Below are 57,671 nucleotides of genomic sequence, written 5' to 3'. Positions count from 1 at the left end.
TGGTTAATGAATCTAAACTCACATTTAAGCCAACGGTATCAACGTCAATGCTGCCTGTTGTAGTGGTGCTGTTGCCCGCCGCATCTGAAGCGGTCGCGGTGACCACCGTTTCGCCTTCTATTAAATCAGGCAGAGTATTATCCGCTAACGTCCACGTGCCATCGGTGTTGTTCGTCGCAATATATTCTTCACCCTCCACAGTGACACTGACTACAACCGTTGCAGTTGGATCATCGATAGTGCCTGAGATACTTGTGTGGTATCCGTAGTAATGATTGAATCAATGGTCACTACTGGTGCAGTTAAATCAACGCTAATACTATTGGTAATGCTGTCTGTGTGGCCTGCTTCATCGCTGGCTGTTACAGTGACGTCTACATCACCTTCAACCAAATCAGGTAAGGTATCAGCCGCTATGCTCCAAGTACCATCTTCATTATTGGTGGCCTCGTAAATGTCACCGTTAACAGTGACTTCAACACTCGCCGTAACATCATCAATGCTACCGCTTAATGCTGGCGATACTTCATTAGTGGTTAATGAATCTAAACTCACATTTAAGCCAACGGTATCAACGTCAATGCTGCCTGTTGTAGTGGTGCTATTACCTGCCGCATCTGAAGCGGTCGCGGTGATCACCGTTTCGCCTTCTATTAAATCAGGCAGAGTATTATCCGCTAACGTCCACGTGCCATCGGTGTTGTTCGTCGCAATATATTCTTCACCCTCCACAGTGACACTGACTACAACCGTTGCTGTTGGATCATCGATAGTGCCTGAGATACTTGGTGTGGTATCCGTAGTAATGATTGAATCAATGGTCACTACTGGTGCAGTTAAATCAACGCTAATACTATTGGTAATGCTGTCTGTGTGCCCTGCTTCATCGCTGGCTGTCACAGTGACGTCTACATCACCTTCAACCAAATCTAGTAAGGTATCAGCCGCTAAGCTCCACGTGCCATCTTCGTTATTGGTGGCCTCGTAAATGTCACCGTTAACAGTGACTTCAACACTCGCCGTGACATCATCAATGCTACCGCTTAATGCTGGCGATACTTCATTAGTGGTTAATGAATCTAAACTCACGTTTAAGCCAACGGTATCAACGTCAATGCTGCCTGTTGTAGTGGTGCTGTTGCCCGCCGCATCCGAAGCGGTCGCGGTGATCACCGTTTCGCCTTCTATTAAATCTGGCAGAGTATTATCCGCTAACGTCCACGTGCCATCGGTGTTGTTCGTCGCAATATATTCTTCACCGTCCACAGTGACACTGACTACAACCGTTGCAGTTGGATCATCGATAGTGCCTGAGATACTTGGTGTGGTATCCGTAGTAATGATTGAATCAATGGTCACTACTGGTACAGTTAAATCAACGCTAATACTATTGGTAATGCTGTCTGTATGCCCTGCTTCATCGCTGGCTGTTACGGTGACTTCTACATCACCTTCGGTTAAGTCAGGTAAGGTATCAGCCGCTAAGCTCCAAGTACCATCTTCATTATTGGTGGCCTCGTAAATGTCACCGTTAACAGTGACTTCAACACTCGCACTAATATCATCAATGCTACCGCTTAATGCTGGCGATACTTCATTAGTGGTTAATGAATCTAAGCTCACGTTTAAGCCAACGGTATCAACGTCAATGCTGCCTGTTGTAGTGGTGCTATTACCTGCCGCATCTGAAGCGGTCGCGGTGATCACCGTTTCGCCTTCTATTAAATCAGGCAGAGTATTATCCGCTAACGTCCACGTACCATCGGTGTTGTTAGTCGCAATATATTCTTCACCGTCCACAGTGACACTGACTACAACCGTTGCAGTTGGATCATCGATAGTGCCTGAGATACTTGGGGTAGTGTCCGTAGTAAGAATAGAATCAATGGTCACTACTGGTGCAGTTAAATCAACGCTAATACTATTGGTAATGCTGTCTGTGTGGCCTGCTTCATCGCTGGCTGTTACAGTGACGTCTACATCACCTTCAACCAAATCAGGTAAGGTATCAGCCGCTATGCTCCAAGTACCATCTTCATTATTGGTGGCCTCGTAAATGTCACCGTTAACAGTGACTTCAACACTCGCCGTAACATCATCAATGCTACCGCTTAATGCTGGCGATACTTCATTAGTGGTTAATGAATCTAAACTCACGTTTAAGCCAACGGTATCAACGTCAATACTGCCTGTTGTAGTGGTGCTGTTGCCCGCCGCATCCGAAGCGGTCGCGGTGATCACCGTTTCGCCTTCTATTAAATCTGGCAGAGTATTATCCGCTAACGTCCACGTACCATCGGTGTTGTTCGTCGCAATATATTCTTCACCGTCCACAGTGACACTGACTACAACCGTTGCAGTTGGATCATCGATAGTGCCTGAGATACTTGGTGTGGTATCCGTAGTAATGATTGAATCAATGGTCACTACTGGTACAGTTAAATCAACGCTAATACTATTGGTAATGCTGTCTGTATGCCCTGCTTCATCGCTGGCTGTTACGGTGACTTCTACATCACCTTCGGTTAAGTCAGGTAAGGTATCAGCCGCTAAGCTCCAAGTACCATCTTCATTATTGGTGGCCTCGTAAATGTCACCGTTAACAGTGACTTCAACACTCGCACTAATATCATCAATGCTACCGCTTAATGCTGGCGATACTTCATTAGTGGTTAATGAATCTAAGCTCACGTTTAAGCCAACGGTATCAACGTCAATGCTGCCTGTTGTAGTGGTGCTATTACCTGCCGCATCTGAAGCGGTCGCGGTGACCACCGTTTCGCCTTCTATTAAATCAGGTAGAGTATTATCCGCTAACGTCCACGTACCATCGGTGTTGTTAGTCGCAATATATTCTTCACCGTCCACAGTGACACTGACTACAACCGTTGCAGTTGGATCATCGATAGTGCCTGAGATACTTGGGGTAGTGTCCGTAGTAAGAATAGAATCAATGGTCACTACTGGTGCAGTTAAATCAACGCTAATACTATTGGTAATGCTGTCTGTGTGGCCTGCTTCATCGCTGGCTGTTACAGTGACGTCTACATCACCTTCAACCAAATCAGGTAAGGTATCAGCCGCTATGCTCCAAGTACCATCTTCATTATTGGTGGCCTCGTAAATGTCACCGTTAACAGTGACTTCAACACTCGCCGTAACATCATCAATGCTACCGCTTAATGCTGGCGATACTTCATTAGTGGTTAATGAATCTAAACTCACATTTAAGCCAACGGTATCAACGTCAATGCTACCTGTTGTAGTGGTGCTGTTACCTGCCGCATCTGATGCAGTCACGGTGACCACCGTTTCACCTTCTATTAAATCAGGTAGAGTATTATCCGCTAACGTCCACGTGCCATCGGTGTTGTTCGTCGCAATATATTCTTCGCCGTCCACAGTGACACTGACTACAACCGTTGCAGTTGGATCATCGATAGTGCCTGAGATACTTGGTGTGGTATCCGTAGTAAGAATAGAATCAATGGTCACTACTGGTGCGGTTAAATCAACGCGAATACTATTGGTAATGCTGTCTGTGTGCCCTGCTTCATCACTGGCTGTTACAGTGATTTCTACATCACCTTCGGTTAAGTCAGGTAAGGTATCAGCCGCTAAGCTCCACGTACCATCTTCATTATTAATGGCCTCGTAAATGTCACCGTTAACAGTGACTTCAACACTAGCAGTAATATCATCAATGCTACCGCTTAATGCTGGCGATACTTCATTAGTGGTTAATGAATCTAAGCTCACGTTTAAGCCAACGGTATCAACGTCAATGCTGCCTGTTGTAGTGGTGCTGTTACCTGCCGCATCTGATGCAGTCACGGTGACCACCGTTTCGCCTTCTATTAAATCTGGTAGAGTATTATCCGCTAACGTCCACGTACCATCGGTGTTGTTCGTCGCAATATATTCTTCGCCGTCCACAGTGACACTGACTACAACCGTTGCAGTTGGATCATCAATAGTGCCTGAGATACTTGGTGTGGTATCCGTAGTAATCATTGAATCAATGGTCACTACTGGTGCAGTTAAATCAACGCGAATACTATTGGTAATGCTGTCTGTGTGGCCTGCTTCATCGCTGGCTGTTACGGTGACTTCCACATCACCTTCAGTTAAGTCAGGTAAGGTCTCGGCCGCTAAGCTCCACGTGCCATCTTCGTTATTGGTGGCCTCGTAAATGTCACCGTTAACAGTGACTTCAACACTCGCCGTGGCATCATCAATGCTACCGCTTAATGCTGGTGAAAGCTGATTGGTAACCAAAGAATCGAATGTAACATTAACTCCAATCGTATCAATAGTAATAGACCCCGTTGAACTGCCGCTGTTGCCTAAAAGATCGCTAGCAGAAACGGTTACCTCAGTTACACCTTCGGTTAATATTGATAGAGTATTATCGTTAAGTTCCCAAGTTCCATCACCATTATTTACAGCGATATAGTCTTCACCATTTACAGTAACGGTCACAATCGCATCAGAATCATCAACTGAACCAGTTAATGCAGGAGTTGTATCCTTAGTGAGTATTGAGTTTATCGACACCTCAGGAGCAGATAAATCCACAGTAACCGTGCTACTTGTAGAAATTCTAAGTCCTGCATCATCAATAGATGTAACAGTGTATGAAGTAGATCCTTCATCTAATACAGGGATGTCATCAGAATCTAATGTCCAAGTTCCATCTCCATTATTTTTAGCTTCACATTTTATCCCTTTAACCGTAACAACAACTCTTGCATCAGGATCTTCAATAACACCGGTAAGCTCTGGCTGAGTATCTCCAGAAACTAAACTTCTTGCACCTATTTCAACTTGTTCAGAATTAACAACGACACTATCAATGATCGTTTCACTATTGTTAGCACTATCTGTGGCAGTAACAGTAATTTGGGTTTCACCCTCATCTAATTCAGGTAAAGTATTGTCAGGTAAGCTCCAAGTACCATCACCATTATTTACTGCTTGATAATCAATACTGTCAACAGTAACAACAACACTTGCTTCAGTATCGTCAACTAACCCGGTTAATAAAGCGGTTGGATCATCAGTAATTAAAGAATCCAAAGAAACGGTTGGCGCAGTAATATCGACAACAACCGTTCCACTATCATCATCATTATTACCTGCAGAATCCGTCGCTGATACGGTAACTGTAACTTCACCTTCCGTTAATTCAGCAACAAGATCTCCCCCTAACGTCCAAGTCCCATCGCCGTTATTAACAGCGTTGTATTCAAGACCATTAAGGGTAACCACGATTGCCGCAGTCGGGTCATTAACAACACCCGTTAATGTTGGTGTTGTATCATTTGTAATTAAACTATCTACAGAGACTTCTACTGCAATTAAATCAATCTCAACAGTCTCTGTTATGGTATCTATATTACCCTGTGTACCGGTTACTGTTATGGAAAGTTCTGTATCTCCCTCATCTAAGGCATCTATAGTATTTTCAGGTAATTCCCAAGTACCATCACCGTTATTAATCGCGGCATAATCAACTCCTTCTACCGTTAAGGTAATCTCAGCGTCAGGGTCGATTATTGTGCCAGAGAAACTAGGTCGATTACTGTCTAAACTGTATTCACTTAAAGTAACAGCGGGCTCTGATTCACTTGAAGAGTCATCACTACTTGAAGCCACAACGGCAGCTGTTGCAACTGTTGCGCCACCTACAGCCGCAGCTGACCCTGCAACAGATAACCAAGGTACTGCATTTGATGCGACCTGTGTGTAACCAAGACTTTGATAAGTACTATAACCATCAGTTAAATTCCAAGATAAAGCATCTTCTATCCCTGTTTGAGGTACATAATCATAGTAAATACCCGTTTCAGATATACCGGTTAATGAAGGGGCTGAGGAAGATCATAATAACCTTCAATAACTGCATCTACGGGAGTATCGGCGGTAGCGAATTCATCGAAACGTAATTCTAGGTTTGATCCATTACGAGAAACAAGCACCTGCTGAGGTGCAAGCTGTGAGTCGAGCGCTCGCAATTCGTAAGCCACACCTTCTTGAGCTTTAAGGACAGTCGGGCTAAGGCTTTCATTAGTCACTAAGCTAGTCTCTAATGTTCCTTCAGAACCCTGCGTTATAATATTAATATTGTTAAACATTTTGCCCCCTTAACTCCCTGTTAATAAAGATTTAAATAGTGTTTATTTGGCTGTACTTAGAGTAGATTTTTGTTGGTAGCTGCCCCACAACTCGACACTCACTCGACGGTCGGGTTGTAAACAAGCAATCAATGCACTTCGAGATAATTGATTTGAACATTTATCCTGAGTGATAGATTGCTTGCTACCGTATCCCATTGATTCAACTCTGCTTCTAACTCCTTTAGAAACTAAATAATCAACAATGGTACTGGCACGTTGTTCAGAAAGAACCTGATTATAATCAGCATCGCCTACGCGATCGCTATGACCACTTACAACAATACGAGTAACAGCAATATCAGAGCGATTTATTTGATCGATCAGATATTGCATTTTTTGTTGCTGTAAATTTTTATTTAACTTAGTACTATTAAAAGCAAATAAAGCATCAGCAGATAACTCAATAGTTTGTAGTTTTACATCTTCTTTTACTGGTTCATTTTCAACTAAAGGAGGCGCACAGTTTTCCACCTTCCTATTCACTAAAAACGTTCTATTAACAATTTTACCGACGACCTCTTCTGCTTCTTGCTTGGTTGTTATATGGGTATCAATAACACCATTTTCATTAACTGAAACACCTACAAACAGTGGCTGATCTTTGTCAATTTTAAAAATGCCATAATGGGTGTGAGTGATCGTATCTTGGGCATGAAAACCTTTTTGCCTTTTTTCAAAGCTAATCACTTTTTCACCAACACAAAAAGCAGCAGGGAAATATAACCCTTCCAGTAAAGCCCCCAACAAACGTGTTTCAGAGTGCACTAAAATCGATTGTTTACTACTCGAAGCATCTTTTTCAAAATAAAATAAAACATCAACTTTATCTGACGAAAAATTTTCATCTTTCTCTTCATTTGGTCCTATCAAATAGCCTGATTCAGAAGCACACCCTACCAATAAAAATAAATAGGATATGATGAAAAACAACCTAACACTTTTACGATTCATAGCTCTCCCTTAACTAAAATCATCCCTAAAACAATACTCACCTGATCTAAAATTAATATTTATTATACATACATCAAATAAAAAATTATAAAGCACCCCTAAAGTGTAGCTTTATTTACTTATATGGATAGTTAAGTGAATGATAATAGTGATCTAACTAGAATTTTTAGAAAAATTGAGCTAGAGGGATTGACCTGAGTCATTGCAAGAGAAAGTAATAGACTCAAAAACTATCGTTATTTTCCAATAAAAAATGTGAGTTAAGATCAATAAAAAGGTGGGAAATACTAACCATAATAAAATTAAAAAATAACATTTAAAAGTAAAATAAATATAATTAAGCCTGATTATATGAATCTCTTGTATTTATTCATTACTCTGATTAACTATATAAAATAGACAAAATCACCAGGAAGAAACCATGTTTGAAATATTCATGTTGTTAGTCACCAGTATCATGTTATTAATTACTTTAGCCCCTTTTTCTACTTCAAATCACTGGCTATCAAGAGTGTGGGAGTTTCCAAGAGTACAAATTGCGATTATTACTACTGCATTAACGATAATAAGCCTTTATATCAATTCACCCGTGATGGCATTAACTTTATTTAGCATCAACGCATTACTTACTAGCTATCAATTAATGTGGATATTGCCTTATACAAAGTTATCTAATACACAGGTGTATAAAAGCCCGATAAAGTCAGAACATTTATCAGTTAAAATTATGACCAGTAATGTGCTCATGCCTAATCGACAAGTAGATAAACTCATTAACTTAGTCAATCAACATCAACCAGATATTTTAGTTACTCTAGAAACAGACCTTTGGTGGGAAGCAGCATTACAGCCTATCCATAAAGATTACCCTTACAGGGTTAATCATCCTTTAGATAACCTATATGGTATGCACTTATACAGTAAATATCCTTTAGAAGAGATCCAAGTATTGGAATTAATTGAAAAGGATATACCTTCAATTCATTGTTATTTAGTCCTGCAAGAAAACATTAAAATTAAATGCCACTTTCTTCATCCAGCCCCGCCTAGCCCTACTGAAAATGAAAGCTCTACACCTAGAGACAAGGAGTTATTGTTAATTGCAAAACAGATAGCGCCAGAAAAGCAGCCAACCATTGTCACAGGAGACTTAAACGATGTTGCTTGGTCACCAACAACTAGAGCCTTTCGAGAAATCAGCGGACTACAAGACCCAAGAATAGGCAGAGGCATGTTCAATACCTTTCATGCTGACTACCCATTCTTACGCTGGCCATTAGACCATATCTTCCATAGTGAGCACTTCACACTCACTAAAATAGAGAGAATGCCATCAATTGGTTCAGACCACTTCCCACTGTTAAGTGAGCTTATGTACACAAACAGAATAATATTCTGAGCGCATAAAACTGACATTTACTCTGTAATAATTACATAGTTTTTCCCTATAAAATCAATTTTTACTGCTATTTAACAACAAGTTAAACAATGGCATGAAAATTGATTTCTAGTTAAGTATACAAGACCAAAAAATTTAAATAATAAAGAGACTTTTATGCCTACCAAGCTGAATTTAAAACAAAGAACACAGAACTTTATTAACTCAAAACATATGTTAAGTGGCATTACTATTGCGTCATTTTTAGAGTCAGTAATTGTGCCAATTCCATTAGAAGCTATTTTAGTGCCTTTGATGCAAGCAAAAAGAAAGCAGTTATGGGTGATTGCGTTAATGGCGACAATAGGTTGTTTGGTAGGAGCGCTATTTGGTTACACATTAGGTTATTATTTGTTTGATGCGATTGGAGACTGGGCGATTAATACTTTTTCAAGTCCAGAACAGTTTGAAATGGTGACACAAAAAATGCAAGCGCAGGGATTTTGGTTTGTAATAACCTTAGGCATCATTCCAGTACCCTTTCAAATAGCAATGCTCGCTGCTGGCGCCACTAAATATTCGCTTATATTATTTTTAATCGCGGCAACTATTGCTCGGTCAATACGTTACTTTGGATTAGCGGTTATCGTTTATTATGCAGGTAATCAAGCAGAGTCTCTAATTAAACAACACAAAACTAAAGCAATGATATTAATTACATTACTGATCCTTTTAATCTGGGCTATTAGTACTTGGGCGTAATTGGCAGACCCTTTCATTTCTAAAATGAAATTTTAAATCGACATACAAGATCAAGCACTCACTTTTAATTAGTAAGATGATTTAAATATAATTTAAGTTAACAATATTTTATAAATCTGTATTATTTACTTCAGTATAATATTAATAAAATTTGCCATTCCCCCTTTTACTGTTCGAAATTATACTTATTAATATTACCCATATGGAAATACAACAGATAAATTGCTCGCGTTGATAATCGTTTAATAAGGGACATGGATATGTTTTTTCGATTTGCTTTTACTTTTTATTTAATTCTTTTCGGTTTGATGACTTCCGCATTTGCTGACAATAATCAACCATTACGCATTTTACATGTACCTAGTTATCACATGTCATGGGATTGGAATAAAGACCAATTGCAAGGCTTTAAAGATGGATTAGGAGTAACTAATGCAGAATATAAAATAGTTGAGTTAGACACAAAACGCGCCAGTGAACTTGAGCTTATTCAACAAAAAGTCGCCATAGCAAAAAGTATAATAACTGATTGGCACCCAGACCTGCTTTATAGCAACGATGACAATGCACAAAAATACTTTGCTCAGGATTATGTCAATACGGATTTACCTATTGTATTTAGTGCCGTTAACCAAGAGCCTTCCCTTTACCAATTTTCTAATGCCAGCAATGTCACAGGTGTTATGGAATATGAACACTTTATACCAACAGTCAACTTACTGCGTTCTATCAAAAAAGATGTAAAACGCATTGCTGTCGTTATTGATTCTGATCCTACCTGGACTGGAGTTGTTAACCGCATCAAAGAAAAACTTGAAAAAATCCAGATATTGAAGTCACACAATGGCACCTTATTAACACTTTCAGCGAATACAAAAAAGTCATCAGTTCGTTACAAACTGAGGTCGATGCTATTGCATTATTAGGTGTATTTAATATGAAAGACCAAGACAATAAGGATATTGATTTTACAGATATTTTAAAATGGACAGCAGAAAATAGCCAACTCCCTGATTTTGCATTTTGGGAGTCACGAGTGGATTTAGGCACATTAGTGGCAGTTGCTATATCAGCTTATCAACAAGGATATATTGCGGGAGAAATGGCTAGAAAGATATTAGTTGATGGGGTATCTCCGATCGATATTCCTATTAGCTCAAGTGAAAAAGGCGAACCAATGGTCAGCCTAGCACGTGCAAAAGCGTTGGGAATACCTATAGATGTGGAACTATTACTTAATACTAAGACCAAAAAACAGTACCAGTGGAATAAGTAATGTCCACATCAATCAGCAATAAAATCACATTACTATTTACAGTGAGCCTCACGCTAACTGCATCAGTGATTTTATTTATTTTTACGCTGGAAGTGTATAACACCAATAAAACACTATTTTCACAACGTGGCGATGTTGCAGTACAAGAGTTACTGTATAAAACTGAACGCTTATTAGCACTAGGTTTATTACCTAATGAATTTTTTGGTTACGATATATTATGCCAAAAGTTAGTCGAGCAAACTGAAGGTATTACCTATGTTGCTTTAGTTGATGCCAGCGGTCAGGTTATCTATGAATCAACTCCTCCTGTGAGTCAACCACTTAAGTCATCATTAACAGATAACATCATGGATCAAGATGACCAGTATCTAATCAAAAAACCATTACCTCCTTTAGTTCATAATCTGCATTACATCATTGCTGAAATAGATGAGCCTCTGCTTGAATCGAAACTGACTCACTTTTTACTAAAAATGCTCACCTATGCCACTATCATTATTTCCATTGCTGTTATCTTAATGATCCATTTTTTACGTAATAATTTAGGAAAGCCTATTAGCTCATTAATCAACCATATTAGAAATATAGAGCTAGACTCTCAACAAGGTACGCAATGGGATTTATTAAAAAGAAAAGATGAACTGAGCACAGTGGCTATCTCCTTTAATGCCATGATGAACCGTTTATCTAATAGTCGAAAATCATTAGCAGAGTCTCACTTAAAGTTACAAAATTTAACCAATGAATTAGAAGACCGTGTTGAGTCTAGAACCCGATCGCTAAATAAAGTGAATAAACGCTTATATACACTGGCTAGAACAGATCAATTAACTGGGTTTTATAATCGCCTTAAATTAGAGGAGCTACTCAGCAAACGCTTCGCACAAGCCAAACAAAGTGGGCACCATTTTTCTATTTTAATGGCCGATTTAGATCGCTTTAAATACATCAATGATAACTTTGGTCATGCCGCAGGTGATCACGCATTAAAAACCATTGGTGAACGCATTCTTAATTCACTCCGTCAGCGCGATAGTGCTTATCGAATTGGGGGAGATGAATTTACATTTATTATTGAAGATTATGCTAGCCAAGACTCTTTAGTTAGAGTGGCTGAAAAGATAAAATATGCCGTGGAAAAACCCATTTATTATAATGGGCATTGTTTATCATTAGGTGTCAGTATTGGGATTGCATTTCTGACTAAAGAGATAGATTGCAATGCAGAAGGCTTATTATCTTTTGCAGATAAAGCCATGTATGAAGCTAAAACCCAAGGTCTAGACTATGTGATTAGTACTCACAAAATTTAAAGGCTATCAAGTAGGCTTTATTTCCTTGTCGATATTTACAGCCAAGAGATAAGGCATCCCAACAAGAAAAGTAGATTAGTTAATCAATATAACCAATACATTGATTTCTACCTGCTTGCTTTGCTTGATATAAAGCAATATCAGCTTGATGTAATAACTTCTCAAAATCATGGTTGTCTGTATTACTTGCAGTAAAACCAGCACTAATTGAAACAGGTAATGTCACGCCTTCATAAGAAACAGGGAAGTCAGCTATTTTTTTCTTAACTTTTCAGCTACTAAAGCCGCTTCTTGGACATTCGTTTCCGGTAAAAAAACCACAAACTCTTCTCCACCATAGCGCCCTATTACATCAGCAGAACGCAGTACCTCTTTACAACGTTGAGCCACCTCTCTTAAAACTTGGTCTCCAAACAAATGCCCATTTTGATCATTAATTTTTTTAAAGTAGTCCATATCAAAAATAATTAAAGAGACTTCACCACCATATCGTTCAATTCTCTCTACTTCATTGGTAAATGCTTTTTCCCAGTGTGAACGGTTATAAAGCTGAGTTAGTCCATCAATACTACTCACCCGCTCTAATTCAGCACATGCTTCCTTTAATTGCATTGTAGAAATAGCAATATCCGTCATATCTTTAATAGTAACGCACACATACTGAACTTCATTATTCTGATCACAAATAGGTGCAAAATTGCAGTTTTGGTACATAAAATCTAATTGCCCCGTCACAGACCTGCCATGTGAAAACTGCAATAAATAAGGGCGCTGCTCCCATGACATATACGATTCATGATTAAGCATAAAGACGCTATGTATTTTCCTCTCAAACCATTTTTTAGGTAACTCAGAGAAACATTCAAAAAGTTTTTACCAATAATTTCACTTTCAGTGAAATCACTATGAACTTCCATGAATTTGTTCCATAACTGCACTGTAAAGTGCTTATCCACCACAAAGACACCAGTATCAAGGCAATCAATAATATTATGAGTATAGGCAAACTGGGTTGTCATGATCTTTAAAACTCATCTAATAATTTGTTTAAAATGCTTTGCAGATATTTAATGGAACTATCAGGAAGCAATAGCAATAGGTCACACTGAAATGAATACTTCTCAACCTTGTATTCGATTTTTATCGATAATGCATGAGCCCACTTGATCGTGTGATTACCCAATAAGTTATCTACCGCAATAGATTGACCAATAATAGAAGGTGGTGTGTTAAAGAAGCGCTCAGATAGCTGTTCTGCAATCCCACTCAAGCAAGCCCCATTAATAATATTGGATATTTCCAATAAGATCTCTTGTTCAAACTCGGGCGTCATCTCTTCATCAAACTCAAGAAGCTGAGCAAGGTTATCAAAACTAGTGTCACTAAAAACAGTGAGTGACTCACCACAAAATTTAGGGTTAGTAATATGAGTATAAAAGCCTTGGCTAACAACAGAGATCGTTTCCGCAGGAATTAAACGACGCAGCACAGGCGTTAACTCATGTGCATTAATAATTTCAATGGCCGGTACGGACAAGGTAACATACTGTTCAAATAACATTGACAGTGACTCACCAGCTTGCCCCATTCCAATATTACAAATCTCTTGTAAATAGTCGCGTTGATCTTCGTTGAAATCTAGGCTCTCACTCATAATAATCCATGTGTATTTAATACGTCTAACAATGCACTTGCTGATACGGGTTTTCTAATAAAATCAATCGCACCATCAGCGGCGACCTTGTTTCTAGCTTCAATTTGTAAGTCAGCAGAGACCACAATCGTTTTTACTTGTATCCCTTGCTCTTTAATTGCAGCTAATACTTGAAAACCATCCATAACTGGCATTGTTAAATCTAAAAAAGTAGGTCAAAATTACCCATTTGCAATGCTTCAAGTGCTTCTTCTCCATTATTGACTAATAGGGCACTTTCTTTCCATTGTTCAGGAAGCGCTTTTTTTAACTGTTTTCTAGCAATGTTAGAATCGTCGCAGATTAAAACGGAAATGCTCATTTTATGTCCTTACCAATACAGAGTTAATCATAAAATAATACCTTATTAAAACAGAAAATGATGCCTCACTGTTAGATAACTTAAGGCTACCTTCACTCATTAAAGTTAGTGCCATTTTATTAAAAATAAAAATTAAGCATTTAATAATTAAATAATTGATTTTTAAAAGTAGACTTAAACCAGTGTTAACATTCATAGCAAGCCTTAGTCATTACAAGTATTGGTTACTATCATAGCAAGCCTTAGTCATTACAAGTATTGGTTACTATCATAGCAAGCCTTAGTCATTACAAGTATTGGTTACTATCAGCCTCCGATAATTCGGAGATTAAAAAAGTAGCCATAACAATAAATGCCTACACTTTAAATTGATTTAACTGTTGGTTAATTCGCTACACTTTAAGATTTAATTTAATTGCTTGGCTTTGTTAAATTTTCCGTTAAATCATCAGATAATAGTTTATTGATAACATTACTATAAAACTTGTAACCAGCAGATAGTGTTAGAAAAGAATATATTTCAATTCTAGTTAACAGAAATGGAACATGATTTAAAATTAGGTCTTTAAATTATTTATACCTAATATTAGTACACCTTTTAATGGTATCGGCAGCTTGGAAGATAAATTTAATAAATAATATAAATAAGTTAAGTGGCTTAAATGATTCATATGGTGAAGGGTAACAGGCAGTTACCCCATCTATTAGTATGGTTGGTACAGCATATTAAGCCTGTAATGCAGCCTTTGAGACTTGAGAAACAATGCTTTCATTGCTTGCACTAGAAGCGATATGAGGCGTAACAAATACTTTATCCATTGCCATTAGATTGCTTTCCTTTGGTAATGGCTCGGTAGAAAAAACATCTAGTATCGCACCGCGGAGACGGTTGCTATTAAGCAGCTCCTCTAAGTCACCTTCCACTAAATGGTCACCGCGTCCACAATGAATCAAAGCTGCTTTACTGGGTAATTTTGAAAGAAGAGCAAGATTCAACATCCCCTTTGTTTCTGGATTTAACGGTAATAAATTAACCAATATATCTAGGTCCTCCAATAACTCTGGCAGCGCATCTTGACCAGAATAGCTAATAACCCCTTCAATATGCTTTTTTGTTCGCGACCAACCAGAAACTTGGTAGCCCATTGCAGCTAATTTTTCTCCAACATATCCCCCCAACTCACCTAAGCCCAAAATACCTACTTTAATATTTTGCATCGAACGTTGCGGCAATGGGTTCCATTGTTTTAACTGGTTATCTTGATGGTATTTATCCATATCTCGTTGATAATATAAAACGCCCCACAGCACATATTCAAACATACCTAGCTTTTGCCCATCATCAACAATGCGCGAAATTTCAACACCAGAATCCAGCAAATCACCTAAATTATCTACTCCTGCTCCCACTGAATACAGGCAGGTTAATTCAGGGTAATCCTTTAAAATAGTACTTGGTGGATACCAACAGGCCGCTATTTTTGCTTGCCTTGCTAAAGGGTTATCAGGTAATACCCATTCAACTTCAGGATGGTGTTCCTTTGCACAAAGAAGTAATTCCTCTGTTAAGGCTTCATTATCAATCATGCTTAATACAATAGGCTTCATGATTACTCCTTATAAGATGGATCGATACGGTCAAGCTTCCTTAACCATGCATCCCATACGATCTGTCGTTCATGAGCTACTTTTTTAAACTGCCCTGAGACATAACTTGCTAACTTATCTGGAATAATATCAATAGAAGATAAGCCCGACATTTGACCTGCTGCTAATTGAATTTCACACGCTTTATTTAAATAAAACATAATTTGAAAAGCATCTGCCACTGTTTCACCGACACTCAATAATCCATGATTTTTTAAAATAAGTGCCATGTTGTTACCCAGTGAAGCTTGAATGCGCTCTCTTTCATCTAAGTTAAACGCCACACCTTCGTATTCGTGATACCCCACTTGTTGATGAAACTCAGCACTGATTTGATTAAGATTCAGTAACCCTTTCTCACAAGCCGCGACCGCCATTCCCGCTAAAGTATGCGTGTGAATAACGCAGTGAGCATCATCGCGTGCGTTGTGCACGGCACTGTGAATGGTAAACCCTGCAGGGTTATATTTTGCATCTCCACTAATAATCTCACCCTGAGCATTCACCACAATTAAATTACTCGCGGTGACCTCATCAAACATCAATCCAAATGGATTAATTAAAAATCGAGGCTCGCCTTCCCTGGTAAGCGCACCGAAAAGTGTGTGTATAACGTATCTTCCCAACCAAACATCGCTGCTAAACGATAAGCAGCGGCTAAATCTAGGCGTAATTTTTGTTCTTTTGCGTCCATTAGGCCGTTTTCCCCATAAATGCTTTAATACGTTCAAAGCTCGCACTCTGATTAGGATTGTTAATAATGTCATTAGGACTTGCATCGACTTGCACTAAGCCCTCCTCCATCATAATGACACGATCTGATACCGACAAAGCAAACTCCATTTCATGTGTCACGATGATCATTGTCATCCCCTCTTTGGCTAAATCTTGAATTACTTTTAATACTTCGCCTACCATTTCTGGGTCTAAAGCTGAAGTTGGCTCATCAAATAACATAATATCAGGCGACATCGCTAAAGCACGAGCAATGGCGACACGCTGCTGTTGACCACCAGAAAGTTGATGAGGATATTTATGAGCATGTGCTAATAAACCAACACGGTCTAATAAAAACAAAGCTTGTGCTTTTGTCTCTTTTATCGTGCTATTTTTATCGTGATAATGGGGGCTATCATAATATTCTGCAATACAGTTTTATGCGGGAATAAATTAAATGATTGAAATACCATTCCAATACGTTTAATTCCTTGGTAAACATCACGTTTAATACTTTCTTGCTTAGGTTTAATAAAATCTTCACCAAACAAGACTATTTCGCCATTATCGATCTTCTCTAGGTCATTAATCGTTCTAATTAGCGTTGTTTTGCCTGAACCTGAAGGCCCAATAATACTTAATACCTCGCCAGGTTTTACATTGAGGTTAATTCCTTTAAGTACCTCATGCTGCCCGTATGATTTTTTAATTTGACGTAAAGATAATGCATTAGGCATCCCTTTTTGAGTCGGATCAATCGCCGTATTCTCAATCGCTTTTGCTTGCTCTCTCAACAGCGCACACTGTTCCTCTGACAAAGCTTCTGGTGAGCGTGAAGGAATATCCATTTTCTTTTCAGCCCAATGCAAAATAGAGCTAAATATAGTGACAATCGCTACGTAATAAACCGCTACTGCTAATAAGGTTTCTAATACTAAGAAGTTTTGAGAATAAAGTCGTTGGCCAACTTGTAAAATTTCCGACAAAGAGATCGCAGAAACTAACGAGCTTAATTTAATGATAGTCACAAACTCATTGATCATCGCAGGCATAGAGACTCGAACGGCTTGCGGAATAATAATAATACGTTGAATACCAAAGAAACCGATGCTCAACGCATGCCCAGCTTCTTTTTGCCCTTTAGCAACAGATAATAAACCACTACGGTGTATCTCCGCCATATAAGCAGCTTCAGTAACAACCAAGCTGACTAACCCGCAAAAAAGGCACGCCAAGGTAAGCGCCGGTAGAAGGGAATAACTGCGGCATATTATAAACAAACACGAGTACCACTAATAAAGGCACACTACGGAAAAACCAAACAAACACAGAGGTTGGTATTGATAACCATTTTTTATCAGATAACTTAGCACAAGCGACAACAAAGCCTAAGACAGCACCAATTGTCCACGCTAACACACTCAACAAAATCACTACAACACAAGCTTCATAGAAAGCAGATAAGGTAAACAGTGAAAAGAAATACTGCCAATCTAAACTCATAACAACTCCTCTAGAAGTAACTAACTTCTAGCCAATATGGCATATAAAACAGATTAAGTAGCTATGGCCTTCGCCATAGCTATCTCATATTATTCACTCACTGGCGATAATTCATATTTTGTAATTAACTGCTGATAAGAGCCGTCGGCTTTAATTTCAGCCATCGCTTTTTCTAATTCCACTTTTAACTGCTCATTGCCTTTTTTGATGTAGATGCCCAATGTTTGAGGGAAAACAAGCGTATCTGAACTAATTTGAACACGCCCTTTAGTACGCTCTACAAACATGGTTGCGGCACCAGCAATTTCAAGTTGAGCCTGTACATTCCCTGACATCATCGCTTGTGTCACTTCAGGTGCCGTTGGAAACTCTTGAACTATGATAGGTTTAAGACCATTTTCCACGCAATATGAAGTGGATAAATCATTTAGAGTCTTAACCCAGGTCGTTCCTTGTTGCAGGCCTACTTTAACACCACATAAATCTTCACCGGTTTTAGGTTGAATATCACTGTTTTTAGGCACCATAATGGAAGCGCCCGTTTTCGCATAGGGAATTGCGTCGGCTTTTTTCAGGCGATCTGGAATGATATACATACCCGAGATCACTGCATCAAATTTATTCGCCCCTAGACCCAAAATCAATCCTGTGAATTTATTATCACTAAACTCATAACCAACTCCCATTTTATTGGTTAATAGTGCCGTTAGTTCAGGATCAAACCCGACAACTTTATCACCTTCATAGGACTCAAATGGTGGATAAGTGATCTCCATGCCAACCGTTAACTTACCTTCTGAGAGTGTTGATGCAGCCATAACACTGGTTGAACTTGTACCAATTGCTGCTGCAATGAGTGTTGTTGTGAGTAATTTTTTTGCCTTTTCCATAAGTATGCTCCTTGTTAAAAATTCGTTTAAGTTAGGTATTCTCTTGTTATCCTTTCTGTTTCTTTAAATGCCCAAAGGTGGCGACACCTGTTGCTCGCTCTGGCAATGACAACTCACCTTTTGCGACTTTTTCTCGTAAGTAACGATAAGTTTGTAATGCTTGACTATACATATGCTCACCAATACTTAATTCTTTATACTCACTTTGTCCATCGTCAAATTGGGGTAATGGTTTAACCAATGTGTCGTAATCACAAGCAAAAAACAATGGAAATGAATAACGCTCGTGGGCAACTTTTTCTAACGCGGTGAGAGGTCGCAACAAACTTCCCAGCGGTTAATACTTCTAGCATGTCACCGATGTTAATCACAAACGCTTCCTCATCACCTAATGTAACCGGCGGAGCATCGACCCACACGTCATCATCATTTAAAACTTCTAAACCAGGTTGATCAGCTAATAACATAGTGAAACATTCGTAGTCGGTATGCGCACCAATCCCTAGGCGATCAACCACCTTTTCATCGAATGGATAATGAATTAAACGCAATTTAGCAGGGGGACATGTCACCATGCTATCAAAATAGGTTTCCTCTAAGCCCAGTGCCAATGCAAACCCAGAAAACAATTTTCTACCTAATGCAAAAAGCGTATTGTAATAATCTAAAATAGGCTCTCGAAATTCAGCTAACGCAGGCCATTCATTTTCACCGATTAAGGGGGTGTTATTTAATACATATGGATTATCTTTAGGGGCAGGAAACCCCACATCGTAAGCTTCTTTATTATCTGGCTTACCCGTTCCATAAATTTCCTCACCTTCAGGCACAAAACCTTTATGAGTTTTAGAATCACCAATGTAGTGTTGCATTTTGGTATCCAATGGCTGGCTAAAAAAGCGTTTTGCCGCGAGGCGCAAGTTAGCTATTTTCTGTTTAGGAATACCGTGACCAGTGATGTATAAAAAGCCAACGTCCGCGGCTGCTTTACCCATTTTTTGTGCAACTGTTTCACGTTGCTGCTTATCATCACTAAATAATCCGGAGACATCTACAACAGGAATACTAGTAAAGGTATTTTTTTGATTGTTCATGTTAATCCTTTAAATCTATCAATTGGTTACGTTTAACTTATAACGCTTGTTTAAATCGTGAAAAATGCGCTCTTTCTTCTTGTGCCATCCAATCGTTTAATGACCATAAATCAGCAACGGGCACATTGGTAAAAGGGAGGTGATGTAAATAACCATCTGGGCCAAACTCTGTTGTCATAGTAGTGATTTTACGCCCTTCTGATTGATGATTTGCCCACACCTGTTCCCATAAATGTTGATGAAAGGCCAACGAGGCTTGATACTCAGGTGCAGCAGGATGCGGCACTTGTGCGCCTTGGTCATAACCGATCCTCGCTTGGATATGAAACACACGCTTCAAGAACACTGATAGGTCATCTTCAGGTCGGTCTAATAGACGTTCAGCCACTAAAATCCAATGGCTAATATCCATTGTAAATAACATCTCAGGCACTTTTTCCATTAATTCCAGAGTCACCCACGGGCTATAAAGTGATGTGCCTCGGTGAGTTTCAAAACTACATGTCACCCCTAATTTTTTTGAAATAGCGACTGCTTTTGTAAAAAATGTCACTTGCGTTGTCATCGACCAACGGTCATTGCCGGCTAATACATTAACAAATTGTGCATTTAATTCTTTAGCGTAAACAAGCTGTTCAGCGAGCACATTTAAGTGGTCATCCACCGTCATACTTTGATCAGGAATAACGTCACCACCGGTAAAAATAATCGCAATGTAGTCTAAACCCGTTGTTTTTAAAGCCTGTTTAAATATTTGTCTTGCATCAGGATCGGTAGGGATCCTGCCTTCTACGCCTTCAAAACCAGCGGCATTTAGCTTATCAGCTAATGCTGTAATAGGCTCTTTAACACCCCATAATGTTCGATATAATGCTAATTCCATTGCTTTATTACCTTTACTGCTCATTTATTTTATAGTGCATCAATACAGCGATTTATTATTCATCTCTTTTAAGTGCTTGGCACATACAATGTACACCGCCACCACCTTTTGTAATCATCGATATATCAGGGTCAAATACTGTTAATCCTCTCGCATTACATTGGTCTCTTAAGGTCAGGCTATCCGATGGAATTAATACTCTTTCATCGCCTAACGACACGATATTACAACCTAGTTCCATGGCTTCTTTATAAGGAATATCGATGATGTCGATGTTTTTACTTTTTAACCACTTCAATAAATTATCTGGCGCGACCGCAGTACACACAGCAGCTAACTTCTCTGCCACCATTACACATTGCACATCCATATGTAAGAAATGAGAGTCAAATTTAATTCCTTGAAATTCCCATCCCTCTTTTTCAAACCAACCTTTTACTTGATTCATACCTGCTTGGTTAGTTCGCTCGCCAGAATAGCCGCAAAGCACAACGCCCGGCTCAATCAGCATAAAATCACCACCTTCAAAATTACCCGCGGTGACCACATCAAAAATAGGAATATTCTGTTTTGTATAAAACTCCAAAACGGTTAACCACTCGCTTTGTCTCCAAGGACTATACATTTGGCTAATAATAGGCCCCCATGGCGTCATCACTGATGAGTCTCGTGCGTAAATAGAATAAGGTTGCTCCGACTTCGCATTTAAAAAATGTACGTTAACTCCTGTTTCACGGTAAACATCAAGCATTTCGTTGTATTGTGCTTTTGCAACGTTCAAATCATAACGCTCACCGGCATCCATATGGCGTCGTGATGTAGAGTTGCCTGAGCGCCATTCAAAATGGTCAATAGGCCCCACTAATACCTCTTTTAAGCGTCCTGTTTCAGAAGCAATACCCCAATCAGTTAAAGGGGTTGTTCCACCATTGATTTGACGGCGGCTTAATAAGTTATCCATTTTTACTATTCCTTTTTCTTGTGCTAATTGCATCAAGCTATGCAATAGAACATTGCCACCAGCAATTAAATGTTCAGGTTCAACATGCTCTTTTTCGTTATGAGAAATGCCATCTTTACATGGCACAAAAATCATTCCAGTAGACCCAACAGTAGATAAATACACTGAATCGTGACCAGCACCAGACACTATCAGCATCGCATTCATATTGAGTTTTTTAGCCGAATGGCGCACCACTTCAATACAACGTGGATCAAATTCAACTGCAGGTGATTGCCATAGCACATCGACCTTGGCGCTTAAAATAGGAGGGACTTGTTGACATAACGTCAACACTTCATCAGACATCTTATCTAAGATAGATTGTGTTGGGTGTCTTAAGTCTAATGTGAAAATAACATGCTCAGGTACCGTATTTGGTGAAGCGGGAATGGTTGTTATTTTGCCGATAGTGATCCTCGCCTGTTCGCCATATTCAGCAACTTTTGCATAGATAGCGGGTAAAACGGTATTCAATCCTTGAACCGGATCTTTACGCATCGACATTGGCGTTGGCCCGGCATGTGTGGTTTCACCTGAAAGTGTAATTTGATACCAATTCATTCCCTGTACACCGGTGACGATACCAATACTCTTCTGCTCTGCTTCTAAAATAGGTCCTTGCTCAATATGTAACTCTAATGCGGCAGCAAAAGGGAAAGCTTGGCAGGGAAGCTCACCAAGTTGGTCTGTTGCGAGTAGAGCTTGATGATAACTAATCCCTTGATCATCCACAGATTGATAGAGAGTTGATTGTGATAACTTACCAGCAAACACCCCAGATCCAGACATGGCAGGACTAAACCGAGATCCTTCTTCATTACTCCATACTACAATTTCGACAGGATGAACCAAAGTTATGTTTTGATCATGTAACGAAGACATCACCTCTAATGCGGCAAGCACACCATACACACCATCAAATTTACCACCAGAGGGTTGGGTATCTAAATGCGACCCCATTAATACAGGTAATTTAGTGGTATCAGTTCCTTTAAAATGTACAAAGATATTACCCATGCTATCAAGCCGAGCAACACCACCAATTGCATTGCACCACTTTAAGAATAATGAACGGCCAATGCGGTCTTCTTCAGTCAGCGCTTGGCGATTACAGCCTCCATTAGCAGTACCACCAATATTTGCCATTTCAGCAATAAATGAAAGTAATCGTTGCGGTTTTATTTGTATGTCTGTCATCACTCTCTGCTACCTAGATAATCGTTAAAATTATCATAGAGGTAGCATCTATTAAGTACTATTACCCAATTGCGGTATAGACATAGTTAAAGCAAAAATTAGTTTGGAGTAAGGTTTACAATGTCGTCAAAAATCTTGGCGAGTAACTCATGCTGAGAATTGACTTGTAGCTTAGTATAAATATTTTTACGGTGTACACGTTCTGTTTCAGAGGAGATACTAAGTAAACGAGCGGCTTCCTTAGTGGAGTAACCACGAATCAACAGTAGCGTAACTTCATGCTCCCTAGGAGTTAACACATCCATGCCAAATTCAGCGATATACTCTTTTATTTTTAGATGAGATTGTCGCTCTGGCAGGTGTTGTGTTTTATCATGCATTTTTACTGCTGAACTAAAAATAGGATATAACTCCCTTAATCTTACTAACATGCGCTCACTGAATTTAGATAAGGTTTTTGTTCTCCCTAACGATAACAAGTACACATTATTGTTAGCCCCCTGCACGGAAAAGCAGGTCTCATCAACTAATTTAGACTGACGAAAATAATCTTCATAATAAGCACTTTGATAAAAATCATCGGGTACAATTTCATCTAATGTGACAAACCCTTCTTTACCTTGATTAACCCCATAATTGTAAAATGGACTCAATAAATAGGCCCCTGCAAGGTAACGCTCCCAAACGGCCATTTCATCAATAGCAAAAGAGGAGTTCAATACCGTTGGAGATTCCGTTGGATGGTAAATTAAAATCACATAATCATCGAAGCTCGCCGCGGACTTTAACAAATACGTTAATTTGTCAAAAAAAGCAGCATCGCCAATAGATAATATTAAATCAGCAATACCATAAGTGATCATATTATTAAAAGTGAGTTGGTCTTTATGCATAAATACTCTCATCAATCCATTTATTCATAAGTTAGCAAATTGCTAAGGGAATGTAGAGAGTATAATAATAAATGGAGCTAAAGGAGATTGTTTCGCGATCAACTGCGAAAAGAAGAGACTATTGTTAATAAACAACATGACGCTTACGCAACTAAAATCCCTTTCATAAAAGCTATAAAAGGGCTCATACTCGCTCGTTTAATTTAATTTAATTTAAAACGGCTGACTAATGCATCTAGCTGTTGGTTTGCTGTTACTAAGTTCTCTGTGCTATTACTGGTTAATTGACCATTCTCTGTTAAATCATTCACCATGTGTTGAATTGACGACATATTACGACTGATTTCATCAGCCACCGTACTTTGCTCAGAGGCGGCAGTTGCAATTTGCGAGCTTAATTCATTAACTTCGATTATCGAACCGACCATTGCATCTAATCCGCTACCAACACGGATGGTGTTATCAGTAGTACTTTGACAACTCTCTTTAGTCGTTTCCATTGCTTTAACCGATAGTACCGCATCACTAGTCAGTTTTAACAAGATTTCATTAATTTCAGCAGTGCTAGTCTGTGTTCTGGCAGCCAACGATCTGACTTCATCAGCAACAACAGCAAACCCTCGACCTTGCTCACCAGCTCGAGCAGCTTCAATCGCTGCGTTTAACGCTAACAAGTTAGTTTGATCAGCAATAGCACCAATAACACTTAATACCGAGACTATTTCTTGTGTATTTTCATTCATCGTATTAATACGTTCTGAAGCAACATCGACTTCTGTCACTAACATTCTTACACTTTCTGAAGAAGTATGAACCAGTTCTTTCGATACTAACGCTTCATCACTGGTTTGTTGTGTGCTTAGCGCCGTTTGTCTTGCATTATCAGCAACGGCATTAGCCGACGCACTCATTTCTGTAATCGCAGCCACTACTTGATTTGTTTCATCAGAATGCATTTTAAGTGATTGAGTATTAGCCAAAGAAGCTTGCTTAAGGTGCTTAATTTCTTCTGAAATATCTGCAGATGAAGTTAACACATCAATCAGCATCGTTTGTAACTGACTAATAAACGAATTCACATCTCGTGCAATTTGCGCAAGGTCATCATTGCCTTTCACTTCTAAACGTTGTGTCAGGTCACCTTCGCCTTGAGCCAAACTACCGATTCTTTCTTTTAACGAAATAATAGGGGTATAGATTTTAGCTAACGTCAATACTAATAAAATAATGGTCACTATTATTAAAATTGCCGCTGTAATAATTGCAGAGATAAGTTGCTCATCTAGAAATTGGTAAACAATTGACTCATTAATATCCATGACGATATGCCATTTCTTACCACCGAGTAAGGTTAAGTCATCATAAACAGCTTGTTGTTGATGGCCATTTTTTTGATAAAAGAATTTACCTTGATCATTTCTTAACACTTGTTGCTCTAAGTTTTTATCGCTTATTCGGTCTCCGTACTCACCATTTCCTGACGTACTAATCAAACCTCCATTAGCATCATAAATACTGATCTCAGCACCTTTAAAGTCAACATCGTTAATGAAGTGATCAACTGCTTCTAAAAAGATATCACCACCAATGACTCCATTGTTACCAACATCTAAAAAGCTGAACATGTATTTATCAGAAATACCTTTATCAAAATAAATGTCTGTGATGATTAGCTTATTTGCAGCTTTAGCATCTTGATACCACTCCTCTTGAGTCGCATCATAATTATCAATAACACCAGAGTTACCAACAGTAAAACCAGTTTGATCAGCAAAGTTAACCGCATCTAAAGGAGTTGAAGAAACTAATAATTTAGCTATTTCTACTTTTTTTGCTGTGTCGTCGCTATTTAATAAGCTTTTGGCACTTGTAATAACCTTCTGACTACTCTGCAACCAAGCATTAATATCTTCCTTAACCATTTTTAAAACAGCTGCAGAATTCCTATCAACTTCTGCAACGCTTTCTGTACGGGTTGTACTATATGACACCCAATTTGAGACTAATAAAGAGACGCCTAATAAAAGAGTAGCTGCTAATATTATGCGTTGTTTAAATCCGATCGAAATAGCCATTATGGGTCCTAATAGTAAAAGTGATGTAGTAAAACTGTTTTAAGTAAAATATTAATCAAACTAGTACACCGATGTGATTAATTTCAATAACGCTGATATTACATTCATTGTAAAATTTGTGAACTAAGTAATGATTTTATTCAATTTAATATAGGAGAGTTTTTGTTGTTAACAAGTAGGAATCTTTATTATTTTTAAGAATTAACAACAATATAGGCTTATAACGCCAACAAAATGTTTTATTATTGGCTTTTTATCTTCACTCCTACGTTAATTCGATTTATTTAGCTAAAATATTTACCGGTAGTTTGGTAACTATAAATAACTTTTCTGCATTTTGTATTACGCTTACCTGGTCATAGATGTAAAAAAACATCTGTTATCATCAAAAAAGAACGCTTCACACAATACACAAACACCATTACATCAGTATTGTCTCATATCTTAATAAAAGTGAACTCGTCAACAACGTGACTACAGAAACCATATTAAGCAGTCCTAATTTAACGATATCCTGTGAAGAGTGTGGCTTAGCCGTCGCCATTCCAGCACTTCAGGATAACCAAAAAGCACACTGTCCTAGATGTGAGCATCTGCTTACTAAAAAAATAGCAAAGCCTTACCAAACAGCCACAGCTTATGCATCGGCTTGTTTGATGATGTTAATATTAAGTATCTCTTTCCCATTTATGTCATTTTCAGTACAAGGGCTAACCCAAGAAATTAATTTGTTGCAAGCTGCGCAAATGCTAGGTGAATATCAAAATACATTATTAGGGTTGTTATTATTCGCGACAGTTTTGGTACTTCCTTTTATCTACATTAGCTTAATGCTGTACCTATATTACAAGGCGGTAAGTAACAAAGGACGACCTAAAAGATATGTAACACATTGCTGTAAAATACTATTTATAATAGAGCCTTGGTTAATGGTGGATGTGTTCCTACTTGGGGTGCTGGTTAGCTTGGTGAAAATAGCGTCTTTGGCAGAGATCAGTCTTGGCTATTCATTTTTTACTTTCTGTGTCTATGCGGTTTTAGTGGTTAAATGTGTGTCGCTGGTTGATAAAATTTGGCTCTGGGAGCAACTTATTCCTGCCAAATCCCTTCAACACAATTACGAAGGTGATACGCATCTTTCACAGACACATTTAAGTTGCCATACTTGCCATCAAATAAATCCAGATAATCAAACAGCACAACAGACTTGCTTACGTTGTGGTAGCCCACTGCATCATTTTGATATGGATGCTAATTTACAAAAAGTATGGGCGCTGTTATTAACAGCGATTGTATTTTATTTTCCAGCGAACCTTTACCCTATGATGTACACAGTAAGCTTAGGCTCCAGTACTCCATCAACCATTATGGAAGGTGTGATCCTGTTATGGCAATTAGGCTCTTACCCAGTGGCTGCGATCATCTTTATTGCTAGTGTGTTTATTCCATTGATCAAAATATTTGCATTAGCGTGGCTATTTATTAGTGCCAAAAAGCTCAATAAGCTACCTGAGAGTGAAGCGGCTAAAAAACTAACAATATACCGCATTACCGAGTTTATCGGACGCTGGTCAATGATCGATATTTTTGTCGTAGCGATATTAGTGGCACTGGTTCAATTACAAAAATTAATGGCAATTTACCCAGGACCTGCCGCGCTTTCCTTTGCTGCTGTCGTTATATTTACCATGCTTTCAGCCATGAAGTTTGATTCTCGTATGTTATGGCGTCAATCGGCAGAGCAAAGTACACAGAAAACAGAGTTAACCAAACCATACTCGCAACCTATAAATGATTAAAAGAGATACCAATAATGAGTGATGAAACTCCAGTACAAGCCACAATAAAAGAACAGAAAAAGATATCTGCAATCTGGATCATTCCAATATTGACATTGTTTATTGGTGCATGGATGTTATTTCAATATGTAAATAACAAAGGAACAGAGATCACCATCATCATGCCTACGGCCGAAGGGATTAAAGTCGGCAAAACTGAAATAAGATCTTTAAATGTGAAAGTCGGTATGGTCACTGCTGTAACACTGAGTGAAAACTATGATCATATAGAAATAAAAGCCCAAATGAGCAAAGACAGTGAAAGGATGCTTAATGACAAAACCCAATTTTGGGTAGTTAAACCACGCGTAGGTAGCGAAGGAATTTCTGGTCTGGACACTATTTTATCTGGCGCCTATATTCAAATACAACCCGGTGACTCTAAAACCAAAAAGCTCACATTTGAAGCATTAGATCTTCCTCCTGTTGCCCCATTAGGCAGCAAAGGAAAACGCGTTATTTTAAGCCATAATAGTGCAGGGAAACTCAGCGTTGGTGACCCCGTTTCCTATCAAGGATTCACCGTGGGACGCGTAGAAAAAACCTCTTTTGATTTAAAAGCTAAAAAAGCCTTATATCAGCTATTTATATTCGAACCCTATGATGACCTCTTACTTTCTGGATCGCAATTTTGGCTCACCTCAGGCGTTGATGTTCAACTCAAAGCCGATGGTCTTAAAGTACAGGTTGACTCATTACAAAGCCTACTTTCTGGCGGAGTTACTTTTGGTATTCCTGCAGGCGAAAGAGTCGGTACTCCCTTTGCTAGCGACGTAGTGAAACTGCCGCTATTTGATAATTATGAACAAGTACAAAATGGACTGTATAAGCAATATGTTAAATTCATTATGGAATTCGATGAAACAATTCGAGGCTTAACGGTTGGCGCGCCTGTAGAGTATCGCGGTATACGCATTGGTACGGTATTACAAGCACCCTATGACATGATGGTACCTCAAGGTGATACCTCATCGGTGAAGATCCAGGTCTTAATTAAAATTGATCTAGGTAGATTATTTAGTGCAGACCGCAATCTTTCCCTCAGCACTTTTCAAGAAACAATTGAAAAGCACTTTAAAAATGGCCTCAAAGGACAGTTAAAAAGCGGTAATTTATTAACAGGAGCCCTCTTCATTGATACAGAGTTCGACACGCCAAATCCTGATTTCAAGATCACTAAAGTAGGTGAATACGACGTTTTCCCCACCAAAAAAGGAGGACTGGCGATGATTCAGCAACAAATATCCTCATTCATGGATAAGTTTAATGATATTCCTTTAAATGAGGTAGCAGGATCAATGACTAAAACCATGGACTCTTTAAATCAGACCTTAACATCTGCTAACAACACCTTTGATAAACTCAATGAGATCATCTCACAAAAAGAGGTGCAAGCGATACCTGCAGATGTCCAGACTAGCTTACAACAGCTGCAACAAACACTAGCAGGTTTTAGCCCTAATTCAGCCATTTATAACGACTTACAGCAAACGCTCGACAAAGTTGAAAAAGTCATGCAGGAGTTACAGCCGGTGTTAAAACAAATTAACGACAAACCAAACTCGCTCATTTTTGGTGAAGACCAAATCGACGACCCCATTCCAACGAAGAGAATAAACTAATGAAAAAGTGGTTATTAATATTGGTTATATTTATCACAGGGTGCAGTAATAATGAAGTGCAGCAAGACTCACTATTTTTATTACCTGAAAATACAACAGCTGCAATAGCAAACAATAGCTTGCCCATGCTACTAGTAAGCACTAACTTAGATACCTACCTAGACCAAGCGAGCCTAGTGTATAGAGTATCGGATACTAAGGTTGTGTTAGCCAAACATAATAGTTGGGCACATCAACTATCCGAACAAATTAATCAACGAATGGTGGCTAACTTACGTACGAATCAAAGTACCTACTGGCCAGTAGAGCGCAATACCTCGATGCAGTTAACTAACCAACCTAAGTTGCAAATCCATTTCACTAAGTTTAATGGCGCATTCACAGGTGACGCTGAATTAAGTGGCGAATGGTTACTGATTGACGCACAAGGCCAGCCCATTAAAAGCGATTACTTTCAAATAAATAAACCACTTAAAGAAACCGGCTACGAGGAATTAGTTATTGCTTTAGCACAAGGATTAGATGACCTCAGCCGTATCATTGCTGAACAAGTGAAGCCATTATAAATAGAGAGGAAGTAAACAAGATTAACGCGATCAATAGCTCTTTGAAAAATCAGCATTAATCGACAATAGCGTTTACAACCACAAATGCTGTTGTCGACTTTGTAATCCATCAATCTTGCTTAATACAACTCAATAATTGTGTTTCAATTGACTCATCAATCTTTTCAGCAATGATTTCAATTCGGCTTTCCGCACACTCGAGTAATGCCGTTTCCGTTAACCCATCAGACGTTAAATTGTAACCAAACACCCCTTGATCTGTTATTAATACTGCTTTCATACGTTCTATTGGTAATGTCGAACATAATAAAAGTAGCTTTTCACGCAAAAAGATCTTAAATGCCGAAAATCGCCAGCCGACACTACAAAACCCTTCACCAGTATTAACTGCTTTGAGCACGCCGCAGTCTGGCATAGGCATTTCTGATACGAGAGGCTTCATATCAGTAGGATGGTCATGATGGTCATGATGGTCATGATGGTCATGATGGTCATGATGGTCATGATGGTCATGATGGTCATGATGGTCATGATGGTCATACATAGATTGCTCTAGGTGTTTCGGATTGTCTAGTAGATCCAACGAAATCGCCCCCTGTTCAGTAAATATGACTTGGGTCTTTGAACCAGCTATGCCCGCCACGTAATTTTTTAAAGTTTCTGCCTCTTTTGCTTGATAAAGATCTTGTTTGTTACCGACCACAATATCGGCGATTGCAATCTGTTGATTGAATGTCTCATGGTTGGTATAACGTGGATCCACCAAGTGGCGAGCATCTACTAAGGTAATATTGTTTTGCAACAATAATACATCTCGATAATGGTCTGTTGATAATACCTGTAACACCTCTTTAGGGTGGCCAAGCCCAGTAGGCTCAATCAATAAACGATCTGGTTTTGCTTTTAGTAATAATTGATTAAGTGCTACTTGCATCGGTAAACCAGCAGCACAACACATACAACCACCAGGCACTTCTCGAATAAACACCTGTTGTGATTGATCCTGTTGACTTTGCACCAAACACCCATCAACTCCAACCTCGCCGAACTCATTCACTAAAATCGCCCAACGTTCATTTTTAGGTTTACTTTTAATGAGGTTTAAAATCGCAGAAGTTTTACCTACACCAAGAAACCCTGTAATAATATTAGTAGGAACACCTAAAATTGGCGGGTTATCGGAACGCATGTTGGATACTCCTACTATGTTTGACGACACTATACTGTGTTAATAGCACGCGGCTCTGGCTCATCGAATTTCCCTTAACATATTAATTCACCTTTACTTTATTAGTAGCCTATACCCATTTTACTTAGCTGAAAACACTAAACGCATTGCAGCAGAGGCATCCTCGATCACTTGCTGGTCAGCATACATTAAACGACCATTTACCCAGGTATTTTTAATTTGAGCAGAAAAACGGTGCCCTGCGAAAGGCGACCAAGCACAGTGATATAAACTATTTTCATTACTCACCATTGTGCCCGCTTTGCTATCAACCAAAACTAGATCAGCATAGTAGCCTTCTCGAATATAACCACGTCCTTCAATACGATAACGAATAGCAGGGTTATGTGCAGTCTTTTCAACAACCTCAGGTAAGGTCATTTTTCCCATGTGCACTTGGTCAAATAAGCTCAATAAAGCATGTTGAACTAAAGGTAGGCCAGCAGGCGCTTGTTCATAGGGAATTTGCTTCTCTTCCCATGTATGGGGTGCATGGTCCGTGGCAATAATATCGATTTGACCTGTTTTTAATGCACCCAACAAACTATTACGATCCTGTTCAGACTTAATCGCTGGATTACATTTAATTTGATTACCCAGTACGGCATAATCTTTCTCACTGAACCACAGGTGATGCACACACGCTTCAGCCGTAATAGATTTATTTTCAATCGGGCCTGCTGCAAATAATGCAAGCTCTTTGGCAGTGGTAATGTGCAAAACATGCAATTGACTCTTATACTTTTTTGCTAATGACACAGCATAAGAAGAGGAAGCAAAACAAGCTTGTTCATCACGTAATACAGGGTGATCGTCTATGCTGAATTGTGTTTTCTTTTTTAGTAATGCTTGTTGATTTTCTTTGATGACAGCCCCGCTCTCGCAATGTGTCACAATCAATACCGGTGCATCACGGAAAATAGCTTCTAATGCCAATGGATCTTCCACTAATAGATTACCCGTTGAAGCCCCCATAAAGACCTTCACTCCACTAATGTTTACTTGGATCTAATAACTTAATTTGCTCCAAGTTATCTTCAGTTGCCCCTAGGTAAAATGAATAGTTTGCTAATGAACCTTGCGCTGCGATATCGAACTTACGCTCTAATGCTGTAATCGAAGTGGTCGCAGGGTTCACATTAGGCATCTCCATATAACTGGTAATGCCTCCCGCCACAGCAGCACGAGATTCACTAGCAATTGTACCTTTATTGGTTAAACCTGGTTCGCGAAAATGCACTTGGTCATCAATCATCCCCGGTAACAAATAAGCACCTTCAGCATCAATCACGTGATCACCTGGCTGCGCCACTATGTTGTTTGCGATACGTTGGATACGCTGATCTACAATACGTAGATCCGTATTAGTAATATGGCCTTCATTGACGATTTGAGCGTTTTTAATAAGGGTTGCAGACATGGTTTTTAGGGTTCCTTTTACAGAGGATAATGATAGGAAAATAAACGCGAGTACATGGCAGGTTGGAAATATAAAAAAGTCTAAAGTAGTATGTGATAAAGCTTATTTGATGCATTTATCACACACTCCATTAATTTCAATTTGTGGATCAATAACAGTAAACCCTTCTTGTTGGGCGTTTGACTGAAGTCCTTGCATCATCAAGGGATCAATAATTTTTTCATTGATTTTGTTACATTTAGTACAGATAAAAAATTGCGCTACGCCATGCTCATTTTCACTGAGAATATGTGAGCAGACTATATATTGGTTAGACACTTTTAACTTATGAACAAAGTGCTCGCATTCTAGAAAATCCAAAATACGATAGATTGTCATGACTGGAATATGTTGCTCAAAATGTTGCTGGCAATAATCCAATAGTTCATATGCTGAGAGTGCTTGATTAGCATGAAGCAAGGTTTGCAACACCAACTTACGTTTAGGTGTTAACTTTTTCCCCCGAGCTAGGCAGCTTTGCTCTACGTAATCGAGAACGGTATCAAGGTCACTCAAGCGCACTACACTATATCCAAGGTTAGTAATAAACGTGGTTCATTTAAATTGACTGCAGGTGAGCGATGCACAAGTCCAGTGTTTTCATTGTCCTTCCAACCACTGCCCTTCAATAATGCAACATCTCCAGCTGATATTTGCTGGATCTGCGCATCACTACTAATTTGCCCCAAGGCTGAAGCGCCTTGCTCACCTCGATTAACATCTTGGTTATCTAACCACTCCGTTGCAGTCCCTACATAAGTGGTCACAAGACGACATGGGATTTGATCAACATGAAATTTCGGACACATAGGTTTATCTAATGTGGTAAGTCGTAAACCCGCTTCTTCACAATCAAATAGGCAACAAAACATATCAACTATCAAAGCAATATCTTCACTTAACGCATTTGCACAAGCATATCCGTCCAGCTTTCCTCTAATCCATTCTGCAACGTCATCAGGTGTCACGTATTTAACAAGCGCTAAGGGCTTACTATTTTGTAACATCTCTTGGATAGAAGTTGTCATCTCTATTGGTAATGTGCGTTGCCATATCGCGATATTGTTTTCTGGTTGATAGATATCAGTTAATACACTTGATTGGTTACCGATTGGTAATGGTAATACAGACTCAACAACATCATCATTTTTAACAACTGTATTAAGACTCATAGATTATCCTTCACTTTATTTACCCAGCTTAAATACTGTTTATTAATAATATTCAAACCAATATTAATATGTTATAACATAACATTTATAAAAGGATAATTGCTACAGGTAGATATATTTTATTTATTAAATAATATGAAAGGCTTACTGCTTAAAGATATTGAAAAGAAATAAGTGCGAAGTATTAGATTTACTTTTAAGAAAAATTATAGACAAGATGAGTTCAACAGGTTACTCGGCAGTCAATTTGACTATTAATCCACAGCTTAACACCTTAAAAATAAACTAAAAGTATTAGCAATTTCAACGGTATTATCTTTTTACAGCTGTTTTGGTATCGAGTGAACAACACTGATTAAAAACATATTGATTGGTAAAGGAACTATAAATTAACTGGTTTTAAACTAACTCAGTATATCCTCGGGATTTTTGCTCAGATTCCAACACTATTGCAGCCTTTTTGGAGTGCCGTATTGCAAGTGCGATAATAACTAATAACATCGCAGTTATATCAAGTCTAGTTAGGGGTAGATCGAGAAATACAGCACAAGAAAGCATTGCAACAATTAACTCAACCGCACCTAACACAGCAATAACCTCTGGCTTGGTTTTAACTGCCCCTATCACAAACAAGTATTGAGGTAAGGCTGCGGCAATAAATGCTAAACCTAATAAAGCCCACCAACCATTTATCTCATGAGGGAGAATCACCTTAGGAGAGGTATAGATCACCAGTGGAATAAGAACAATTAAGTGCCCTAAAGTACCCCACGCTACTCGATTAAGCGCCATTAAATCCTGCTTAGGTTTAGCTAAATATTGTATTTGAAAAGCAAAAACCATAGGAGCTAAAAAACAGCCCAATAATGCCCACTTTGACTCCATAGATAACTCCGAAGGTTCTATTACCAATGAAGCAGCTATTAATACTAAAGCTGCAGATAATAGAGCATTGATGCTTAACGATCGCTTGAAGATCAGAATGCCAATTAATAAGGAGAAAAACGGATAAGTGTAATAGATCAATATAGCGCTAGCTGCAGTTAAATTCTGCAAAGCATAAAAGTAAGCTAATACTCCTAGAGCATTAGCAAAACCAATAATAAGCATACGACCAACTTCTGGCCATAATGCTGCAGGTGCTCGAAGATAAAATGACAAAATAACGCCAGGTAAAATAAAACGACAAAGAGTAACAACTTCTACTGACATACCTTGGGCAAATAGAATTTGTGCAAAAAGCGGATTAAAACCAAAACCAATAGCCGCTAACAAAACCATCACAGATCCGTTCATTTGCAATTTTACGCCTCTTACTTTACTCATCGTCACTCATTTCCCTATTAACGTTTTAAACAGACCATTCCCATATAAATACGCCTTTAACAAGCTAGACAATACTCGAAAATAAATTAATATATAAGTGAATTAATACAAATATACATGCAAGTAATTCATGTATTTATTCTACTATTTGGCTACTTTATGAAACTAGAAATTAGACACTGGCAAATGCTCAAAGCACTTTCTGAGTTAGGTAATGTCGCTCAAGCATCAGATGCACTCGGTATTAGCCAATCTGCATTGAGCCATCGAATTGCAGAAGCTGAACGTCGTATCGGCGGTAAGTTTTTTGAAAAAGAAGGACGTCGATTAAAATTAACACCAGCAGGTCGTTTGATCACGCAAGTTGCATTACAAACACTGCCGACCTTAGAGCGAGCCGAAGCTGATTTTGAGCAAAATGCGCACCTAGAAAAACAAATCGTTCGTTTAGGCGTTGCCTCTTATTCCTGTTATTACTGGATACCTGATTTTATTAAATTTGTTAATCAGAAAGCCTGTCACCTCAAGTTAAGATTAGTCGCCTCTGCTACACAAAATCCAATTACTAGCTTACAACATGGATCCGTCGATATTGCAATTGCTCCCGGATATCTAGCCACACCTGGCATTATTAATACCCCGCTTTTTACCGATGAACTGGCATTGGTGACTCCTTATGATCACCCACTTAGCCACAAGAAATTTATTGATCCTAAGGATCTCAGTGAGATCCAATATTACACTTATAGTCAAACTGTCTTACCCGGTTTTGAATATGAGCGTTTTATTCGACCATCAGGTGTGATCCCACACCAAGTAGAAGTTGTTGAAATGACAGACGCTATTATTGAGTTAATCAGTGCGGGTTTAGGTGTGAGCATACTCTCTAAGTGGGCTGTAAATGCAGCGCTTGAATCGCAAAGAGTTAGCTCTACTCAACTGGGACAGCAAGGGCTTGATCTTGCTTGGTCTGCTCTCTCTCGAGAAAGTGAAAAGAAAAACAGTGCTAGCAAACAAGTCGTTAAGTTATTAGTAGATTGGTATAAAATTTCTTAAATAATCTATAGCACTAATGGATAGTACATGGTTTTTAGAAAATGAAGAATCTGACCATTGACTAGTCAGATTATTTCATTAGGTTAGCTATTTAACTTCAGCTCTAATTAATGGAAGCAAAGCATTATATAAACCCCTCGAATTCAAGTAATAAGTAAAATGATTTAACACAGAATACGTATAAATAACGTTGCCGACTCGCTTTTCTTATCCAGTATTGAAGTTATTTATTAATAATCGTTTACGACGACATTGAATCATCACTACCAATGCAAGCAAGATAAACGTAGGAATATAAACAAGCTGTTTAATAGGTTGAATTTGTGACGTTTCTACTAAGGTAATCACTTGATCAAAGGTTAAACCGGCTTGTTCTGCTGGGCTATCATAACCAATATAGTCCACAATAATTTTTCCATCCTTATCGATTAGCTCAATGCCAACTTCAGCTAAACGCTCTGAAATATTAGCTCCTTGACCTAAGGTCATAGTGACAAGAAATGTTCGTTCATTACCAACACCATCAACTCCATCAACCCAAAAACGCACTGCGGCACCAGATTCAATAGTAGACTTTGGCTGCACTAATTCAGTGGCTGCTAATTGTTGGTAAGGTGCAACAATCATATCCATCCAAAAACCTGGACGAAATAATGAAAATGCAATCAATAACAACAATAAAGATTCGTACCAGCGGCTCTTAGTGAGGAAAAATCCTTGCGTTGCTGCGGTAAAAATAAGGATAGCTATGGTTGCGGTAATAAAAACAAACACACCTTCTAACCAAGTAACATCTATTAACAATAAATCCGTATTAAAAATGAACAGAAAAGGTAATGCAGCTGTGCGTAAACTGTAATTAAAAGCAACAAAACCTGTTTTAATCGGATTACCTCCTGAAACAGCGGCAGCTGCAAAAGATGCCAGTCCAACAGGCGGTGTTACATCTGCCATAATACCGAAATAAAAGACAAACAAATGAACCGCGATGAGTGGGACGATCAAACCAGACTCTTGGCCTAATAGAACCACTACTGGCGCTAATAAAGATGAAACAACAATATAGTTAGCTGTTGTTGGTAACCCCATTCCCAATATTAGGCTTAAAACAGCCGTTAAAATGAGCATTAATAATAAGTTGCCCATTGACAATATTTCAACGAGATCCGCTAATACTGAACCAACGCCGGTTTGCGAAACCGCTCCCACAATGATCCCAGCAGTCGCCGTCGCAATACCAATCCCTATCATATTACGTGCACCGACAATAAGGCCGTCTACTAGCTCTTTACCACCTCTTCGTAGTTGCGAATTGATAGCTTGTTGTTGACGAAAGAAAGCCATAATAGGTCGTTGTGTGATTAAGATAAACAGCATTAACACGGTAGCCCAAAATGCGGATAATCCAGGTGATAATCGTTCAATCATCAAACACCAAACGAGTACAACAACGGGTAGTAAGAAATGTAAGCCAGATTTAACCGTTGGTGCAACTTCAGGTAATTTCAATATCGGAGAATCAGGATCATCCATGACTAAATCTGGAACTGAAGAAGCAATGCGTAGTAAATAAAGATAAGTGATACTCAGTAACACGGCAATAATGATGCCAGCATAATCCCCGAAAATCGGCTTTATCCAACCGATACCGAAGTAAACAGCAGCAGCAATAACAGCGGTTACCATAAATCCAGTTAATACACCCATCACACGTAGATGCCAAGGTTTAACAGCACTCCGGCGAGGTAATCCCTGCATATCTAGTTTGAGCGCTTCTAAATGTACGATGTAAACTAATGCTATATAGGATATTAATGCCGGCAAAAAGGCGTGCGTAATCACTTCAACATAACTGATACCAACATACTCAACCATCAAAAATGCAGCAGCCCCCATCACTGGTGGCATAATTTGACCATTAACCGACGAAGCAACTTCAACTGCCCCCGCTTTTTCAGAAGAAAAACCAACACGTTTCATCATTGGGATCGTAAATGTTCCTGTTGTTACTACATTGGCAATAGAAGATCCGGAAATTAACCCTGTGAGACCAGAAGCAACAACAGCTGCTTTTGCAGGACCTCCTCGCATGTGACCTAATAGAGAAAAGGCAACTTGGATAAAGTAATTACCCGCCCCCGCTTTATCTAATAAAGCGCCAAATAAAACAAACAAAAAAACAAAATTAGACGATACGCCTACAGCAATACCAAAAACACCTTCAGTGGTTAGCCACTGGTGGTTAACAAGCTCTTTTAATGTTACGCCTTTGTGAGCAATTATTTCTGGCATGTAAGGACCAGCGACGGAATAAGCTAAAAATATAATCGCCACGACCATCAACGGTGGGCCAAGTGTCCGTCGAGTTGCTTCAAGTAAAAGTACAATACCAATAACAGATACAACTAAGTCTTGTGTGTTAGGCAAGCTAGGTCGTGTTACAAGTTGGTCATAAAATGTGAATAGATAAGATGCACAAAAAGCAGCAATAAGGCTAAATACCATATCGCTTAAAGGTACTCTATATTGCGGGGATCGAGAGGTGGCAGGAAATGCAGTAAAGGCTAAAAAAATCGCAAACCCTAAATGTATTGCTCGTACTTCAGTATCATTAAAAATACCAAAACTACCAATAATTGGCCAATCATAAAAAGGAAGAGGTGATGCTATCCATAACTGAAACAATGACCATACAAGAGCAGTTCCAAGTAATAAAATTCCTTGCCACCCTTGTGGAATACGTGCACCAGTATCGTTTGCAGCGACCATGTGTTGAAGTGCTTTATCATCCATTTCTGTCGGTTGTTTAGGTGGACTGATCATATAAGCTCCTAAAAAGTTAGAATAAAAAAGAGATGCAAAAGCATCTCTTAATGAAATCGTTAGATTACATCCAACCACGTTCTTTATAATAACGAACAGCACCTGCATGTAATGGAGCAGATAAACCATCGGTGATCATTGTTTTTGGGTCTAAGTTTGCGAAGGCAGGGTGTAAGCGTTTAAAGTTTTTGAAGTTATCAAATACCGCTTTCACCATTTGATAAACAACTTCGTCATCAATTTTTGCAGAGGTCACCATAGTCGCTGCATTACCAAAGGTTTTTACATCACTATCATTACCGTTATAAAGGCCACCTTTAATAATCGCTGGTGCGTAAAAATCATTCTCGGAAATAAGCTTATCAATAACAGGTCCTGTGACTGGTATGATCTTAGTATCACAAGAAGTGGTCGCTTCTTTGATCATGCCTGAAGGGTGTCCAACATTCGCTAAAATAACATCAAGTTTATTGTCACATAGTGCTTGTGATTGTTCCGATGATTTTAACTCTGCAGCTAATTTGAAGGAATCTTGAGTCCAACCTTTCTCAGCCATAATAATTTCCATTGTTCCGCGTGTACCAGAGCCTGGATTATTAAGATTGACACGTTTTCCAACGAGATCATCAAAAGTTTTCACCCCTGAATCTGCACGAGCAACAACAGTAAATGGTTCACTATGAAGCGCAAATAGAGCGCGTAGATCTTCAAATTTCCCCTGTTCAATAAAGGAAGTATGCTTAGTACCCGATAAAGCATATGACTGCCAATCTGATTGTGCTACACCAAAATCTAACTGGCCTTGACGAACAGCATTTATATTAGCAACAGACCCCCCGTTGATGGAGCAGTACATTTTATACCGTGATCATCTGTCCCCTTATTAACTAGACGACATATAGACTGACCAGCAACATAATAAACACCTGTTTGTCCTCCCGTGCCTATTTTTACATAGGTTTGCTCTGCACTAATAACCGTAGAACTAAATGAAGCAGCTAAACCAATAACAGATGGTATAAATAGTTTTGCAAGTTTACTTTTTCTAGACATAACATTTTATCCTTAAAATAGATGTTCAAAATTGATGTTTGTGCTTTTTAAAATCTCTAGAATTTTCTCTAGAATGAATCCCAAACTTCTTTGGTATTACCATCAGTTAACTATTTACAACTGATAACTTAGAACCGAGAAGTTATAGAATATTGCCTGAATAAATATCAGTGATTGCAGAGTGCTTTAGTCGCTATTAAAAACGCTTCTATATCCTGAAGATTGTGACAGTGAATTGGTGATACGCGGATTGCGCCCTTTAGATTAAATGATTCCAGCATCCTTGATGAATAAGGGCTTGATAAAAGACGTTCAAAAGCAATAATGCCTAACTCTTCATACATCTCTACTGCCTTTTTATACTCGATATTGTCAAAGCCAATTGCCATAATGAAATCTTTCTTGGTTAAGTCTTTATAGTCTAAATAGGCATGAACGCCTTCGATATATCTAAGACCTTCTATATTTTCTGTCCCTTCTAACATCGCATTCATCAGGGCTCTTTCATGCAGCTTTATCCGTTCCATCCCTTCAACAAAAAGTGATCTTCTATTGTTTGAAGTATTAAACTGCTCGCCTATCCAACAAACATAATTAACCACTTCGGTGAGTGCAGCAAAATGTGCAGGTGCAGGACTACCAAGCTGCCAACAATCTTGCGGCTTAGCGATTAACTTATTGTGGGGAATTTTCGAGAGTCTTTCTGACACATAACCCACGCCAAAACCACGTGGACCAAAAAATTTATAAGGAGCAAAATTAATACCATCAACCGGTACTTTAGTAACGTCAATAATGCCATGTGGAGCATGTTGAACGGCATCAGCAACGATATAGAGATCCGGCTTAATCTTTCTTGCCTGTTCAACAATTTTTTCTTCGTCTAATAGTGCACCAGACACATTTGATGCATACATAAATGTTAATAAGCAGGTATCTTCATCAATCAACTTTGTCACTTCTTCAACATCAACACCACCAGTTAAAGGATTGGTTTTAGCAACTCTGAGTTCTTTGCCATTTTTTTCAGCATAAAAGACCATTGCATCATAAGCAGAAGGATGCTCCAGCATGGTAGTCACTACGTTGCCGCCAGGAATCTTCTCCATTACTAACCTAACCATATCAAACATAACCATTGAAGCTGTGTAGGACGTTACAATACTACCGGTGTCAAAATTGAGCATAGTTTCAATTGATCTATAACCTTCCTTTTGTATATCCATCAGCCATGTCGCAGTCTTATTACCATGTTCAGGACAGTCCGGTAACTCATCTAATTGTTTAAATTTATTACTTGCGGATTTAAGCCGAAAAGCACCACCAGAATTATCGAAAAATATTCTTTTTTTATTTTGTATTGGATCGATATCTACATGATAAAATTTTTCTTTAATTTCTTTTAAAAGTGAGTCAGTAAAAAACTCACCTTGCTCTATATTGCTTTTCATTATGATTTTCCTTCACGCTTTTAAAACGCTAATTAAGCCGATATTTCCCCTGCTAGTAGCCTATTAGATAGACAACTTTTGTACGCATTTAAATCTATCAACTTTTTAAATATTAAAATAATGAATTAAATTGCATTTATACATTCATATTATTAATATTTAACTATTTGAGATAACTAATGAATATTGAGCAGATTGAAACTTTTTTGATGATTACTGAAACAAAAAATCTATCTATAGCAGCTAAGAATCTCTTTATTTCACAATCAGCGGTTAGCCATCGAATAAACGCTTTAGAGGAAACCCTAGGCTGTGAATTATTGATTCGTTCACGAGGGGAGAAGTTTGTCAGTTTAACGTTAAAAGGTGAGGAGTTTATTGAGATCGCGACTCGATGGAAAACCCTGAACAACGAGACCAAGCTTTGGACTCTTCAAGAATCTAAAATGAATTTAAAACTAGCAAGTATTGATAGTTTAAATACCTGTGTTTTTTCTAGCCTTTATAAAGATATCATCAATAGTAATAATGCTATTTCTCTTAATGTCAGTTCACATTGGAGCAAAACAATTTACGACTTAATTGAAAGTAATCAGATTGACATTGGATTCACTCTTAATTCATTGAAATATCCGAATGCCATTGCCACTCCTTTATTTAAGTCTAGAGGTGTGGTTATTTCATCGATATCTTCAAAATATCCGGAAGAAGTGCATCCTCATGATTTAAAAACCTCGGATGAAATACTCTTTTCTTACATACCTGAATATGAAATATGGCATAACTTTTGGTGGGAACATGATCAAAGTGAGTATTCTAGTGTTGATACCGTATCGTTGCTATTCACTATGTTTGATCTGAAGGAAAAGTGGGCAATAGTACCGGTATGGATAGCTAGAAAGTTCGAAAAGATTCATCCTGTTAAAATCTCAGAGCTTTCTACTGAGCCGCCGGAGTATGCTTGTTATCATGTATTTAACAGAAACCCTAAACCTAGCAAAATAAAAACTATTAAGCAGTTTTCAAAGGCTCTTGAAAGTTATATGAAAACCGAGCAATTCCTTAATAGTATTAAATAATCCCCTTAAAATGATAAATAAATAGTTTATGGGGATTATCCAGTTATTACAGGAAAACAAAAAAATCAATAAAGCTAACCTGTATCTATTACAAAAATCCGTCTCGAGATGATCGATAATACGTTACTTACAATTATATTCTTAAAGAAAAATGAGCTACTTATCCTCAGGATGCTGTTGTAAGTAAGCTTTTTTAGCTAAATGCTGGTTCTGAGTACTATCAGTCATTTTTACTTTGTAGTGTAAGCCTGCTTTGCCAAGCATATGCGCGGCAACAGGCGCAGTAATCAACAAAAACATACTGATTAATACTTCTTTTAAGTTGACGTGACCCAGTTGAATACTGAAAAAGATCATCGATGCGACTAAGATACAAGCAACGCCTAATGTGCTAGCTTTTGTCGGTGCATGTAAACGCGTAAAGTAATCTGGCAGTTTTGCTAAACCAATCGAGCCGATTAGCATAACAACGGCACCAAATACTAATAAAGCACTCACCACGACTTCTAAAAATACAGTCATTTACTTCCCTTACTCGATAATATCGCCACGTAATAAGTACTTACAAAAAGCAGAAGTACTTACAAAACCAAGTAGCGCAATTAATAATGCACTTTCGTAATAAATAGCAGAGCCTTGATGAAGCCCTAATAAGATGATCAGCGCAATACTATTAATATACATAGTATCAACGGCAATAATTCTATCTGGCGTTGACGGACCAATGATGAGGCGCCATGCATTTAATGCTAAAGCACAACAAAGTAACGCACAAGCAATCAATATCGCGTATGTTAACATCCAAAAATCTCCTTTAACGGTGCTTCGTAACGAGCTTTGATAAGTTCAATTAGCGCCTGCTCATCTTCAAGATGCAACACATGCACATATAACCACTTTCTATCTTCAGATAACTCAACACTTACCGTACCTGGTGTTAATGACACACTGCTGGTAAAAATAGTCAGTGGCACAGGTTCTTTAATATCTAAAGGTACAACAATAAAAGCAGGCTTTAAATTGCGATTACTTTGTAATACACGCTTCGCAACATCGTAATTTGAGACGGCAATATCAATCAGTAAACGAAACGTATAGCTCAATACCTTAATAGGTTTTTTGGCGACGGCTGACTCTTCACTCAGCGGTGCAACAATCCAAGGGATCACGATGGCAAATATCGCTCCCAACACCATATGCCCGCGACTGAAGTCATGCAATATTTGCCAAACGAGCCATAATAGGACGCTGTGGTAAGGTGTAGGAAACCAAACGAATTTACGTACTTTATCCATTATTTAGCGACCTCGTTAAGTTGTTGTAAACTTAAACCTGTTTTAAGTTGTTCTGCAGCTAATTGTGTATAGTCAGTGACAGTCCCACCAAAAATAACCATCAAAGGCAGAATCGCGACTAATAAACCAATAGCAATATATTGCATTGGATGACCTTTTATTGCACTGGTGTTTTCACCATTGCTTCGCCAAAACAGTGACGTACCCGCACGTGACAGGGCGATAATAGCCACTAAGCCTCCCAGCAGTATGAATGGGTACACCCACATGGCTTGGCTTGCGTCAGTGACTGATTGTAAGATTAATGCTTTACCCACAAAACCAGATAATGGCGGCATACCAATTAAAGCAATAGCTAACAGAGCAAAGATGAAGCCTAACACACCAGCTTGTGGCATTGCTCTCGCGGCAACAAAACGGTCTTCTGCTTGGCCACGTTGTTGCTGAATTAAACCAGCGAGCAAGAACATTGCCGCACAAGCGATGGTACTGTGTATTAAGTAATAAATCCCCGCTGAAGCAGCCTGCACGGTATTCAAACTAATAGTCACTAGTAACGTACCCACAGAGACAATCACTAGGTTACTACAAAGTACTTTTAAACTTTTGCTCGCGAGTACCGCAATCGTGCCTGCAGCAATAGTTAACAAGGCGATCGGCCACAACCACGGCAAGGCTATGTTAGCCAACTCGCCTGCTTGGTCGCCAAATATAGCCCCATGTACTCGCCAAATGCTATACACACCCACTTTGGTCATAATAGCGAATAAAGCGGCCACTGACGTACTTGTAGATGAGTAGGCTTTAGGTAGCCAAAAGTGCACAGGAAGCATCGCCGCTTTCAAGCCAAACACTGCTAATAGCAATAAAGCCCCTGACTTAGCAATCAGTAACTCGTTATCCGATAACAACGGGACTTTATCAGCCATATCAGCAAAATTAAGTGTTCCTAAGGTGCCGTATAAGGTCCCCAGTGCAAATAGAAATAGCGATGAGCCAATCAAGTTAAGAAACACATAATGAATGTTAGCCTGTGTCTTTTGCTTGCCGCCGCCATGTATCATCAATGAGTAAGAAGCGATTAATAACACTTCAAAAAATACAAATAAATTAAAGGCATCGCCCGTTAAAAATGCACCGTTAATCCCCATCAATTGGAACATGATAAGCGAATGGAAAAAGGCGCCTATTTTATCTTCCCCAGCACTTGCATATAGCGTCACCGCTAAGCCTAAAATGGCACTTAAACAAACCAGTAATACTGAAAATAGATCAGCCACTAATACAATACCAAAAGGAGCGGACCAATCACCAAGCGCATATACTTGGATACCTTGTTCCTGAACTTTAAATAACAGTGAAAAAGCAACCACGATCATTAAAATATTCGCAGTGATACTCACTACACGCTGTTTATTCAAAGAATTATTGAGGCTTGGAAACAGCAAAACAACCGCCACAATAAAAGGAATTAGTACTGGAAAGATTACTAAATGGTCAAACAAACTCATTAGGATTTTTCCTCAGATAAAGGATCAAAAGGCTCTGTTCCATCGACATGGTCACTGCCTAAATCTGCACGGCCGCGCATCGCTAAAATCACCGCAAAAGCAGTCATAGCAAAACCAATAACAATGGCCGTAAGTACTAATGCCTGTGGTAAAGGATCTGCATAATTTTCACTGCTGTTCAATACCGCAGGTGCCCCTATGGTTAAACCACCACTCGCAAATAGGAATAAGTTAACCGCATAAGATAATAAAGTAAGCCCAATAACCAAGGTAAAGGTATGGCCACGCAGCATTAAAAAGATGCCACATGCACTCATGAAGCCAACACAAATTGCATAGACTAATTCCATTATCTTTCTCCTACTGTGAGTCGTTCTGTCGTGGTTAACTTCCCTAAGCTCGCTAATATCAGCAATGTTGCACCGATCACGGTAAAGTAAACCCCAATATCAAAGACCAATGCACTCGCGAGCTCAAACTTACCTATCCAAGGTAAAGAGACGTAATCAAACCAAGACGTTAAAAATGGGCGTTCAAAGAACCAGCTACCTAAACCAGTTAAGCCGGCGATGCTTAATCCAGTCGCAATCATATAGTGGTAACTAATGCTCACTCTTTTTGCCATCCAATCAACACCGTGTGCAAGGTATTGTTGTATTAATGCAATAGATGTAATCAAACCGGCAATGAAACCACCACCGGGTAAGTTGTGTCCACGCATAAAGATATAAGCAGAGATAAGTAAAAATAGCGGTAGTAAACTTTGTGAAACAACCAGTAATAACACAGGGTACTTCTCTTTCGCCCAGAGACGACCAGCATAGTCTTTGGTACGCATAGATAAACGCATACGCGCAATCAATTTGTGAATACCTAATGCAGCGATCCCTAGCACCGTTATTTCACCAAAAGTATCAAAACCACGGAAATCAACCAGGATAACGTTCACGACATTAGTACCGCCACCGCCGATTTTTGCATTATCTAAGAAGTACGCAGAAATACTATCTAGAGGATGAGTCATTAAAGCAAAACAAATACTACCAATAATACAGCCAATAAATGATGCTACGGTAAAGTCACGCACAAAATGACTAGGTCGACTTTTACTGGTTGGTGTTTGTTGTGGGAAGAAATAAAGTGAAAGTAACAACAAGATCACCGTAACAATCTCAACCGACAGCTGAGTAAGCGCTAAGTCAGGTGCTGAGAAATAAGCAAAAGTTATCGATACTACTAGCCCCACTAACGACAACATTAATAATGCAATAAGACGGTAATGACTCCAAATAATAGTGGCTAGCGACCCAGCAATGATCAAAATCGCAGCAACTACCACAGCACTATTGATAGGGGTACCAGCTAAACTTCCTCTGGTTGTATCTAAGTCGAATAAAGGTGGCGCAATCAGTAGTAATGCAAACAAACATAGACCAAATGCATAACGTTGTAAGGAGCCTGTCTCCAGTTTCATGTTTATCTTTTGTGCATACATAACACAGGTCTGAATAAAACGTTCAAAAACCAATTTTGCGTCAATATCTGGGAACATTCCTGAAAACTTGAATAAATGTTTACGGTTAAGATAAATAGCGGCACCACCAACAATCGCTAATCCACTCATTAATAGAGCCAGATTAAAGCCATGCCAAATGGAGAGGCTATATTCAGGTAACTCATGGTTAAGTACTGCTAACGACGTGCTTTGAAGCATTGGACCAATAGTGTAATTAGGGAAGATACCTACTAACAAACAAATAGCCACTAAAATTTCCACAGGAACACGCATATAACGAGGTGGCTCATGGGGAGTCTTAGGTAACCCTTTTGGCTCCCCATTAAAGAATACATCGTGAATGAAACGTAACGAATAAGCGACAGAGAAAGCGCCAGCAATCGTCGCTAATACAGGAATTAACCAAGACATAGCTCCTAAGATGCTTTGTTCTAGCGTTTCCGCAAAGAACATCTCTTTAGATAAAAATCCATTCAATAGCGGCACACCGGCCATCGAAGCAGATGCCACCATGGCTAACGTTGCGGTAATCGGCATGTACTTCCATAACCCATTAATTTTACGCATATCACGCGAACCGGACTCGTGGTCAATAATACCTGCAGCCATAAATAACGACGCTTTAAAAACGGCATGATTCATAATATGAAATATTGCTGCAATGGCGGCTAATTCGGTATTTAAACCTAATAGCAATACAATTAAACCAAGATGGCTAATAGTCGAGTAGGCTAATAAGCCTTTTAAATCATGTTTAAATAAAGCGGTATAAGCTCCCAATAACAAAGTACATAGACCCGTTAAAGAAACCACCACAAACCACGTTTCTGTACCCGCTAACACTGGATAGAAACGCGCTAATAAAAATATACCCGCTTTAACCATAGTTGCAGAATGTAAGTAAGCACTAACTGGCGTCGGTGCAGCCATCGCATGAGGTAACCAAAAGTGGAATGGAAATTGAGCTGACTTAGTAAATGCACCAATTAAAAATAGGCTTAAAATAGCAATATAATAAGGGCTTTGTTTTACCAATTCGCCACTGTTCAAGACCACATCTAATTCATAACTGCCAACCACTTGACCTAATAATATGATCCCAGCCAATAACGCTAAACCGCCAGCACCAGTAATAGTCAGAGCCATTCTAGCCCCTTTACGCGCATTACTATTATGAGACCAAAAGCCGATCAACAAGAATGAACTAATACTGGTCAACTCCCAATAAAACCAGAGTTGAAGCATGTTGTTTGACATAACAATACCGAGCATTGCTGTCATAAACATAATCAAATAGCTATAAAAATGCCCCATATTATCTTTTTCAGATAAATAATAACGTGCATATAAAATAACCAGTAAACCAATCCCTAGGATCAATATACTAAATAAAGCAGCTAAACCATCAAGCCGGAATGATAACGAGAGCCCTAATTGAGGGATCCACTCAACACTCTTACTAAAAGATTCTCCAGCTAACACCGCGGGTAAATCAAGAAAAATCAAGCACAAGGCAAGAGCAGGCAACAACGCGGTAGCCAACGTACAAGCACTACGATTAAGTTTATTGGTTAGTAAGGGAACAAGTATCCCGAACATGGGTAAAAATGGCACCCAGAAATAATACATTTAAGCGAAGCTCCGTTAGCTAAGTGGTTGGTATTTTCAATCTACGATAGTGATTAATGGGTAAAAAATCAATGCCTTATTATGTCAAAGAACATTAAATAGTTGATTATTATAGACTTCTATTTTTATGTTTAAGCTACAACCTCCATAATCTTTTCTAGCGCGACATTTTTTGATGCTTTACTTATGCTAATTGTACTCTGAAGAAGCCAGTCAAGGATGTTTAATATCCAGATAGTCATGGAAATTAGCAGTGTCATAGTTGAAATTTTATGTGAGCACTTGGTCTGGCAACTGAGTGAATCAATTAAAAAAATTAGATGTACTCGCTAAATCCAGAGTCTTTCAAGCAAATTAAAAAATAATTAAGTGTGTAAAATTTATAACCATTCAAGTAAAGCTTACACGAACAATACCCGCTGTATTAAATTTTAAATTATTTCCTGATTTATGTCAGTAAATGAACACTCCCTATTTTATTGATAATTAAAACATTCCCCACTTTTCCCATAATGCTATAAAGCGCTTTTATTATCCTGGCACAGTGATTGCTCATATCTCTGTAGCGAACGTAAAAAAGTGATGGATTAGTCATTCAAATAACAGGTCTCAAAGTAAACAAGCAGGCTTACTCGTAAGTGTTCTGTTAGACCGATGATTAATGGCAATTGGTGCTAGTCTTTTTATTACATAGTTAAATTATAGGTAGATAAGAGTTCTCAATAAGTAATCAGACATCATCTAATCACAACTAGATTGAATTTTACAAAAAAGCATTTTAAGGAGAGTAAAGTGACATCATCAAACAAATACTTATCAAACTTGACGGTTAATGGTAAAGATTATAACTATTTCGACTTATCAAGCTTAGATATTGACATTAATCGACTCCCTTTAACTGCAAAAATTTTATTAGAAAATTTACTCCGCCACAGTGAACAACTGTATGTGCAAGAAGATGATATTAAAGCCTTATCTCAGTGGGATACTAAAGCGGCACTTGATACAGAAATTGCATTTGTCCCATCACGTGTAATCTTACAAGACTTTACTGGTGTTCCGGCTGTTGTTGATTTAGCGGCAATGCGTAATGCAATGCTAGAACTAGGTGGCGATGCAAATAAAATCAATCCGTTAAAACCTGTCGACCTAGTCATAGACCACTCCATTATGGTCGATGAATTTGGTAAAGCAGACTCCTTTGAAAAAAATACTGAAATTGAAGTCGCTCGAAATAAAGAGCGTTATCAGTTTTTAAAATGGGGACAAAGTGCATTTGATAACTTTAAAGTTGTACCGCCGGGTAAAGGCATCGTGCATCAAGTTAATTTAGAGTACTTAGCAAGAGTTACCTTTGTAGATGACCAACATGATACTCCCCTGTTATATCCCGATACGCTAGTTGGGACCGATTCCCATACCACCATGATCAATGGACTAGGTGTATTAGGCTGGGGTGTTGGCGGTATAGAAGCTGAAGCCGCGATGCTGGGTCAGCCAGTCACCATGTTAATTCCAGAAGTAGTCGGCATGGAATTAACCGGTAAGTTACCTGCAGGTGCAACAGCAACAGACTTAGTGTTAGCTGTTACTGAAAAATTAAGAGCACATGGCGTAGTTGGCAAATTTGTCGAATTCTTTGGCTCAGGCATACAACACTTAACCGTCGCTGACCGCGCAACGATTGCCAATATGTCACCAGAGTATGGTGCAACCTGTGGTCTATTCCCAATTGACCAACAAACATCAAAATACCTCGAGTTAACGGGTAGAAGCCAAGAACAAATCGATATCATAGAAGCCTATGCAAAAGCACAAGGTATGTGGGGAAGTGAGTCACAACAAAAGGCTGAGTACCACGCCCAAGTCAGCCTCGATTTAGAGCAAGTGGTACCTGCGATTGCAGGCCCTAAACGCCCACAAGATAGAATTGATTTAGACCAAGCAGCCCCCGCTTTTAAAAACTGGATAAAGCAACAAAATGAGCTAACAATCATTCCAGCAGAAAAACAGAAAAAACGCTTTGATGATGAAGGTGGTACTGAAAATATTGGCTCAATAGATATGGCCCCCAAAACATCCGCTTCTTATCACCTAGAGGGAGAAGATATAGAGCTACACGAAGGTGCTGTGGTAATCGCAGCCATCACCAGTTGTACAAACACATCAAACCCATCGGTATTGGTTGCTGCCGCATTACTCGCTCAAAAAGCCAATGCATTAGGATTAACCGTTAAGCCTTGGGTAAAAACTAGCTTTGCGCCTGGCTCACAAGTCGTGACTGAATATTTAAATAGTGCAGGTTTATCAAAAGAGCTGAATAAACTGGGTTTCAATTTAGTTGGGTATGGTTGTACAACCTGTATTGGTAATTCAGGTCCACTAGCGGATCCAATAAGTAATGCCATACAAGAAAATGATTTAACCGTTACGTCAGTATTATCCGGAAACCGAAACTTTGAGGGACGTATCCACCCAGATGTGAAAGCCAATTACCTAGCGTCACCACCACTTGTTGTTGCTTACGCTTTAGCAGGTAACATGAAAATGGATATAGCTAATGAACCCTTAGGGATTAGCCATGATGGTGCCCCTGTTTACTTAAAAGACATTTGGCCAGAGCAGCAAGAAATACAAGACATTGTCACTCGTGTGGTTAATAAAAAAATGTTTTCAGATAAATATGGTTCAGTGTATGACGGTGGCGATAGCTGGAAAAACCTTGAAACCGTTGATAGCGATATTTATAACTGGCCAACAAGTACCTATGTTAAAAAACCAAGCTTTTTTGACAACATGAAAGTACAACCAGAGCCAGTAAAAGCCATTGAAAATGCACGTTGTTTATTAAAACTCGGTGACAGTGTGACAACGGATCACATCTCCCCTGCCGGTTCTATCGGTAAAGATACGCCAGCAGCTAAATACCTTGTTGAAAACCAAGTACAAGCAAAAGACTTTAACTCTTATGGCTCAAGACGCGGTAATCATGAAGTAATGATGCGCGGCACATTCGCTAACGTCAGATTAAAAAACCAACTTGCACCAGGTACAGAAGGCGGATTTACCACTTATCAACCTGAAGGCAAGCAAATGACCGTATTTGCAGCGGCACAACAATACACAGCTAATAAAATACCAACGGTCGTCATTGCAGGTAAAGAATACGGTACTGGTAGTTCTCGCGATTGGGCTGCAAAAGGGCCTTTATTACTTGGCGTAAAAGCAACCATTGCAGAGACCTATGAACGTATCCATCGCTCGAATCTAATCGGTATGGGTATATTGCCGTTACAATTCAAAAAGGGGAAGGTGCTGAAAAATATAACTTAGACGGCACTGAATCTTTTTCAATTGAAGCGATTACAGCAGAACAAAAACAAGTCACTGTGAATGTAACCAAAGCAAATGGAGAGGTTATTTCCTTTGACGCTGATATTCGTATTGATACTCCTAATGAGTTCGAATACTTCCGTCATGGTGGGATACTTCAATATGTCATGAGATCACTGCTTTGATCTATTACAAATTTATACCAATTGCATTAAATAAGTGATCTCAATTTTGCGCAGGAAAAATGGCTTAGTTCAAGGCGTCATTTAAGCCTTTCGACGATTAACTTCGTTAATCGTCTATCGGAGAGCTTTAATAGTTGTTCTATTAGCGAAAATGACAACGAAGGCGTCAGTTATTTTAACAAGTAAAATAGATCAGTTACTTAGTATGATTGGTATAACGCCTCGAAAGGTAAAGTTAAAACGATGATAAAGCCAAACTGCATGGCTAATAATTTGTGCAGGATAGCGAGACAGTACCCGTCATTACTCTTATTGGAAGATTTCTAGCTATTATCTTGAAGCTCTTTTTGTAGTTTTTTCACCACATAGTCCATAAAAGTACGATTTTTAATGGATAATATTCTATTTCTAAGTAATAGATGAATTGGTTTTGGCTCGGGTACAAATTCAGTTAAAACCTCAACTAATGTGCCTTTTTCAATCTCTTTATCAACCAATATAGTTGGCTGAAGCACTATACCTGCGCCATGAACTGCAACAATCTTAAGTGCATGTCCATTATTTGAGGTTAATCTCGCATTACGTTTATTAAATGCGTCAGAGTTTAATTTAAGGCTTTGCATTTGCCCTTGGTTATATACAAAACCAAGACAGGAATGATCCTTTAAACTCTCTAAATTATTTGGTTCACCATACTTAGATAGGTAAGATGGGGATGCACAAAAACGCATTTTATAATCACCCACTTTACGTGCAATTAAATTAGAATCGTTTAATTCACCAATTCTTAAAAAGATATCCGCATCGGACTGAAACGGGTCAACAAGCGAATTATCGAGTATCATTTCCACATCTAGTAAGGGATATTTTTGTAAGAAATTTGCAATAATAGGTGCTAACAACTCACAGCCAATGGTGATCGGGGTATTTATTTTAATCGTGCCTATGGGCGTATTTTCAAGCTGTTGTATTTTATTTTCTGCTAGTGAAATATCTTCAATAATTCTTTTACATTCTTGATAATAAATTTGACCACTTTCGGTCAGTGAGTGCTTTCTTGTTGTTCTATTTAAAATCCGTGTTTCAAGTGATGACTCAAGGTATTGGATATGTTTCCCAGCCATTGTTGCCGAAATATCAAAGTGATTAGCAGCTTGACGAAAGCTACCACTTTCTACAACAAAAACGAATACTTCCATACTTTTTAACTTATCCATTGTAAACCCTGAGTTTATTGAAAATAAATTAAATGCTAGTTTATCAAATGTAACGCTACAATTATATTAGATGTTTATCCTAAGAATAGGCCAACTATGATTAATGCAATAACAGGAAATGTTTCAATAACAGCAGAGTTAAAAATCAAAGAAACCGTAGAAATTTATACTGGATTACGCGCAATTCAGCAGTTTTGTGATGATATGAACAGCGAAGAAGGTTGTTTATTTGCAATTGCTCATCAGGATAATGAGGACCCTAGAAAGATAATTTTATGGGAAATATATAAAGATAAGGCTGCATTTGATGCTCACTTCATCGCTGATCATACAAAAGCATTTTTCAGTACAGCCTTAACAGAATTTGTTAAAGCTTATGAAACAGAACCTGTAGCAAATATATTGAAAGGAGACATCAAATGAAATGGGCAATTCTAGGTACTAGTTTTATTTCTGACGTAATGGCTAAAGCGATTCAAAATGATGATAAAAGCGAGTTATACGCAGTCGCCGGAAGAACTGCTTCCACTTTAACTGAATTTTCAAACAAATACGAGTTTAAGAAATCGTCTACTGACTTTGATGAGATCGTCAATGACACTGAAGTTGATATCGTTTATATCGCGCTGCCAAATCACCTTCATCATGAGTTTGTAATAAAAGCCGCTCAAGCAGGAAAAGCGATACTTTGTGAAAAATCTTTGTCTGTCGATATGGAAAAAACCAAACAAGCGCTTGCAGCGGTGAGAGAGCACAACGTATTTTTTGCAGAAGGTTTGATGTACCTATGTCATCCATTTTCAGAAAAAGGGCTTGACGTACTTGCATCGGGAGCGATTGGTGAAATTAAAGCAATACAAGCTTCTTACGTGGCGTCAATTTCTCAATTCGTCAATGTACAAAGTAAAGGTGCTTTATATAACTTGGGTTGTTATCCAATGTCGTTGGCTTACCTTATTTTAAAACAGTCTCTTCCTGAAAATGAATTGATGCATTACACGTTATCAGGGGTAGGACGACGTGGCGAAGATGGCAATATTTGTGAATCTAGCGCGACTTTTCGTTTTGCCAATAAGATTAGTCTACAAATTCATACAGCTGAAGATTATGGGCTTAAACATGGTTTCACCGTACTAGGAAGTAAAGGCTGTTTAACTTTTAATAGCAACCCATGGTTACCAACCTTAAAAAATGAATTTGAAGTAGAAATATATGAAACATCAAAGGAAACCACGACAATAGAAGCTTCTGGCGATGCCTTCGACTATCAGGTTAGAGCAATACGTGAAGCCGTTGAACGTGGTGCTAAATCCCTTGAATCACCTAAGGTAACGCCTGAAAGTTCAGAAGACATAATGAAGCTATTAACTGACTGGGAATCAGCAACACAGATATAGTGTTTATACCAATTCCACTAAATAGCTATTCATCTACGCTTATAATAATGAATGTTAGCTGCGTTATTGATTTTGCAATTAGAACAACTAGTTACTGCAATCAAGGCATTGTTTTCATTCATTTTCTCGTCTAGATAGATCACATAGTTAATGGATTTGGTATTACACAAAAGCTAGGCAACGACTTAATGACTGAGAGAAGTTTAACGCCCGCATTTGCGGCTGGTTTGGAGAGCAGTAGAAAACCAGTCCGACAACATGCGCTTGTTAGTTGAGAACAACACGATTTATCTTCCAATTTGTATAATTGTAATCAGTAAATTTTATTGGCTCACCATATTGGATAGGATTTCTAGCCATTGCTTCAATTACTGTTCTTTTGGCACAATCTAGGCTATCAATCCAAGCTTTAGAGAAATAGCTGTTTTCAATGTAGCTAAAGATAATTTCAATCAATCTGCTTGGAAGTAACGTTTTATCCACCTCAATAAGAGATTCTATGAATTTGGTGCATTTCTTGTACTTCTTGGGCCATGAGAACACAATCGCATAACCTTTATCAGTGTTCAGAGTGTTTATCGATAGGTTCTCAACAAACTTTACACCGGGTTCCAGTGACTGAATCCTCTCTTCATCTATTGAAAAGTCTGGAGCAAATGTACCCCCGACAACTACGCTTAAGTCACCACTAAAATAGAATGAAGCGCTTTTAAATTCATCATAGCTTTGTTGCTGATGATGATTTACATACAAATTTAATGTTCCCTTAAAATCCTCAACGCCTTTCATGAATCCTTGATTCATTGTTTCCAAGGTTCTTTGAAGTTCGATCTGCTCTTCATGACTCATGCCTCTGTCGACATTTTCTTTCATGAAAGGGAGGCCTTTTATAACACTTACCTTCTTAAAATATTCGAGTGCATAAGCGCGATAACCTGCTATAAAACACTGGAATTTAGATCCTGTGTAGCTTTCATCCTCTATGGGGGTAAACATTGCCTTATCATGAACTCCGCAAAAACCTTTAAAGGTAGATGCTTTTTGCCAGCCTAATTTTGAAATTTCTTCTTTACCATTACTGTCAATACCAAACGTGTAAACATGATTGGTGTCATCAATGATATCTTTTAAAGGTCCACCCTTTTGAATCGAATGCGCATCAATAACTTTTTTACTACATTGGCCTTTCCCTGCTTCTGGGTGAAGACATTCTTTGTGTGCTGTCTTTGACTTTATTTCGGCAAGCAGTCGCCCGATTGGATGAGCAATCTCATCCGATCTTAAATAATGACATTTTTTGTATTTCTTACTTGAACCACACCAACACGGCTCATTTCTACCAATTTTAGCCATACTTTCCTTGATCAATTAACGCCTAGCTTAAGCGGGTAAAAATAGCTGATTATACTTGTTGAGGTACGAAACAAAGCCAACTGTTTTTGTTGATCTTCACCCGCAAAAGTGGACACCTTCCACTTGTTATATTTTATGCCTGTTCAATTTGATAAAGCAGTTCAACTAGATCTATAGAACTAACATTATCCCAACGTAAATAGCTGTCTAAAGAGCTATTACCAGAATCTTTTCCTAAAACTTTTTTACAAATACTCTGATGATCTACTGAGGCAGATACCCAAACATTCCCGCCTTTCTGACAAAAATAGGTAGAGCCTTTTAGTCCAGTTTTCTGGATTCTTTTTTTCCAAGTATCAACTTTTTGAGTTGTTATAGATAAAGCCATGAATCCTCCGAAAAATATAACGTCGCCAACAGCGGCCGAGCATAGCGAGCTCCAGCCCCGAATGGGCGATGCTGCTTGGCCTTGTTATAGGCTGCTCTGGTTTATTCATCTAATTTTTGTTTAAGCTCGTCAATACGTACTTCGCAGTACTTAACCTGGGCTTTACACCATCTAGATCTCGGGTCAGCTTCCAGGTCTTTTTGATACTTATCCTTTTCTTCTTGAAGAATCTCGGATTCCACCATGTAAAGCTCCCGATCATAATCTTTGGCACTAGAACCGAGCTCAAGAAAAACCTCACCGTACTCCTCGATTATTCTTTCGTGTCTCTCTTTCTCCCAATCTCTAACACTCTCATAAGGAGTAGCGTGGGTGGTTTTCTTCTCAATTAGCAGATGAGCGAAACTGGATTTCAGTTTCTTTCTATAGAGTTCTAAAGCTTGTTGATAATGACCTAAATCTGCCGCAAGCCTTGCTGAAGGAACTTCCTTCAAAAGCTTTTTGGAGTTGAATATTGTTGAATCCACTCAAGTCCTGGGCCTGATAAAGCATCGACCACTTCTTGAATAGACTTTTGGGCTCCTTCGAGAGTTTTAGTCCACCAAGTATATTGCCCATGACCAACCCCCTCAGGAGACAACTGACCTAAGTAACCAACACCACGAGGAAATGGTTCATCTTTGTGCTGGCAAGGTATCCAGTATGGAGTAATTAGGACATCAAATAGTGGGTTACCTCTATGCGAGAAGTTAAAGCATACAACCCATGCTAGCCTTTCATCTTCATTCGGAAACTTCCAATATGTGGGTGTACTAGTTTTCTTTCGAATAAATCCAATATCAGCCATTTTCTTGTCCAGTTCTGGCATCAATTGCTTTTTGAATTCTTGGTAATTCATCCTAGTACCTTGGCCCTATTATTCATAATTCACGATAGTAACGGATTGTGGGTTTTAAAATTAGTACAACGAATAACAATTAATTCGTTAATAGTCAAAACTTTACATCATTTTAATAAAATAATATTAAATATTACTGTTGTAGAAACTAAGCATTACGCCATACTCAGCTCACTTGCGCTGAGTATGATGCAACACTTAAAAGTTAAAGCTTATAAATCAATAAACTAGAAGAATACAGTGGGGAAATCGCGCAATTAAATGCTCACTTTCCACACAAAAAATTGAGTATGCTTATCGATTTGGTTCAGCCTGGGTGACGAATGGTGCTAGCAAGACAATGGTTGTTCCATTTGTTAATAAAGAGATCATGAAAACGCATTTATCACAGATATCCAAAGCCACTGCGAGTCAGAGACATGCAGTTGTTGTCGTCGATGGTGTTGGTTAAGACAGCATTATTTAGCGAATCGAAGCTTTAAAGGCAATGAGAATAT

General features: G+C 38.6%; 52 protein-coding genes and 4 pseudogenes (1 of these 56 running past the window's edge). 13 read left to right on the top strand and 43 right to left on the bottom strand.

Going from position 1 to position 57,671, the window contains the following annotated elements; all coding sequences use genetic code 11:
* From ACLKL2_RS14055 to ACLKL2_RS14040, 4 genes are all read right to left on the bottom strand, one after another.
* Positions 1 to 199 carry the 5' portion of an Ig-like domain-containing protein gene (locus ACLKL2_RS14055; protein WP_413692202.1) on the bottom strand. Its footprint begins 98 nt before the window's first position, so the window shows 199 of its 297 coding nt (coding positions 1–199); it begins with the start codon at positions 197 to 199; its stop codon lies off the left edge, out of view.
* Between the two features lie 11 nt (positions 200 to 210).
* A complete protein-coding gene (locus ACLKL2_RS14050; RefSeq protein WP_413692201.1) occupies positions 211 to 5,658 on the bottom strand; it encodes a beta strand repeat-containing protein in 5,448 nt (1,815 codons plus the stop codon).
* A 203-nt stretch (positions 5,659 to 5,861) separates the two neighbouring features.
* Positions 5,862 to 6,137 (bottom strand): hypothetical protein, encoded by a 276-nt coding sequence (locus ACLKL2_RS14045; RefSeq protein WP_413692200.1) that lies wholly within the window; start codon positions 6,135 to 6,137, stop codon positions 5,862 to 5,864.
* Positions 6,138 to 6,179: 42 nt separating this feature from the next.
* Entirely contained in the window at positions 6,180 to 7,130 is a 951-nt protein-coding gene (locus ACLKL2_RS14040; RefSeq protein WP_413692199.1) for an OmpA family protein, read from the bottom strand.
* Positions 7,131 to 7,551: 421 nt separating this feature from the next.
* Between ACLKL2_RS14040 and ACLKL2_RS14035 the strand changes: the two genes are divergently transcribed.
* From ACLKL2_RS14035 to ACLKL2_RS14015, 5 genes are all read left to right on the top strand, one after another.
* Entirely contained in the window at positions 7,552 to 8,529 is a 978-nt protein-coding gene (locus ACLKL2_RS14035) for an endonuclease/exonuclease/phosphatase family protein (protein ID WP_413692198.1), read from the top strand.
* 156 nt (positions 8,530 to 8,685) lie between these two features.
* Entirely contained in the window at positions 8,686 to 9,270 is a 585-nt protein-coding gene (locus ACLKL2_RS14030) for a YqaA family protein (protein ID WP_413692197.1), read from the top strand.
* A 260-nt stretch (positions 9,271 to 9,530) separates the two neighbouring features.
* Positions 9,531 to 10,196, top strand: coding sequence for an ABC transporter substrate binding protein (locus ACLKL2_RS14025; RefSeq protein ID WP_413692196.1), 666 nt, complete (start codon positions 9,531 to 9,533; stop codon positions 10,194 to 10,196).
* Entirely contained in the window at positions 10,100 to 10,546 is a 447-nt protein-coding gene (locus ACLKL2_RS14020) for an ABC transporter substrate-binding protein (RefSeq protein ID WP_413694328.1), read from the top strand. The genes ACLKL2_RS14025 and ACLKL2_RS14020 overlap by 97 nt, the downstream gene beginning before the upstream one ends.
* Positions 10,546 to 11,862 (top strand): diguanylate cyclase, encoded by a 1,317-nt coding sequence (locus tag ACLKL2_RS14015; protein ID WP_413692194.1) that lies wholly within the window; start codon positions 10,546 to 10,548, stop codon positions 11,860 to 11,862. The genes ACLKL2_RS14020 and ACLKL2_RS14015 overlap by 1 nt, the downstream gene beginning before the upstream one ends.
* A gap of 79 nt (positions 11,863 to 11,941) precedes the next feature.
* Here the strand turns inward: ACLKL2_RS14015 and ACLKL2_RS14010 are convergent, their stop codons facing one another.
* The 19 genes and pseudogenes from ACLKL2_RS14010 to ACLKL2_RS13920 form a co-directional block, all read right to left on the bottom strand.
* On the bottom strand, positions 11,942 to 12,118 hold the full coding sequence (locus ACLKL2_RS14010) for a GGDEF domain-containing protein (protein WP_413694327.1): 177 nt from the start codon (positions 12,116 to 12,118) through the stop codon (positions 11,942 to 11,944).
* Entirely contained in the window at positions 12,115 to 12,648 is a 534-nt protein-coding gene (locus tag ACLKL2_RS14005) for a GGDEF domain-containing protein (RefSeq protein WP_413692193.1), read from the bottom strand. Before ACLKL2_RS14005 ends, ACLKL2_RS14010 begins: the two co-directional genes overlap by 4 nt.
* Positions 12,594 to 12,881 (bottom strand): PAS domain-containing protein, encoded by a 288-nt coding sequence (locus ACLKL2_RS14000; protein WP_413692192.1) that lies wholly within the window; start codon positions 12,879 to 12,881, stop codon positions 12,594 to 12,596. The genes ACLKL2_RS14005 and ACLKL2_RS14000 overlap by 55 nt, the downstream gene beginning before the upstream one ends.
* 5 nt (positions 12,882 to 12,886) lie before the next feature.
* Positions 12,887 to 13,516: a hypothetical protein gene (locus ACLKL2_RS13995; protein ID WP_413692191.1), complete on the bottom strand. Its 630-nt coding sequence runs from the start codon at positions 13,514 to 13,516 to the stop codon at positions 12,887 to 12,889.
* Positions 13,513 to 13,710 (bottom strand): response regulator, encoded by a 198-nt coding sequence (locus tag ACLKL2_RS13990; protein ID WP_413692190.1) that lies wholly within the window; start codon positions 13,708 to 13,710, stop codon positions 13,513 to 13,515. Before ACLKL2_RS13990 ends, ACLKL2_RS13995 begins: the two co-directional genes overlap by 4 nt.
* 8 nt (positions 13,711 to 13,718) lie before the next feature.
* Entirely contained in the window at positions 13,719 to 13,877 is a 159-nt protein-coding gene (locus ACLKL2_RS13985; protein ID WP_413692188.1) for a hypothetical protein, read from the bottom strand.
* A gap of 726 nt (positions 13,878 to 14,603) precedes the next feature.
* Positions 14,604 to 15,485 (bottom strand): NAD(P)-dependent oxidoreductase, encoded by an 882-nt coding sequence (locus tag ACLKL2_RS13980; protein WP_413692187.1) that lies wholly within the window; start codon positions 15,483 to 15,485, stop codon positions 14,604 to 14,606.
* A 2-nt stretch (positions 15,486 to 15,487) separates the two neighbouring features.
* Positions 15,488 to 16,066 carry a class II aldolase/adducin family protein gene (locus ACLKL2_RS13975; RefSeq protein ID WP_413692186.1) on the bottom strand — a complete coding sequence of 193 codons (579 nt, stop codon included), beginning with the start codon at positions 16,064 to 16,066 and terminating at the stop codon, positions 15,488 to 15,490.
* Between the two features lie 17 nt (positions 16,067 to 16,083).
* Positions 16,084 to 16,218: a hypothetical protein gene (locus ACLKL2_RS13970; RefSeq protein WP_413692185.1), complete on the bottom strand. Its 135-nt coding sequence runs from the start codon at positions 16,216 to 16,218 to the stop codon at positions 16,084 to 16,086.
* Positions 16,218 to 16,978 (bottom strand): annotated as a pseudogene (locus tag ACLKL2_RS13965) (amino acid ABC transporter ATP-binding protein). Before ACLKL2_RS13965 ends, ACLKL2_RS13970 begins: the two are co-directional and overlap by 1 nt.
* A gap of 165 nt (positions 16,979 to 17,143) precedes the next feature.
* Positions 17,144 to 17,422, bottom strand: a pseudogene (locus tag ACLKL2_RS13960) (ABC transporter permease subunit); the annotation flags it as partial.
* Between the two features lie 10 nt (positions 17,423 to 17,432).
* Positions 17,433 to 17,744, bottom strand: coding sequence for an ABC transporter permease subunit (locus ACLKL2_RS13955; RefSeq protein ID WP_413692184.1), 312 nt, complete (start codon positions 17,742 to 17,744; stop codon positions 17,433 to 17,435).
* 89 nt (positions 17,745 to 17,833) lie between these two features.
* Positions 17,834 to 18,634 carry a transporter substrate-binding domain-containing protein gene (locus tag ACLKL2_RS13950; RefSeq protein ID WP_413692182.1) on the bottom strand — a complete coding sequence of 267 codons (801 nt, stop codon included), beginning with the start codon at positions 18,632 to 18,634 and terminating at the stop codon, positions 17,834 to 17,836.
* Between the two features lie 46 nt (positions 18,635 to 18,680).
* Positions 18,681 to 18,902, bottom strand: coding sequence for a hypothetical protein (locus ACLKL2_RS13945; protein WP_413692181.1), 222 nt, complete (start codon positions 18,900 to 18,902; stop codon positions 18,681 to 18,683).
* Entirely contained in the window at positions 18,886 to 19,728 is an 843-nt protein-coding gene (locus ACLKL2_RS13940) for an isopenicillin N synthase family dioxygenase (protein ID WP_413692180.1), read from the bottom strand. The genes ACLKL2_RS13945 and ACLKL2_RS13940 overlap by 17 nt, the downstream gene beginning before the upstream one ends.
* Before the next feature lie 37 nt (positions 19,729 to 19,765).
* On the bottom strand, positions 19,766 to 20,611 hold the full coding sequence (locus ACLKL2_RS13935) for a sugar phosphate isomerase/epimerase family protein (protein WP_113818495.1): 846 nt from the start codon (positions 20,609 to 20,611) through the stop codon (positions 19,766 to 19,768).
* Positions 20,612 to 20,666: 55 nt separating this feature from the next.
* Entirely contained in the window at positions 20,667 to 22,811 is a 2,145-nt protein-coding gene (locus ACLKL2_RS13930; protein ID WP_413692178.1) for an allantoate amidohydrolase, read from the bottom strand.
* Between the two features lie 98 nt (positions 22,812 to 22,909).
* A complete protein-coding gene (locus tag ACLKL2_RS13925; RefSeq protein WP_413692177.1) occupies positions 22,910 to 23,704 on the bottom strand; it encodes a helix-turn-helix transcriptional regulator in 795 nt (264 codons plus the stop codon).
* A gap of 203 nt (positions 23,705 to 23,907) precedes the next feature.
* Complete coding sequence (locus ACLKL2_RS13920) at positions 23,908 to 25,779, bottom strand: methyl-accepting chemotaxis protein (RefSeq protein ID WP_413692175.1); 1,872 nt, start codon at positions 25,777 to 25,779, stop codon at positions 23,908 to 23,910.
* Between the two features lie 470 nt (positions 25,780 to 26,249).
* On the opposite strand from ACLKL2_RS13920, the gene ACLKL2_RS13915 reads away from it, so the two are divergent.
* Genes ACLKL2_RS13915 through ACLKL2_RS13905 form a run of 3 tightly spaced genes read left to right on the top strand, consistent with a single transcriptional unit; the run spans position 26,250 to position 29,805 of the window.
* Complete coding sequence (locus ACLKL2_RS13915; RefSeq protein ID WP_413692174.1) at positions 26,250 to 27,578, top strand: PqiA/YebS family transporter subunit; 1,329 nt, start codon at positions 26,250 to 26,252, stop codon at positions 27,576 to 27,578.
* A 14-nt stretch (positions 27,579 to 27,592) separates the two neighbouring features.
* Positions 27,593 to 29,239 carry an intermembrane transport protein PqiB gene (pqiB, locus tag ACLKL2_RS13910; RefSeq protein ID WP_413692173.1) on the top strand — a complete coding sequence of 549 codons (1,647 nt, stop codon included), beginning with the start codon at positions 27,593 to 27,595 and terminating at the stop codon, positions 29,237 to 29,239.
* On the top strand, positions 29,239 to 29,805 hold the full coding sequence (locus ACLKL2_RS13905) for a PqiC family protein (protein ID WP_413692172.1): 567 nt from the start codon (positions 29,239 to 29,241) through the stop codon (positions 29,803 to 29,805). Before pqiB ends, ACLKL2_RS13905 begins: the two co-directional genes overlap by 1 nt.
* 109 nt (positions 29,806 to 29,914) lie before the next feature.
* On the opposite strand, the gene ACLKL2_RS13900 is transcribed toward ACLKL2_RS13905, so the two are convergent.
* From ACLKL2_RS13900 to ACLKL2_RS13875, 6 genes are all read right to left on the bottom strand, one after another.
* A complete protein-coding gene (locus ACLKL2_RS13900; RefSeq protein WP_413692171.1) occupies positions 29,915 to 30,994 on the bottom strand; it encodes a CobW family GTP-binding protein in 1,080 nt (359 codons plus the stop codon).
* A gap of 120 nt (positions 30,995 to 31,114) precedes the next feature.
* Positions 31,115 to 32,008, bottom strand: a complete 894-nt coding sequence (locus ACLKL2_RS13895; RefSeq protein WP_413692170.1) for an amidohydrolase family protein — start codon at positions 32,006 to 32,008, stop codon at positions 31,115 to 31,117.
* Between the two features lie 16 nt (positions 32,009 to 32,024).
* Positions 32,025 to 32,453, bottom strand: a complete 429-nt coding sequence (locus ACLKL2_RS13890) for a dihydroorotase (protein ID WP_413692169.1) — start codon at positions 32,451 to 32,453, stop codon at positions 32,025 to 32,027.
* A 102-nt stretch (positions 32,454 to 32,555) separates the two neighbouring features.
* Positions 32,556 to 33,008 (bottom strand): Fur family transcriptional regulator, encoded by a 453-nt coding sequence (locus tag ACLKL2_RS13885; protein ID WP_413692168.1) that lies wholly within the window; start codon positions 33,006 to 33,008, stop codon positions 32,556 to 32,558.
* Between the two features lie 5 nt (positions 33,009 to 33,013).
* Positions 33,014 to 33,664: a DUF1826 domain-containing protein gene (locus ACLKL2_RS13880; RefSeq protein ID WP_413692167.1), complete on the bottom strand. Its 651-nt coding sequence runs from the start codon at positions 33,662 to 33,664 to the stop codon at positions 33,014 to 33,016.
* Positions 33,665 to 34,063: 399 nt separating this feature from the next.
* Entirely contained in the window at positions 34,064 to 34,990 is a 927-nt protein-coding gene (locus tag ACLKL2_RS13875) for a DMT family transporter (RefSeq protein WP_413692166.1), read from the bottom strand.
* 159 nt (positions 34,991 to 35,149) lie between these two features.
* On the opposite strand from ACLKL2_RS13875, the gene ACLKL2_RS13870 reads away from it, so the two are divergent.
* A complete protein-coding gene (locus ACLKL2_RS13870) occupies positions 35,150 to 36,046 on the top strand; it encodes a LysR family transcriptional regulator (protein ID WP_413692165.1) in 897 nt (298 codons plus the stop codon).
* Positions 36,047 to 36,253: 207 nt separating this feature from the next.
* On the opposite strand, the gene ACLKL2_RS13865 is transcribed toward ACLKL2_RS13870, so the two are convergent.
* The 3 genes and pseudogenes from ACLKL2_RS13865 to ACLKL2_RS13855 all read right to left on the bottom strand — a co-directional run bounded on the left by ACLKL2_RS13865 (position 36,254) and on the right by ACLKL2_RS13855 (position 41,373).
* Complete coding sequence (locus tag ACLKL2_RS13865) at positions 36,254 to 38,869, bottom strand: TRAP transporter permease (protein WP_413692164.1); 2,616 nt, start codon at positions 38,867 to 38,869, stop codon at positions 36,254 to 36,256.
* A gap of 64 nt (positions 38,870 to 38,933) precedes the next feature.
* Positions 38,934 to 39,922 (bottom strand): annotated as a pseudogene (locus ACLKL2_RS13860) (TAXI family TRAP transporter solute-binding subunit).
* A 167-nt stretch (positions 39,923 to 40,089) separates the two neighbouring features.
* A complete protein-coding gene (locus ACLKL2_RS13855) occupies positions 40,090 to 41,373 on the bottom strand; it encodes an aminotransferase class V-fold PLP-dependent enzyme (protein ID WP_413692163.1) in 1,284 nt (427 codons plus the stop codon).
* A gap of 179 nt (positions 41,374 to 41,552) precedes the next feature.
* On the opposite strand from ACLKL2_RS13855, the gene ACLKL2_RS13850 reads away from it, so the two are divergent.
* Positions 41,553 to 42,452, top strand: coding sequence for a LysR family transcriptional regulator (locus ACLKL2_RS13850; RefSeq protein ID WP_413692162.1), 900 nt, complete (start codon positions 41,553 to 41,555; stop codon positions 42,450 to 42,452).
* 156 nt (positions 42,453 to 42,608) lie between these two features.
* Here ACLKL2_RS13850 and ACLKL2_RS13845 read toward each other — a convergent pair whose 3' ends face one another.
* The 6 genes from ACLKL2_RS13845 to ACLKL2_RS13820 are packed head-to-tail and all read right to left on the bottom strand — an operon-like array spanning position 42,609 to position 48,403.
* Positions 42,609 to 42,974, bottom strand: coding sequence for a Na+/H+ antiporter subunit G (locus ACLKL2_RS13845; RefSeq protein ID WP_413692160.1), 366 nt, complete (start codon positions 42,972 to 42,974; stop codon positions 42,609 to 42,611).
* Positions 42,975 to 42,983: 9 nt separating this feature from the next.
* Positions 42,984 to 43,253 (bottom strand): K+/H+ antiporter subunit F, encoded by a 270-nt coding sequence (locus ACLKL2_RS13840; RefSeq protein ID WP_113818473.1) that lies wholly within the window; start codon positions 43,251 to 43,253, stop codon positions 42,984 to 42,986.
* Positions 43,247 to 43,747, bottom strand: a complete 501-nt coding sequence (locus tag ACLKL2_RS13835) for a Na+/H+ antiporter subunit E (RefSeq protein WP_413692159.1) — start codon at positions 43,745 to 43,747, stop codon at positions 43,247 to 43,249. The genes ACLKL2_RS13840 and ACLKL2_RS13835 overlap by 7 nt, the downstream gene beginning before the upstream one ends.
* The gene (locus tag ACLKL2_RS13830; protein ID WP_113818471.1) at positions 43,747 to 45,258 is read right to left on the bottom strand and encodes a monovalent cation/H+ antiporter subunit D; all 1,512 of its coding nucleotides are present in this window, start codon (positions 45,256 to 45,258) and stop codon (positions 43,747 to 43,749) included. The genes ACLKL2_RS13835 and ACLKL2_RS13830 overlap by 1 nt, the downstream gene beginning before the upstream one ends.
* Entirely contained in the window at positions 45,258 to 45,608 is a 351-nt protein-coding gene (locus ACLKL2_RS13825) for a Na+/H+ antiporter subunit C (RefSeq protein WP_113818470.1), read from the bottom strand. The genes ACLKL2_RS13830 and ACLKL2_RS13825 overlap by 1 nt, the downstream gene beginning before the upstream one ends.
* Positions 45,608 to 48,403, bottom strand: a complete 2,796-nt coding sequence (locus tag ACLKL2_RS13820) for a monovalent cation/H+ antiporter subunit A (protein WP_413692158.1) — start codon at positions 48,401 to 48,403, stop codon at positions 45,608 to 45,610. The genes ACLKL2_RS13825 and ACLKL2_RS13820 overlap by 1 nt, the downstream gene beginning before the upstream one ends.
* Before the next feature lie 792 nt (positions 48,404 to 49,195).
* Here ACLKL2_RS13820 and acnA point away from each other — a divergent pair.
* Positions 49,196 to 51,921 (top strand): annotated as a pseudogene (gene acnA / locus ACLKL2_RS13815) (aconitate hydratase AcnA).
* 323 nt (positions 51,922 to 52,244) lie between these two features.
* On the opposite strand, the gene ACLKL2_RS13810 reads toward acnA, so the two are convergent.
* Positions 52,245 to 53,138 carry a LysR substrate-binding domain-containing protein gene (locus tag ACLKL2_RS13810; protein ID WP_413692157.1) on the bottom strand — a complete coding sequence of 298 codons (894 nt, stop codon included), beginning with the start codon at positions 53,136 to 53,138 and terminating at the stop codon, positions 52,245 to 52,247.
* 96 nt (positions 53,139 to 53,234) lie between these two features.
* Here ACLKL2_RS13810 and ACLKL2_RS13805 point away from each other — a divergent pair, with 96 nt between their 5' ends.
* Positions 53,235 to 53,561 carry a putative quinol monooxygenase gene (locus ACLKL2_RS13805; RefSeq protein ID WP_413692156.1) on the top strand — a complete coding sequence of 109 codons (327 nt, stop codon included), beginning with the start codon at positions 53,235 to 53,237 and terminating at the stop codon, positions 53,559 to 53,561.
* Complete coding sequence (locus tag ACLKL2_RS13800) at positions 53,558 to 54,535, top strand: Gfo/Idh/MocA family protein (protein ID WP_413692155.1); 978 nt, start codon at positions 53,558 to 53,560, stop codon at positions 54,533 to 54,535. The genes ACLKL2_RS13805 and ACLKL2_RS13800 overlap by 4 nt, the downstream gene beginning before the upstream one ends.
* A 267-nt stretch (positions 54,536 to 54,802) precedes the next feature.
* On the opposite strand, the gene ACLKL2_RS13795 is transcribed toward ACLKL2_RS13800, so the two are convergent.
* From ACLKL2_RS13795 to ACLKL2_RS13780, 4 genes are all read right to left on the bottom strand, one after another.
* A complete protein-coding gene (locus ACLKL2_RS13795) occupies positions 54,803 to 55,888 on the bottom strand; it encodes a YecA family protein (protein WP_413692154.1) in 1,086 nt (361 codons plus the stop codon).
* A 133-nt stretch (positions 55,889 to 56,021) separates the two neighbouring features.
* Positions 56,022 to 56,276 (bottom strand): hypothetical protein, encoded by a 255-nt coding sequence (locus ACLKL2_RS13790; protein ID WP_413692153.1) that lies wholly within the window; start codon positions 56,274 to 56,276, stop codon positions 56,022 to 56,024.
* A gap of 101 nt (positions 56,277 to 56,377) precedes the next feature.
* Positions 56,378 to 56,803, bottom strand: coding sequence for a hypothetical protein (locus tag ACLKL2_RS13785; protein WP_413692152.1), 426 nt, complete (start codon positions 56,801 to 56,803; stop codon positions 56,378 to 56,380).
* Positions 56,767 to 57,174, bottom strand: coding sequence for a hypothetical protein (locus ACLKL2_RS13780; protein WP_413692151.1), 408 nt, complete (start codon positions 57,172 to 57,174; stop codon positions 56,767 to 56,769). The genes ACLKL2_RS13785 and ACLKL2_RS13780 overlap by 37 nt, the downstream gene beginning before the upstream one ends.
* Between the last annotated feature and the right edge of the window lie 497 nt (positions 57,175 to 57,671).

Origin of the sequence: Psychromonas sp. KJ10-2, from assembly GCF_047323255.1 — a bacterium.
GTDB lineage: Bacteria > Pseudomonadota > Gammaproteobacteria > Enterobacterales > Psychromonadaceae > Psychromonas.
The sequence above is the reverse complement of the archived record's forward strand: the minus strand, read 5'-3'. Positions and strand labels throughout refer to the sequence as shown.

Excerpts from the sequence above, each read along its gene's own strand:
- ACLKL2_RS13810 (WP_413692157.1), bottom strand. The coding sequence starts at position 53,138 with ATGGATAAGTTAAAAAGTATGGAAGTATTCGTTTTTGTTGTAGAAAGT.
- ACLKL2_RS13835 (WP_413692159.1), bottom strand. The coding sequence starts at position 43,747 with ATGGATAAAGTACGTAAATTCGTTTGGTTTCCTACACCTTACCACAGC.
- ACLKL2_RS14045 (WP_413692200.1), bottom strand. The coding sequence starts at position 6,137 with ATGTTTAACAATATTAATATTATAACGCAGGGTTCTGAAGGAACATTA.
- ACLKL2_RS13865 (WP_413692164.1), bottom strand. The coding sequence starts at position 38,869 with ATGATCAGTCCACCTAAACAACCGACAGAAATGGATGATAAAGCACTT.
- ACLKL2_RS13855 (WP_413692163.1), bottom strand. The coding sequence starts at position 41,373 with ATGAAAAGCAATATAGAGCAAGGTGAGTTTTTTACTGACTCACTTTTA.
- ACLKL2_RS13845 (WP_413692160.1), bottom strand. The coding sequence starts at position 42,974 with ATGACTGTATTTTTAGAAGTCGTGGTGAGTGCTTTATTAGTATTTGGT.
- ACLKL2_RS13925 (WP_413692177.1), bottom strand. The coding sequence starts at position 23,704 with ATGCATAAAGACCAACTCACTTTTAATAATATGATCACTTATGGTATT.
- ACLKL2_RS13780 (WP_413692151.1), bottom strand. The coding sequence starts at position 57,174 with ATGAATTACCAAGAATTCAAAAAGCAATTGATGCCAGAACTGGACAAG.
- ACLKL2_RS14005 (WP_413692193.1), bottom strand. The coding sequence starts at position 12,648 with ATGTCATGGGAGCAGCGCCCTTATTTATTGCAGTTTTCACATGGCAGG.
- ACLKL2_RS13825 (WP_113818470.1), bottom strand. The coding sequence starts at position 45,608 with ATGGAATTAGTCTATGCAATTTGTGTTGGCTTCATGAGTGCATGTGGC.
- ACLKL2_RS13950 (WP_413692182.1), bottom strand. The coding sequence starts at position 18,634 with ATGGAAAAGGCAAAAAAATTACTCACAACAACACTCATTGCAGCAGCA.
- ACLKL2_RS13890 (WP_413692169.1), bottom strand. The coding sequence starts at position 32,453 with ATGTCTGCAACCCTTATTAAAAACGCTCAAATCGTCAATGAAGGCCAT.
- ACLKL2_RS13790 (WP_413692153.1), bottom strand. The coding sequence starts at position 56,276 with ATGGCTTTATCTATAACAACTCAAAAAGTTGATACTTGGAAAAAAAGA.
- ACLKL2_RS13895 (WP_413692170.1), bottom strand. The coding sequence starts at position 32,008 with ATGGGGGCTTCAACGGGTAATCTATTAGTGGAAGATCCATTGGCATTA.
- ACLKL2_RS13850 (WP_413692162.1), top strand. The coding sequence starts at position 41,553 with ATGAATATTGAGCAGATTGAAACTTTTTTGATGATTACTGAAACAAAA.
- ACLKL2_RS13880 (WP_413692167.1), bottom strand. The coding sequence starts at position 33,664 with ATGAGTCTTAATACAGTTGTTAAAAATGATGATGTTGTTGAGTCTGTA.
- ACLKL2_RS14040 (WP_413692199.1), bottom strand. The coding sequence starts at position 7,130 with ATGAATCGTAAAAGTGTTAGGTTGTTTTTCATCATATCCTATTTATTT.
- ACLKL2_RS13900 (WP_413692171.1), bottom strand. The coding sequence starts at position 30,994 with ATGCGTTCCGATAACCCGCCAATTTTAGGTGTTCCTACTAATATTATT.
- ACLKL2_RS13800 (WP_413692155.1), top strand. The coding sequence starts at position 53,558 with ATGAAATGGGCAATTCTAGGTACTAGTTTTATTTCTGACGTAATGGCT.
- ACLKL2_RS14000 (WP_413692192.1), bottom strand. The coding sequence starts at position 12,881 with ATGACAACCCAGTTTGCCTATACTCATAATATTATTGATTGCCTTGAT.
- ACLKL2_RS14015 (WP_413692194.1), top strand. The coding sequence starts at position 10,546 with ATGTCCACATCAATCAGCAATAAAATCACATTACTATTTACAGTGAGC.
- ACLKL2_RS13905 (WP_413692172.1), top strand. The coding sequence starts at position 29,239 with ATGAAAAAGTGGTTATTAATATTGGTTATATTTATCACAGGGTGCAGT.
- ACLKL2_RS13985 (WP_413692188.1), bottom strand. The coding sequence starts at position 13,877 with ATGAGCATTTCCGTTTTAATCTGCGACGATTCTAACATTGCTAGAAAA.
- ACLKL2_RS13805 (WP_413692156.1), top strand. The coding sequence starts at position 53,235 with ATGATTAATGCAATAACAGGAAATGTTTCAATAACAGCAGAGTTAAAA.
- ACLKL2_RS13840 (WP_113818473.1), bottom strand. The coding sequence starts at position 43,253 with ATGTTAACATACGCGATATTGATTGCTTGTGCGTTACTTTGTTGTGCT.
- ACLKL2_RS13830 (WP_113818471.1), bottom strand. The coding sequence starts at position 45,258 with ATGAGTTTGTTTGACCATTTAGTAATCTTTCCAGTACTAATTCCTTTT.
- ACLKL2_RS13975 (WP_413692186.1), bottom strand. The coding sequence starts at position 16,066 with ATGTTTGATGAGGTCACCGCGAGTAATTTAATTGTGGTGAATGCTCAG.
- ACLKL2_RS13875 (WP_413692166.1), bottom strand. The coding sequence starts at position 34,990 with ATGAGTAAAGTAAGAGGCGTAAAATTGCAAATGAACGGATCTGTGATG.
- pqiB (WP_413692173.1), top strand. The coding sequence starts at position 27,593 with ATGAGTGATGAAACTCCAGTACAAGCCACAATAAAAGAACAGAAAAAG.
- ACLKL2_RS13820 (WP_413692158.1), bottom strand. The coding sequence starts at position 48,403 with ATGTATTATTTCTGGGTGCCATTTTTACCCATGTTCGGGATACTTGTT.
- ACLKL2_RS13870 (WP_413692165.1), top strand. The coding sequence starts at position 35,150 with ATGAAACTAGAAATTAGACACTGGCAAATGCTCAAAGCACTTTCTGAG.
- ACLKL2_RS13940 (WP_413692180.1), bottom strand. The coding sequence starts at position 19,728 with ATGAACAATCAAAAAAATACCTTTACTAGTATTCCTGTTGTAGATGTC.
- ACLKL2_RS13990 (WP_413692190.1), bottom strand. The coding sequence starts at position 13,710 with ATGCCAGTTATGGATGGTTTTCAAGTATTAGCTGCAATTAAAGAGCAA.
- ACLKL2_RS13970 (WP_413692185.1), bottom strand. The coding sequence starts at position 16,218 with ATGGACGCAAAAGAACAAAAATTACGCCTAGATTTAGCCGCTGCTTAT.
- ACLKL2_RS13920 (WP_413692175.1), bottom strand. The coding sequence starts at position 25,779 with ATGGCTATTTCGATCGGATTTAAACAACGCATAATATTAGCAGCTACT.
- ACLKL2_RS14035 (WP_413692198.1), top strand. The coding sequence starts at position 7,552 with ATGTTTGAAATATTCATGTTGTTAGTCACCAGTATCATGTTATTAATT.
- ACLKL2_RS14030 (WP_413692197.1), top strand. The coding sequence starts at position 8,686 with ATGCCTACCAAGCTGAATTTAAAACAAAGAACACAGAACTTTATTAAC.
- ACLKL2_RS13980 (WP_413692187.1), bottom strand. The coding sequence starts at position 15,485 with ATGAAGCCTATTGTATTAAGCATGATTGATAATGAAGCCTTAACAGAG.
- ACLKL2_RS13935 (WP_113818495.1), bottom strand. The coding sequence starts at position 20,611 with ATGGAATTAGCATTATATCGAACATTATGGGGTGTTAAAGAGCCTATT.
- ACLKL2_RS13795 (WP_413692154.1), bottom strand. The coding sequence starts at position 55,888 with ATGGCTAAAATTGGTAGAAATGAGCCGTGTTGGTGTGGTTCAAGTAAG.
- ACLKL2_RS13930 (WP_413692178.1), bottom strand. The coding sequence starts at position 22,811 with ATGACAGACATACAAATAAAACCGCAACGATTACTTTCATTTATTGCT.
- ACLKL2_RS13955 (WP_413692184.1), bottom strand. The coding sequence starts at position 17,744 with ATGAGTTTAGATTGGCAGTATTTCTTTTCACTGTTTACCTTATCTGCT.
- ACLKL2_RS13995 (WP_413692191.1), bottom strand. The coding sequence starts at position 13,516 with ATGAGTGAGAGCCTAGATTTCAACGAAGATCAACGCGACTATTTACAA.
- ACLKL2_RS14025 (WP_413692196.1), top strand. The coding sequence starts at position 9,531 with ATGTTTTTTCGATTTGCTTTTACTTTTTATTTAATTCTTTTCGGTTTG.